The organism is Nonomuraea sp. NPDC049649 (assembly GCF_040675175.1).
Taxonomy (GTDB): domain Bacteria; phylum Actinomycetota; class Actinomycetes; order Streptosporangiales; family Streptosporangiaceae; genus Nonomuraea.
Genome location: NZ_JBFAOH010000006.1, coordinates 227,467 through 267,981, shown reverse-complemented (window position 1 = coordinate 267,981; position 40,515 = coordinate 227,467). Strand labels below are relative to the sequence as shown.

General features: G+C 70.9%; 42 protein-coding genes (1 of these 42 only partly in view). 29 read left to right on the top strand and 13 right to left on the bottom strand.

Translation table 11 applies throughout. The features are described from left to right. The first annotated feature begins 334 nt into the window (after positions 1-334). The 12 genes from AB0J42_RS11685 to AB0J42_RS11630 all read left to right on the top strand — a co-directional run bounded on the left by AB0J42_RS11685 (position 335) and on the right by AB0J42_RS11630 (position 10,806). Positions 335-994, top strand: coding sequence for a hypothetical protein (locus tag AB0J42_RS11685; protein WP_364291808.1), 660 nt, complete (start codon positions 335-337; stop codon positions 992-994). 1 nt (position 995) lies between these two features. After that, entirely contained in the window at positions 996-1,712 is a 717-nt protein-coding gene (locus AB0J42_RS11680) for a hypothetical protein (protein WP_364291805.1), read from the top strand. Continuing rightward, the gene (locus AB0J42_RS11675) at positions 1,709-3,004 is read left to right on the top strand and encodes an ATPase, T2SS/T4P/T4SS family (protein ID WP_364291802.1); all 1,296 of its coding nucleotides are present in this window, start codon (positions 1,709-1,711) and stop codon (positions 3,002-3,004) included. Before AB0J42_RS11680 ends, AB0J42_RS11675 begins: the two co-directional genes overlap by 4 nt. 2 nt (positions 3,005-3,006) lie before the next feature. Further along, a complete protein-coding gene (locus AB0J42_RS11670) occupies positions 3,007-3,849 on the top strand; it encodes a type II secretion system F family protein (RefSeq protein WP_364291832.1) in 843 nt (280 codons plus the stop codon). Further along, positions 3,842-4,762, top strand: coding sequence for a type II secretion system F family protein (locus AB0J42_RS11665; protein ID WP_364291799.1), 921 nt, complete (start codon positions 3,842-3,844; stop codon positions 4,760-4,762). Before AB0J42_RS11670 ends, AB0J42_RS11665 begins: the two co-directional genes overlap by 8 nt. Beyond that, positions 4,763-4,996, top strand: a complete 234-nt coding sequence (locus tag AB0J42_RS11660) for a hypothetical protein (RefSeq protein WP_364291796.1) — start codon at positions 4,763-4,765, stop codon at positions 4,994-4,996. Continuing rightward, a complete protein-coding gene (locus tag AB0J42_RS11655; protein ID WP_364291793.1) occupies positions 4,993-5,424 on the top strand; it encodes a TadE/TadG family type IV pilus assembly protein in 432 nt (143 codons plus the stop codon). The genes AB0J42_RS11660 and AB0J42_RS11655 overlap by 4 nt, the downstream gene beginning before the upstream one ends. Beyond that, positions 5,417-5,815: a TadE/TadG family type IV pilus assembly protein gene (locus tag AB0J42_RS11650; protein ID WP_364291790.1), complete on the top strand. Its 399-nt coding sequence runs from the start codon at positions 5,417-5,419 to the stop codon at positions 5,813-5,815. Before AB0J42_RS11655 ends, AB0J42_RS11650 begins: the two co-directional genes overlap by 8 nt. Further along, positions 5,812-6,222, top strand: a complete 411-nt coding sequence (locus tag AB0J42_RS11645; RefSeq protein WP_364291787.1) for a flp pilus-assembly TadE/G-like family protein — start codon at positions 5,812-5,814, stop codon at positions 6,220-6,222. The genes AB0J42_RS11650 and AB0J42_RS11645 overlap by 4 nt, the downstream gene beginning before the upstream one ends. A gap of 75 nt (positions 6,223-6,297) precedes the next feature. Further along, positions 6,298-9,096: a hypothetical protein gene (locus AB0J42_RS11640; protein ID WP_364291784.1), complete on the top strand. Its 2,799-nt coding sequence runs from the start codon at positions 6,298-6,300 to the stop codon at positions 9,094-9,096. Between the two features lie 148 nt (positions 9,097-9,244). Continuing rightward, complete coding sequence (locus tag AB0J42_RS11635) at positions 9,245-9,892, top strand: hypothetical protein (RefSeq protein ID WP_364291781.1); 648 nt, start codon at positions 9,245-9,247, stop codon at positions 9,890-9,892. Continuing rightward, entirely contained in the window at positions 9,889-10,806 is a 918-nt protein-coding gene (locus AB0J42_RS11630; RefSeq protein ID WP_364291778.1) for a hypothetical protein, read from the top strand. Before AB0J42_RS11635 ends, AB0J42_RS11630 begins: the two co-directional genes overlap by 4 nt. Before the next feature lie 2 nt (positions 10,807-10,808). On the opposite strand, the gene AB0J42_RS11625 is transcribed toward AB0J42_RS11630, so the two are convergent. From AB0J42_RS11625 to AB0J42_RS11615, 3 genes are all read right to left on the bottom strand, one after another. Further along, positions 10,809-11,309, bottom strand: coding sequence for a methylated-DNA--[protein]-cysteine S-methyltransferase (locus tag AB0J42_RS11625; protein ID WP_364291775.1), 501 nt, complete (start codon positions 11,307-11,309; stop codon positions 10,809-10,811). Continuing rightward, a complete protein-coding gene (locus AB0J42_RS11620) occupies positions 11,306-12,697 on the bottom strand; it encodes a DNA-3-methyladenine glycosylase 2 family protein (protein WP_364291772.1) in 1,392 nt (463 codons plus the stop codon). The genes AB0J42_RS11625 and AB0J42_RS11620 overlap by 4 nt, the downstream gene beginning before the upstream one ends. Before the next feature lie 120 nt (positions 12,698-12,817). Continuing rightward, positions 12,818-13,393 carry a TetR/AcrR family transcriptional regulator gene (locus AB0J42_RS11615; protein ID WP_364291769.1) on the bottom strand — a complete coding sequence of 192 codons (576 nt, stop codon included), beginning with the start codon at positions 13,391-13,393 and terminating at the stop codon, positions 12,818-12,820. Positions 13,394-13,478: 85 nt separating this feature from the next. On the opposite strand from AB0J42_RS11615, the gene AB0J42_RS11610 reads away from it, so the two are divergent. Beyond that, positions 13,479-13,850, top strand: coding sequence for a DUF4267 domain-containing protein (locus AB0J42_RS11610; RefSeq protein WP_364291766.1), 372 nt, complete (start codon positions 13,479-13,481; stop codon positions 13,848-13,850). Between the two features lie 6 nt (positions 13,851-13,856). On the opposite strand, the gene AB0J42_RS11605 is transcribed toward AB0J42_RS11610, so the two are convergent. The 3 genes from AB0J42_RS11605 to AB0J42_RS11595 all read right to left on the bottom strand — a co-directional run bounded on the left by AB0J42_RS11605 (position 13,857) and on the right by AB0J42_RS11595 (position 16,701). Next, on the bottom strand, positions 13,857-14,783 hold the full coding sequence (locus tag AB0J42_RS11605) for an NYN domain-containing protein (RefSeq protein ID WP_364291763.1): 927 nt from the start codon (positions 14,781-14,783) through the stop codon (positions 13,857-13,859). Between the two features lie 125 nt (positions 14,784-14,908). Then, positions 14,909-15,118: an acyl-CoA carboxylase subunit epsilon gene (locus AB0J42_RS11600; RefSeq protein WP_364291760.1), complete on the bottom strand. Its 210-nt coding sequence runs from the start codon at positions 15,116-15,118 to the stop codon at positions 14,909-14,911. Further along, positions 15,115-16,701 (bottom strand): acyl-CoA carboxylase subunit beta, encoded by a 1,587-nt coding sequence (locus AB0J42_RS11595; protein ID WP_364291757.1) that lies wholly within the window; start codon positions 16,699-16,701, stop codon positions 15,115-15,117. The genes AB0J42_RS11600 and AB0J42_RS11595 overlap by 4 nt, the downstream gene beginning before the upstream one ends. A gap of 36 nt (positions 16,702-16,737) precedes the next feature. Here AB0J42_RS11595 and AB0J42_RS11590 point away from each other — a divergent pair, with 36 nt between their 5' ends. From AB0J42_RS11590 to AB0J42_RS11580, 3 genes are all read left to right on the top strand, one after another. Further along, positions 16,738-17,511, top strand: coding sequence for an ABC transporter ATP-binding protein (locus AB0J42_RS11590; RefSeq protein WP_364291754.1), 774 nt, complete (start codon positions 16,738-16,740; stop codon positions 17,509-17,511). After that, on the top strand, positions 17,508-19,070 hold the full coding sequence (locus AB0J42_RS11585; RefSeq protein WP_364291751.1) for a hypothetical protein: 1,563 nt from the start codon (positions 17,508-17,510) through the stop codon (positions 19,068-19,070). Before AB0J42_RS11590 ends, AB0J42_RS11585 begins: the two co-directional genes overlap by 4 nt. 68 nt (positions 19,071-19,138) lie before the next feature. Next, positions 19,139-21,754 (top strand): phosphoenolpyruvate carboxylase, encoded by a 2,616-nt coding sequence (locus AB0J42_RS11580; protein ID WP_364291748.1) that lies wholly within the window; start codon positions 19,139-19,141, stop codon positions 21,752-21,754. Between the two features lie 18 nt (positions 21,755-21,772). Here AB0J42_RS11580 and fdhD read toward each other — a convergent pair whose 3' ends face one another. Then, complete coding sequence (gene fdhD, locus AB0J42_RS11575; RefSeq protein WP_364291746.1) at positions 21,773-22,612, bottom strand: formate dehydrogenase accessory sulfurtransferase FdhD; 840 nt, start codon at positions 22,610-22,612, stop codon at positions 21,773-21,775. Then, positions 22,609-24,813 (bottom strand): FdhF/YdeP family oxidoreductase, encoded by a 2,205-nt coding sequence (locus AB0J42_RS11570; protein ID WP_364291743.1) that lies wholly within the window; start codon positions 24,811-24,813, stop codon positions 22,609-22,611. Before AB0J42_RS11570 ends, fdhD begins: the two co-directional genes overlap by 4 nt. 95 nt (positions 24,814-24,908) lie before the next feature. Here AB0J42_RS11570 and AB0J42_RS11565 point away from each other — a divergent pair, with 95 nt between their 5' ends. The 8 genes from AB0J42_RS11565 (at position 24,909) to AB0J42_RS11530 (ending at position 30,940) form a co-directional block, all read left to right on the top strand. Next, positions 24,909-25,724, top strand: coding sequence for a biotin--[acetyl-CoA-carboxylase] ligase (locus AB0J42_RS11565; protein WP_364291740.1), 816 nt, complete (start codon positions 24,909-24,911; stop codon positions 25,722-25,724). A 33-nt stretch (positions 25,725-25,757) separates the two neighbouring features. Then, the gene (locus tag AB0J42_RS11560) at positions 25,758-26,270 is read left to right on the top strand and encodes a PH domain-containing protein (RefSeq protein WP_364291737.1); all 513 of its coding nucleotides are present in this window, start codon (positions 25,758-25,760) and stop codon (positions 26,268-26,270) included. Between the two features lie 90 nt (positions 26,271-26,360). Beyond that, positions 26,361-27,446, top strand: a complete 1,086-nt coding sequence (locus tag AB0J42_RS11555; RefSeq protein ID WP_364291734.1) for an S-(hydroxymethyl)mycothiol dehydrogenase — start codon at positions 26,361-26,363, stop codon at positions 27,444-27,446. Beyond that, positions 27,446-28,066 carry an MBL fold metallo-hydrolase gene (locus tag AB0J42_RS11550; RefSeq protein WP_364291731.1) on the top strand — a complete coding sequence of 207 codons (621 nt, stop codon included), beginning with the start codon at positions 27,446-27,448 and terminating at the stop codon, positions 28,064-28,066. Before AB0J42_RS11555 ends, AB0J42_RS11550 begins: the two co-directional genes overlap by 1 nt. Positions 28,067-28,124: 58 nt before the next feature. Beyond that, entirely contained in the window at positions 28,125-28,337 is a 213-nt protein-coding gene (locus tag AB0J42_RS11545) for a (2Fe-2S)-binding protein (RefSeq protein ID WP_364291728.1), read from the top strand. Between the two features lie 17 nt (positions 28,338-28,354). Next, positions 28,355-28,846: a bacterioferritin gene (bfr, locus tag AB0J42_RS11540; RefSeq protein WP_364291725.1), complete on the top strand. Its 492-nt coding sequence runs from the start codon at positions 28,355-28,357 to the stop codon at positions 28,844-28,846. 144 nt (positions 28,847-28,990) lie between these two features. Next, positions 28,991-29,659: a response regulator transcription factor gene (locus AB0J42_RS11535; RefSeq protein WP_012888073.1), complete on the top strand. Its 669-nt coding sequence runs from the start codon at positions 28,991-28,993 to the stop codon at positions 29,657-29,659. Between the two features lie 3 nt (positions 29,660-29,662). Beyond that, entirely contained in the window at positions 29,663-30,940 is a 1,278-nt protein-coding gene (locus tag AB0J42_RS11530; protein WP_364291722.1) for an ATP-binding protein, read from the top strand. On the opposite strand, the gene AB0J42_RS11525 is transcribed toward AB0J42_RS11530, so the two are convergent. Beyond that, positions 30,924-31,406, bottom strand: coding sequence for a GtrA family protein (locus AB0J42_RS11525; RefSeq protein ID WP_364291719.1), 483 nt, complete (start codon positions 31,404-31,406; stop codon positions 30,924-30,926). The genes AB0J42_RS11530 and AB0J42_RS11525 overlap by 17 nt on opposite strands. A 191-nt stretch (positions 31,407-31,597) precedes the next feature. On the opposite strand from AB0J42_RS11525, the gene AB0J42_RS11520 reads away from it, so the two are divergent. The 3 genes from AB0J42_RS11520 to AB0J42_RS11510 are packed head-to-tail and all read left to right on the top strand — an operon-like array spanning position 31,598 to position 34,226. Beyond that, positions 31,598-32,746, top strand: coding sequence for a 5-(carboxyamino)imidazole ribonucleotide synthase (locus AB0J42_RS11520; RefSeq protein ID WP_364291716.1), 1,149 nt, complete (start codon positions 31,598-31,600; stop codon positions 32,744-32,746). A gap of 14 nt (positions 32,747-32,760) precedes the next feature. Continuing rightward, positions 32,761-33,249 carry a 5-(carboxyamino)imidazole ribonucleotide mutase gene (gene purE / locus AB0J42_RS11515; RefSeq protein ID WP_364291829.1) on the top strand — a complete coding sequence of 163 codons (489 nt, stop codon included), beginning with the start codon at positions 32,761-32,763 and terminating at the stop codon, positions 33,247-33,249. Further along, a complete protein-coding gene (locus AB0J42_RS11510) occupies positions 33,246-34,226 on the top strand; it encodes a GNAT family N-acetyltransferase (RefSeq protein WP_364291713.1) in 981 nt (326 codons plus the stop codon). Before purE ends, AB0J42_RS11510 begins: the two co-directional genes overlap by 4 nt. Here the strand turns inward: AB0J42_RS11510 and AB0J42_RS11505 are convergent. After that, positions 34,202-35,515, bottom strand: coding sequence for a UDP-glucose/GDP-mannose dehydrogenase family protein (locus AB0J42_RS11505; protein WP_364291710.1), 1,314 nt, complete (start codon positions 35,513-35,515; stop codon positions 34,202-34,204). The two genes, AB0J42_RS11510 and AB0J42_RS11505, sit on opposite strands and share 25 nt — an antisense overlap. Positions 35,516-35,643: 128 nt before the next feature. Here AB0J42_RS11505 and AB0J42_RS11500 point away from each other — a divergent pair, with 128 nt between their 5' ends. Together AB0J42_RS11500 and AB0J42_RS11495 are read left to right on the top strand one after the other, a co-directional pair. Continuing rightward, positions 35,644-36,807 (top strand): acyl-CoA dehydrogenase family protein, encoded by a 1,164-nt coding sequence (locus AB0J42_RS11500; RefSeq protein WP_364291707.1) that lies wholly within the window; start codon positions 35,644-35,646, stop codon positions 36,805-36,807. 235 nt (positions 36,808-37,042) lie between these two features. Further along, complete coding sequence (locus AB0J42_RS11495; RefSeq protein WP_364291704.1) at positions 37,043-38,389, top strand: hypothetical protein; 1,347 nt, start codon at positions 37,043-37,045, stop codon at positions 38,387-38,389. Between the two features lie 3 nt (positions 38,390-38,392). On the opposite strand, the gene AB0J42_RS11490 is transcribed toward AB0J42_RS11495, so the two are convergent. From AB0J42_RS11490 to AB0J42_RS11480, 3 genes are all read right to left on the bottom strand, one after another. Beyond that, positions 38,393-38,905, bottom strand: coding sequence for a GNAT family N-acetyltransferase (locus tag AB0J42_RS11490; RefSeq protein ID WP_364291701.1), 513 nt, complete (start codon positions 38,903-38,905; stop codon positions 38,393-38,395). A 12-nt stretch (positions 38,906-38,917) separates the two neighbouring features. Then, on the bottom strand, positions 38,918-39,226 hold the full coding sequence (locus AB0J42_RS11485; RefSeq protein WP_364291698.1) for a DUF1778 domain-containing protein: 309 nt from the start codon (positions 39,224-39,226) through the stop codon (positions 38,918-38,920). Between the two features lie 730 nt (positions 39,227-39,956). Beyond that, positions 39,957-40,515, bottom strand: the 3' portion of a protein-coding gene (locus AB0J42_RS11480; RefSeq protein ID WP_364291695.1) for a DivIVA domain-containing protein. The gene runs 80 nt beyond the window's last position; the window shows 559 of its 639 coding nt (coding positions 81-639); the start codon falls outside the window, past its right edge — the gene reads right to left on this strand; the stop codon is at positions 39,957-39,959.

The following is a 40,515-nucleotide window of genomic DNA, read 5'->3' as shown; positions in this document are numbered from 1 at the left end:
GACCAACATCGCCGCCGCCACCGATCACTACCGCAGCCACCCAGCCGACGGCCTTCAGCTACTCGGTCTCACCATCTGAGAACGCTTCGACCCTGGGAGCATGGCGAAGGGATAAATCACCAAAAATCCCGGAGTAAAGGCCCGTGCAATATTTTCGAGCCATATAACGAGATCAATCTGGGTCGTCAACCCGCTAGACACGATAGGCATTGATTGTGGCCGATTCTCAGACGTACACCTGCGAAACCAGCATGGTTCCTCGCATTCGCTCCCCACCTCCGCGACGCGATGCACATAATGGCGGGCATTCGACGATTCACTTGTGGGAGCCCGATTGAGGACCAGTGAAAAGCCCGCCGTCAACACGGCCGGGTTGTCAGGCCCGGCCTCGCGCAAGCTTCCGGTGCCGCCGCGCGAGCGCAAGCCGGCCCTGGCCGCGCTCGCTGTGCTTCTGATCCTGGGCGGCGCGCTGGCCACCACCCTGCTCGTGCTGCGCAGCGGCGACCGGGTCTCCGCGATCCGGATCACCGAGCAGATCGGCGCCGGCCAGCGGTTCACCGCCGCCGCGCTCGAAGAGGTGCAGGTCGCCGACACGGGCGTCGACTTCGTCAGCTGGTCGCAGCGCGAGCAGGTGCTCAAGAGCTTCGCGGCCGTCACGATCCTGCCCGGCACCCTCCTGACGAACGCGATGGGCGTCAAGGAGAGCGCCGAGCTCGGCCCCGGCAAGGCCAAGGTGGGCCTGGCGCTCAAGCCGGGCCAGCTGCCGGCGGGCCTGCGCGCCGGCGACCGCGTCCAGGTGGTGTACGTGCCGAACCGCGGCAGCGGCGACGACAGCCGCGTCCTCGCGCAGAGCGCCCTGGTCCACCACGTGGGCGACGGTGGCCGGAGCGGCGGCCAGATCACCGTGATCGTCGACAGCGAGGTCTCGCCGGTGGTGCTGCGCCACGCCTCCAGCGGGGAGATCGCCGTCGCCGAGCTGCCGGGAGCGCGCTGACGTGGCCTTGATCGTGCTGGCCGCCGACAAGGGGGCACCGGGGGTGACGACGGCCGCGACGGCGCTGGCCGCGGTCTGGCCGCGCGCCGTGCTGCTGGCCGAGTGCGACCCCGCGGGCGGCGACCTGGCCTACCGGCTGCCCGCCGCCGACGGCGGCGTCCTCAACCCGGGCCGGGGCCTGCTGACGCTCGGCGCGACCGCCCGGCGCGGTCTCGAACCCGGGCAGCTCCACGCGCACACCCAGAAGGTCATCGGAGGGCTGGACGTGCTGGTCGGTCTGACCCACGGCGAGCAGGCGGCCGGGCTCACCTGGCTGTGGGGCCCGCTGGGCCGCGCGTTCGCCGCCCTGCCGGAGGCCGACGTGATCGCCGACTGCGGGCGTCTCGGCGCCCACCCGCAGCTCGGCGACCTGATGGCGGAGGCCGACCAGGTGGTGCTGCTCACCCGGGCCTCCCTCGACCACGTCGCCCACTTGCGCGAACGCCTGTCGATCAGCAAGGCGCACGGCGTCGCGGTGATCGCCGACCCGCGCAACTACCGCGCCTCGATCGAGGAGGTGCGCCGGATCGTCGGCCCGTACGTGGGGTTCGTGCACGGGCTGGCCCACGATCCGAAGGGGGCCGAGCTGCTGCGCGGCCAGTGGGGCGGCAGGCTCGACCGTTCGCTGCTCATCCGTACGGCGCGCGACCTCGCGGGACGGCTGGTGAGCCACCGATGATCGACCACAGCCTCGTCAAGCGGTTCCGGCAGGAGGTCGGCGACCGGCTGGCCCACCAGCGCAGGCTCGACCAGGCCAACGGCGTGCCGCCGATGACCGGGGAGGACGAGCGCCAGTTCGCCCGCGCGCTGATCTCCCAGGTGCTGGAGGAGCACGCCCGCAGCGAGATCGGTCTCGGCCGTACGCCGCCCACCGTCGAGGAGGAGGAGGCGCTCGCGGCCGGGATCCACGCCGCGCTGTTCGGCGTGGGCCGTCTGCAGCCGCTCCTGGACGACCCCCAGGTGGAGAACATCGACATCAACGGCTGCGACCGCGTGTTCGTCAGCTACGCCGACGGCCAGGAGCTCATGCACGACCCGGTGGCCGAGTCCGACGAGGAGCTGATCGAGCTGATCCAGATCCTCGCGGCTTACTCGGGGCTGTCGAGCCGGCCGTTCGACACCGCCAACCCGCAGCTCGACCTGCGCCTGCCCGACGGGTCGCGGATGAGCGCGGTGATGGACGTGACGGTGCGGCCGGCGGTGTCGATCAGGCGGGCGCGGCTCGGCAAGGTCTTTCTTTCTGACTTAGTCGGAAATGGCACCATAAGCCCGGAGATTGGGCGTTTTCTGACGGCCGCCGTGGCCGCCAGGAAGAACATCATGATCGCCGGATCCACCAACGCCGGAAAGACCACGCTGCTGCGCGCGCTGGCCAACGAGATCCCGCCCGCCGAACGTCTCATCACCGTCGAGCGCGCCCTCGAACTCGGCCTCGACCAGTTCGCCGAACTCCACCCGAACGTCGTCGCCTTCGAACAACGCCTGCCCAATTCCGAAGGCCAGGGCGAAATCAGCATGGCCGAACTCGTCCGCAGATCACTGCGTATGAACCCGAGCCGCGTCATCGTCGGCGAGGTGCTCGGCGACGAGATCGTCACCATGCTCAACGCGATGACCCAGGGCAACGACGGCAGCCTGTCGACCATCCACGCCAACTCCAGCATGGAGGTCTTCAACCGCATCGCCACCTACGCGCTCCAGGCCAGCGAACGGCTGCCCATCGACGCCACCCACATGCTCATCGCCGGCGCGATCGACTTCGTCGTCTTCATCGAGAAGCGCAACGACTACCACCGCGGCGGCACCCTGCGCCGCTTCGTCTCCAGCGTCCGCGAGGTCAACGGCTGCGACGGCCGCGTGCTGTCCAGCGAGGTCTTCATCCCCGGCCCCGACGGCGCCGCCGTGCCGCACGCGCCGGTCTCCTGCCTGGAGGAGCTCATGGCCCACGGCTACCACCCGGGAGGCTGGTGACCATGCCGGGCCTCGACCCGCTCGCCCTGCTCACCGGCGCCGTCACCGGCGGCGGCCTGTTCCTGCTCGTGCTCTCCCTGTACGGGATGCCGCCCCGCCCGTCGAAACCCAAGGGCCACCTCCTCCGTACGCTGACCACCCGCACCGCGGTGGCCGCGGTCGCCGCCGTCGTCGTCCTGGCGGTCACCCGCTGGCCCGTGGCCGCGGTCGGCACCGTGCTGCTGGTGTTCGCCTGGCGCGGCCTGTCCGGCGGCGCCGCCGAGGAACGGGCCGCCATGCGCCGCCTGGAGGCGCTGGCCGCCTGGACCGAGTCGCTGCGCGACACCATCGCCGGCGCGGCCGGGCTGGAGCAGGCCATCCCGTCCTCCATCAGGGCCGCCGCGCCCTCGCTCCGCCCCCACCTGCGCGCGCTGGTCGACCGGCTGCACACCCGGATGGCGCTGTCCGACGCGCTCAGCCGGTTCGCCGACGACCTCGACGACCCCTCCGCCGACCTGGTCGTGGCCGCGCTCGTGCTGAACTCCAAGCTGCGCGGCCCCGGCCTGCGCGACGTGCTCGGCGCGCTCGCCGTCTCCGCCCGCGAGGAACTCGACATGCGCCGCCGGGTCGAGGCCGAGCGCCGCGCCACCCGCCGCAGCGTGCAGATCGTGGTGGGCACCGCGCTGGCCTTCGCCGCCCTCCTCGTCGTTTTCAACCCGTCGTACGTACAGGAGTACGACGACGCGCTCGGCCAGGCCGTCCTCGTGGTGGTCGCGGGCCTGTTCGGCGCCGGGTTCGCATGGATGCGGCGGCTCGCCAGGTTCGACAAGCCGAGCCGGCTGCTGATCGGAGGCGATCATGGTTGAGGGCGTGCTGGCCGGCGGCGTGCTGGGCCTCGGCCTCTTTCTCCTGGTACGGGCGATCTTCCCGGCCCGGCCCGGCCTGGTGAGCAGGCTGCTGGCGCTGGACGCGGTCCGCGAGAGCACCGACGCCCCCCGGATCAGCCTCCTGCTGCCCGAGGAGGAGGTCGGCTCGTTCCGCCGCGGCCTCGGCGCGCGGCTGGCTGCCCTCTACGCGGCGCGCGGCTGGGAGGCCCGGTCCGTCAAGTCCGACCTGGCGCTGGTGGGCCGCTCGTTCGAGGGCTTCCTGGCGACCAAGGCGCTGCTGGCGGCCAGCGGGCTGCTGGCGTTCCCGCTGCTGTTCGGCTGGCTGCTGCTGATGGGGTGGGGCGCGTCTCCGGCCGTCCCGTTCTGGGTGGCGGTGCTGGCCGCGGGCGTCTTCTTCTTCCTGCCCGATCTCCAGATCCGCAAGGAGGCTGCGGCCCGGCGGCGCGACTTCCGCCACGTGGTCGGCGCCTTCCTCGACCTGGTGTCCATGAACCTGGCCGGGGGCCGCGGCGTGCCCGAGGCCCTGATGATGGCGGTCTCGGTCAGCGGCGACCAGCCGAACTGGGCGATGGCCCGCATCCGCGACGCGCTCAGCGGCGCCAGGATCGTCGGCATCACCCCCTGGCAGGCGCTCGGCCAGCTCGGCGAGGAGCTCAACGTCGACGAGCTGCGCGACCTGTCGGCGGCGCTCGGCCTGGTCGCCGAGGACGGTGCCAAGGTGCGCTCCTCCCTGACCGCGCGGGCGGCCACGCTGCGCCGCCGCGAGCTCGCCGAGATCGAGGGCCGGGCGGGCGAGCGCTCACAGTCGATGCTGGTCGCCCAGCTCCTGCTCTGCGCCGGTTTCGTGATCTTCCTCAGTTTCCCCGCCGCTATGAAGATGTTGGGGTCCTAAATGAACCATCCGTGGATCATCTACGCCATCGCCCTGCTGCACGTGCGCATCCACCGCGCCCGCACCGCCCCGAGCCGCGGCGCCTCCGCCGTGGAATGGGTCATCATCACGGCCATCATCGCCGGGGTCGCGCTCGGCCTCGCCACCCTGATCAGAGGGCTCGTCGAAGGCAAACAGGCCGAGATCGAGGGCAGCTTCGGCGGCGGGGGCGGCGACGGCGGCGGAGACCCGTGAGCCGGCGGCGCCCGCGCGACGGCGGCGCGACCGTGATCGAGCTGGCCCTGCTGATGCCCGTCGTGCTCGCCGTGGTGCTGCTGATCGTGCAGGTGGCGCTCTGGTTCCACGGCCGCCAGGTCGCCGAGGCCGCCGCCCGGGAAGGCGCCCGCGTCGCCCGCGCCGCTCCCTTCGACTCCGGCGGCTGGGAACAGGAGGCCACGTCCCAGGCCAGGGACGTGATCACGGCAATCGGCCCGCGGCTGCTGTCCGACGCGCAGATCGAAACCGAGGAGCGGGAGCCCGACGAGCGCCACGTCACCGTGACGGGCAGCGCCGTCCAGGTCATCCCGCTGCTCCCGGAGCTGGCGTTCACCATCACCGCCACGGCCGGCGGGCCGGTCGAATGCTTCCGCCCCGACGACGGAGGAGGCGACTGCGGTGAGTGACCGCAACCGGGACCGGGGGTCGATGGCTGTCGAGACCGTGATGCTGGCGCCGATCTTCCTGCTGTTCCTGCTCTTCCTGACCGGGGCGGGACGGCTGGTCGAGGCCCAGGGCGAGGTGAACGGCGCGGCCAGGGACGCCGCCAGAGCCGCCTCCGTCCAGCGCACGCTCGGCGAGGCCGAATCGGCGGCCCGCGAGATCGCCACCGCCGCGCTCGAAGGCCAATGCGCGGGCCCGGCGGTCTCGCTCGACGGCTCCCGCTGGGAGGAGGGCGGCGAGGTCCGCGCCGAGGTCACCTGTCAGCTCGACCTCGGGTTCCTCGGGTTCGGCGCGGCCAAGACCATGACCGGCACCGCGGTGGTGCCGCTGGAGCAGTTCCGGAGGGTGGAGTGAGACGGGGTGAGCGCGGGTCGATGTCGGTGTTCACCGTGCTCTTCTCCGTCGTGGTGTTCCTGCTGGCCGGGCTGCTCGTGGACGGCGGGGCGGCGATCAACGCCCGGCTGCGCGCCGCCGACATCGCCGAGCAGGCCGCCCGCGCCGGCGCCGACCAGGTCGACGTGGACCAGCTCCGCGAGAACGGCGAGGTCCGCCTGCTGGGCGAGGCCGAGGTGTGCGCCAGGGCAGGCGAGGTCGCCGACGCCCACGAGGACGACGGCATCACGATGGCCGCCTGCACCGTCGACGGCGAGCAGGTCGCGGTCACCGTCGGAGTGCCCTGGACGGCGTTCTTCCTCGGCGCGATCGGCTTTTCCGGCTCCGAGATGCGGGCGGAGGCCACCGCCGCGCCCGAAGCACAGTGAGCCAGACCGATTGGGACCGGTCAGTGGAGAAAGCACCCGGCCAGCCGGGACGCTGAACGTGAGAAGGGAGTGGTGATGCCAGGTCCGGCTCAGCACGGGCGCCCCCGGACGCCCGTACGCATCCCCGACAGACGCCGCTTCCGCGACGTCCTGGCCGGGGTCGGCGCGCTCGCGCTGCTGCTGGCGCTCGTCGGCGGCGTCCCGTACGCGCTGATGCTGTTCGTCGGGCCGCCGATCGGCCCCGAACTGCTCGACCTCGACCTGCTCACCACCCGCATCGGGCCGAGCACCGTCACGGCGCTGCTGGTCCTGCTCGTCTGGCTGGCCTGGCTGCAGCTGTTCGCGTGCGTGGTGGTCGAGGTGTACGCGGGTGTGCGGCGCGTCGGGATGCCCGCCAGGGTGCCGCTGTCAGGCGGTACGCAGGCGCTGGCGAACAAGCTGGTCACAGCCGCGCTCGTGCTGTTCACCACCGGAGCCGCGATGACGCCGATCGCCAGACTTGCCACCCCGCCGCCTGCCATGCCGCCGGTGACGGCCGTCGCGTTCACCGCGCCGGTCGTCGAGCAGCAGGTGACGGACCACCAGCGGACCAAGAAGGTGTACGTGGTGCAGCCGCCGCACGGCCGCCACCACGAAAGCCTGTGGGAGATCGCCGAGAAGTGCCTCGGCGACGGCCGGCGCTACCCCGAGATCTTCCGGCTCAACCAGCACAAGGAACAGCCCGACGGGTCCCGCCTGCGGATGGCCGACCTGATCAGGCCCGGATGGGTGCTCGACATGCCGGACGACGCCCGCAACACCCACATCGTCCCCGCCGGCCAGGCCAGAGCCCAGACCCTCAAGGAACACCCCGGCCCGCCCGAGAAGTCCTCCGACCGGCAGAAGGGCGACCGGGGCGCGGCCGAACAGAACGGGCGCGGTTCCGACGACCGGCGCGGCAAGCACGGTGACGGCCGGGGAGAGCAAGGCTCCGGCGAGCGGGGCGCGGACGGTCAGCGGGGCCGCGGCTCCGGCGACCAGGGCGCGTCCGACCAACGCGCGTCCGACCAGGGCGCGTCCGACCAGGGCGGGCGTGGTTCCGAGCTGGGCTCGGACGAGACGCAAGGCACCGGGGCGGTGTTCTTGGACTTCCTCGCCGGGGCGTCGCTGGCCGCCGCCGGGCTGCTGGCGCTGCTCGCCGTGAGGCGGCGTGAGCAGCTCTGGCGCCGGCTGACAGGGCACCGGGTGGCCCGGCCGCGCGGTGACGCCGCCGAAGCCGAGGTGGCGCTGAGGCTGGGCGCCGACAAGCCGGGCGCCCGCATCCTCGACCTCGGGCTCCGGATACTCGGCGCCGCGCTGGGCTCCCAGGGCCGCACCCCGCCCACCGTCTACGCCGCCCACCTGTCGGCGCGCTCCCTCGACCTGTGGATCCACCCGCCGGACGAGCACCCGCCAGCCCCGTGGACGGCCGACGACAGCGGCCAGGTGTGGCGGCTGAGCGCCGAGGAGGGCCGCCGGCTGGACCATCAGGCGGGCGGCGCCCCGTACCCGGGACTGGTGTCGATCGGCACCGACCGGAGCGGCCGGGTGCTGGTCGACCTGGAGGCGGCGCAGGGCCTGATCAACATCCGCGGCCCGCAGACCACGGCGGCGCTCGCCGCGCTCGCCGTGGAGCTGGCCACCAACCGGTGGTCCGACCGCATGCGGATCACGCTCGTCGGCTTCGGCGACGAGCTGACCGCGATCGCCCCTGACCGGATCAGGGCGGTCGGCAGCCTGGCCGAGGTGCTGCCGGAGCTGGAGTCGACCGCCGCCCCCCGCCGCGAGGTGCTGACGGGCCGGATCAGCGGACGTCCCGGCGTCGCCCACTATCTGCTGTCGGCGGTGGCGCCCACCCACGAGGAGGCCCGCCGCCTGGCGCTGCTCGCCCGTAACGACTCGGCCGGGTACGTGGTGGCCGGTGACGTGCCGCACGCCACCTGGACCTGGGAGATCACCGAGGACGGCACGGCCAAGCTGCCGGAGCTGGGCTTCGAGGTGACCGCCCAGCTGCTGCCGCGCCGCCACTACCGGGCGCTGGTCGACCTGTTCCGCACCGCCGACCGGCTCGACGGCGAGCCCGTCCCCGGCCCGGAGCCGCTGGCGGACCTCCGCCCGCCCGCGGTCGAGATCAGGATCCTCGGCCCCGTCGAGGTCGCCGGCCCCGAACCGCTCGAAGAGGGCCGGATGGAGCTGGCCACCGAGATGCTCGTCTACCTCGCCACCCACCCGGGCGGCGTGCATCCGGCCGTGCTCGGCGGCGTGCTGTGGCCGCGCGGCGTGCAGCCGATGGTCCGGGACGCCGCGATCGCCCGGGTGGTCAACTGGCTCGGCCGCGAGCATCTGCGCGTCGACGAGTCGGGGCGGCTCTCGCTCGGGCCGGGCGTGCGGACCGACTGGGCGCTCTTCCGTGAGCTGGTACGCCGCTCGCACGGCGACGCGCTGGCCCGGACCGTACTGCTGGAGAAGGCGCTCGGTCTGGTCAGAGGCCCGCTGCTGAGGGGCCGCCCGCGGGGCCGGTACGCGTGGCTGGCCGCGGACGAGCTGGAGTACGACGTGGCGGCGGAGGTGGCCGACGCGGCCCGCCGCCTGTGTGAGATCCGGCTCGGCGAGGGGGAGCCGGACGCCGCGATCGCCGCCGTACGGGCCGCGCTGCTGCTCGCCGCCGACGACGAGAGCCTCTGGCGCGACCTGCTGCGCGCCGCCCACGCGACCGGCGACCTGGCCCGGCTGCGGGCCGTCATCGAGGGGCTGACCAGGCGCGCCGCCGGCGGCCTCGCCCCGGAAACCGAGGCGCTGATCGACGAGCTGCTGCCGTCGTGGCGCGTCCACCTCGTCAGGGAGTCCACCGCATGAATCCGACCACCCCCGCACAGTCACGACATATCCGCCCCAGCAGAAGCCCGGCGGCCTCGCCGCTGCCGGGGTGCGTTCATCTCATCGCGGCCCCGAAGCCGGGGCGCGGCCACCACGCCTGGCCTCCTTCTCGCCAGGGGGGTGCCGCATGAGGAAGATGACGGTCGGGCTGGTGCTGCTGATGCTCGCGGGATGCGGGCAGGCCACCGAGCGGACGTACCAGCCGCAGGAGGCCGCGCCCGCGACCGGCGAGGCGCAGAAGGAGACCGCGCCCGCCACGGACGAGGCCGCTCCCGAGACCAGCGCGCCGAGTGAGTCGCCGTCGGTGTCGGCACGCGCTCCGCGGCCCGCGTCCGCGCAGGTCGGCGACCTCAAGGTGCGGTTCGACTGGCCGGAGAAGGACACCGCGCTGCTGCGGCTCTTCCCCGAGTACTACGTCGCCATGTACCGGGCGGTGATCGAGGGGGACAACGGCTTTCTCGACCATGTCGTCCTGGACTACCGGCCCAGGGCGCTCCAGTGGGCGAGCGAGTTCACCGACGCCGGTGAGGTCGTGGCGGGCCGGTCACGGCTGTACCGGATGAAGGTGAACGCGGTCGTCGGCAAGGGCGCCGAGGTCGACACCTGCGTGGACGAGAGGGCGATGAAGGTCGTCTCCGCGGACACGGGCGAGCCGGTCAAGCCGCAGCCCACCGAGCTGCGCAGGCCGTACCTGCAGCGCATCTTCGCCCACAAGGACGGCGACGGGGTCTGGCGCATCAAGCTGATCGGTTACGACCCGGAGGGCTGCTCATGAAACCGCTGATCGTGCTGGCCGCCGCCGGGTCGCTGCTGATCGGCGCCGCTCCGCCGGACGACGAAGTGAAGGTCGGCGGCTCCCAGCGGGGCCGCTCGGCCGGGGTCGTCCTGGAACACTCCAAGATCACTATTTCCGGCGACACCAAGAACGGCCGGACCGACGGCTACCAGATGCGCAGCCCCTGCTGGTACGAGCCGGACGCCAACGCCGAGGAGATGTTCAAACGGAAGTCCGACGCGCGCAACAACCTCGGCTGGGCCCAGAAGGACGAGGAGGGCTTCCTCGAATTCGTCGAGCAGTTCAAGGAGAAGCTCGGCCAGCCGGGCATGTGGTGGACTCCCTCGTACAACAGCGGAGACCCGAAGGGCGCGGCCTGCTGGGCGGGGCTGGAACAGTTCGTGTTCGTGCCGCCCGGCGAGACGCCGCCGAGCGGGGTCACGATCCAGGAGCTGGCCGAGATCGCCAGGGCGGCGCTGACCGTCCCGGAGGGCAAGGTCCAGCTCAACCCGGCGGCCAAGAGCTACGTCAACCTGCCGACGTTCGTCTGGCTGGAGGGCATCGGCGACACCACCCGGTCGGTGACCGCGACCCTGCCCGGCGTCATGAGCGCCACCGTGACAGCGACCCTGCGCGACATCAAGATCGACGCCGGCACGGGCAGCGACCGGGCCGAGGTCCGCGAGGACGGCTGCGGCACGTCGGGCCGCCCGTACGCGCGGGGCGCCGACTTCACCTGCGGCGTGCGCTACCTGCGGGCCTCGATCGACCAGCCGCGCGAGGTGTACGAGCTGACGGTGACGAGCGTCTGGCAGGTGGCGGTGACGGGGGCGGACATCCAGTTCGACCCGATCCAGGTGGAGGCGTCCGCGGACGTCCCGGTAGGCGAGGTCCAGAGCAACGTCCGCCCCTAGCCTCAGCCGCGTCCGGACTCGTGGGCGAGGAGCCATTCCTTGATCGCGACGCCGTAGTAGTAGCCGCCGAAGCCGCCCGTGGAGGGCAGGACGCGGTGGCAGGGGACGAACGGGGCGATCAGGTTCTGGGCGCAGGCGCCGCCTGCCGCTCGTGCCGCCGAGCGGGGCAGGCCGGCGCGTTCGGCGAGGTCGGCGTAGGTGACGGTGGTGCCTGCTCTGACCTGGCGCAGGGCCTGGTGGAGGGCTTTGCGGCGGGCGGAGCCGGGCTGTTCGGCCGGGATGGCGTCCAGGGCGTCGAGGTCGCCGGCGAAGTAGGCGCGCACCGCGCGGGAGGCCGGGCCGAGGTCGTCGACCACGGTCAGGCCCTCGGCCTGGAGGGCGGGCGAGAGCCGGGCGAACATCTCCTTCGGGTCGGCGGTGAAGCCGGCGGCGAGGAGCACGCCGTCGCGGGCCAGTACGGACAGCTCCCCGATCGGGGTGGGCAGGATCTGTGCGTCGATCATCGGTGACTCCAGAGGTGCAGGGCGGCGTAGGCCCGCCAGGGCCGCCACCGCTCCAGGTGATCCTTCGGGATGCCCAGCTCGGCCATGCGCCGGACCAGCACCAGGTCGCCGGAGGGCCAGGCGTCGGGGTCGCGCAGCGCGCGCAGGGCGATGTAGCCGGCGGTCCACGGGCCGATGCCGGGGACCGCGAGCAGTTCCTTGACCGCCTCGGCGGGCTCCTGGGCGCCGTCGAGGTCGATCAGGCCGCCGGCCACGCGGCCGGCCAGCTCTTTCAGGGTGGTGATGCGCCTGCCGGTGAGCCCGAGGCCGGTCAGGTCGGCGTCGAGCAGTTCGGCGGGGGTGGGGAAGAGCCGCCCGTCCTGGCCCGCCCGGCCGACGATCCGGCCGAGCAGCGTGCGGGCGCCCGCGACGGAGATCTGCTGGCCGACGACGGCCCGTACGGCCAGCTCGAAGCCGTCGAACGTGCCCGGCACCCGCAGCCCGGGCCTGGCCTCGACGAGCGGGGCCAGCGAGGTGCGGCCGAGCGCGTCGCTGATGGCGTCCGGGTCGGCGTCCAGGTCCAGCAGGCGGCGGCAGCGGGCGACGACGCGGGCGAGCTGCCGGGTGTCGTCCACGGTGACGTCCAGCGCGACGTGGCCGGGGCGCGGGGTGAGCGTGATCGTGCCGCCGGGGACGGCTCGGCTGTAGCCGTTCGCGTCCGCGGTCTCCAGGCCGGGGATCGCGCGGGCGGCCAGGAACGACAGGACGCCTTCGACGTCGTACGGCTCGCGATGGTGGAGCCTGAGCCGGAGCGCCGAGCCGGGCGCGGCGGCGGGACCGCCGGCGGTGGCGCGCAGCGCGCTCGGTGAGAAGCCGTACGTCTCGCGCATGGTGGCGTTGAACTGCCGGACGCTGCCGAACCCGGCGGCGAAGGCGACGTCCGTGACCGGCAGCGCCGTCTCCGTCAGCAGTTGCTTGGCCAGCAGCAGCCGCCTGGTCCTGGCCACCGCGAGCGGCCCGACGCCGAGTTCGGCGGTGAACAGCCGGTGCAGGTGGCGTTCGGTGATGTGGAGCCGGCGGGCCAGCCCGGCCACGCCGTCCTCGTCGGCGGCGCCGTCGTCGATGAGCCGCAGCGCCCGGCCGATCAGGTCGCCGCGGACGTCCCAGCCGGGGTCGCCGGGGGAGAGCTCGGGCCGGCAGCGCTTGCACGGCCGGAACCCGGCCGCCTCCGCGGTCGCGGCATGCCGGTAGAACCGCACGTTCCTGGCGGCCGGCGTGCGTGCCGGGCAGATCGGGCGACAGTAGATGCCCGTCGTCTTCACCGCCGTGTAGAAACGTCCGTCGAAGCGGGCGTCCCGCGCCGAGACGGCCCGGTAGCAGGCGTCGAAGTCGAGCTCCAAGGGCGACATGCTTCCGAGAATAGGCGCCGCCCGCAGGCTCGCCCGGCGGAAATCGGACCTCACCGTGAAATCGCCGATCCGCAGGCAGGAGTGGGTGACTGGCGGAAATCAGACCTGGCGTTCGGGGGGTTAGCGGCGGGACATGCGCCTGATCAGCAGGTCGAGCCGCCGTTCGTGCTCCTCCTCGCGCAGCCTGCCGGCGCGCATGAGCGTGACGAGGCCGTGCAGCCCGCTCCAGAGCGTCTCGGCGAGGGTCTCCAGGTCGTCGTCTCCCGCGATGGGCCGTACGGCTTCGAGCAGCTCGGCGAAGGCCGCCCGCAGGTCGTCGGGGGTCTCGGCGGTGGCGAACGGCAGGGCCGAGGCGTGCGTGAACATCGCGTCGTACAGCGCGGGACGCTGCTCGGCGAAGGCGGCGTAGGCGGCCGCGGCGCGGGCCAGGGCCTGCTCGGGGACGGTCGCGGAGGTGCGGGCGGCGCGCAGCTCGGCGGTGAGCTCGGCGAAGCCCTCCATCGCGACCGCGGCCATGATGGCGTCCTTGCCGGAGAAGTGGCTGTAGAGGACCGGCTGGCTGTATTCGATCTCGGCGGCGAGCCGGCGGGTGGTCACCGCCTCCCAGCCCTCCGCCTCGGCCAGCTCTCGCGCGGCCCGCACGATCAGCCGGTGCCGCTCCGCTCGCTCGCGCTCCCGGCGCGTCTGGGTCGCCATGGGCCGATCCTAGCACTGCTATTTTTCCGGTCGCCGCTATGTTAGCGTCGATCGGAAATCTAGCGTTGACAGCAAGGAGAGGGTCGTGCTCATCGCCGTCGCCTACGGGATGGCCGTCTTACTCGGACTGGCCATCATCGTCATCGGCGTCCGCTTCCTCGTCGTGCCCGGCTCCTCGGCAGCCGCCTTCGGGGTCCCGGCCAAGAAGGACGGAGACGCCGCCTATCTGGCCGTCAAGGGGGTGCGCGACATCACCTGCGGTGTCACCGGCCTAGTCCTGCTCGCCCTCGCGGGCGGCCACGCGGCGGGCCTGTTCATGCTGGCCGCGACCCTGATCCCGCTCGGCGACACCGTCATCGTGCTGAGGCACGGCGGCACGAAGGCGATGGCCTTCGGCGTCCACTCCGCCACGGCCGTGGTCATGCTCGCCGTCGCCGTCCTGCTGCTCACGACCTGAGGCCGCTCACTTCGACGAGACGCCCACCCCGAGGTCGAACTCACGGTAGACGCGGGCCCAGAACCCGTCGCGCAGCCACACCCGCGCCTCCGGGTAGGGCCGCAGCGAGTGGCCCAGCTCCTTCTCGGCCTCGATCAGCAGCTCGGTGTCGATCACGGTCGGCAGGATGGGGCCGGGCAGCAGGTCGCGGATGTTGTCGCGGCCCCGCGTCAGGATCCACTTCTGCGCCACGTGCTCGCCCACGTCCTCCACCCGGGGCCGGCTCGGGCCGAGCTTGGCCACCTGGCCCGGCTTGGCGTGCGGCTTGACCGGCGAGCGGCCCGCGAACACCTGCGCGGGCGAGGGCGCCGCCGAGGCCGGTGGGGCGACCGGCACGGGCTGGGGAGCACGGCTGAAAAAGGGTCTCAGGAAATCAGCACTGATCACTTCAACGGTGTCGGACTCCCACACCAGGCGCTCGGCTTGATTGGTGCCGTACGGCGGCTCCACCCCCCACAGATGGATGCGGACCCCGTACGCCTGAGCGGCCTCCACGGCGGGCACCATGTCCTCGTCGCCGGCCAGCAGAATGGTGTCGGTCACCGCGTGATGCCTGGCCAGCGCCTCCAGATCGCTCCTTATCTGGGCGTCGACGCCCTTCTGCTGGCCGCGCGCGTTCAGATTGCCCAGCCGCACCTTGACCCAGGGCAGCTGGGCGATCACCCGCTGGTCGACGGTGGGCACGCGGTCACGGGCGGCGTCATACCAATAGATCCGCAGGAGCTCACCCGAAATGCGTTCCTCGGCATGTTTCTGGAGGCTCTGGATGAGCTCATCCGCGGCAACCCGATATTCCTTGCGTTCCTTCGCACCAAGCAGCACTTCCCCCGCGGCAGCGTAGAGATAACCGACGTCCACGAGGACGGCGTACTTCGCTGCCACGGGGTGCGGCACTAGATCTGGGATGGCCATGATGTCCTCCAGGCCGCGGTGTTAGTTGATCGGCCGACTATATACGCCTACTTTCTCTAGATAGTCCCAACTCCCAGGGAACTTGACACCCGATTCCCGGGATCTGTCTACGGCAGAGCGCTCATCCGCCAAGCCGCCTTCCCAGGGGTGAGTGGGTTACGCATGCTTCTCGCGGGGTTTCGCCAAGATTGCGTACGGGGTCGCGGCGGCTCGGGCGCGGCGGGCCGCGCCGTGAGGACGGCCACCAGGGCCGCGATCTCCTCGGGCGTGGCGTCGCCGCGCACGATGCGCAGGTGAGGGCGGGGCTGCTCGGTCATAGCGGGATGTTCCCATGCTTCTTGGGCGGGAGCGTGGCGCGCTTGTTGCGCAGCGCCCGCAGCGCCTTGACGATCTGGGCGCGGGTCTCGGAGGGGCGGATCACCGCGTCCACGTAGCCGCGCTCGGCCGCGATGTAGGGGTTGGCCAGCGTGTCCTCGTACTCGGTGACGAGCCGGGCGCGCTCGGTGTCGGGGTCCTCGGAGGCGGCCAGCTCGCGGCGGTAGAGGATGTTGACCGCGCCCTGCGCGCCCATGACGGCGATCTGCGCGGTGGGCCAGGCGAGGTTCACGTCGGCGCCGAGATGCTTGGAGCCCATGACGTCGTACGCGCCGCCGTAGGCCTTGCGGGTGATGACGGTGACCAGCGGGACGGTGGCCTCGGCGTAGGCGTACAGGAGCTTGGCGCCGCGGCGGATGATTCCGTTCCATTCCTGATCCGTACCGGGGAGGAAACCCGGGACATCAACAAAAGTCAGGATGGGGATATTGAAAGCGTCGCATGTCCGAATAAAACGAGCAGCCTTCTCAGAAGCGTCGATATCCAGACATCCGGCGAAATGCATGGGCTGGTTGGCGACCACGCCCACCGGCCGCCCGTCCACCCGGCCGAACCCGACGACCACATTGGGCGCGAACAGCTCCTGCACCTCCAGGAACTCCCCGTCGTCGAGCACGTGCTCGATGACCCGGCGCATGTCGTACGGCTGGTTGGCCGAGTCCGGGATCAGCTCGTCGAGTTCGAGGTCGGGGTCGAGGTCCTCGGCCGCCTCGTACGCGGGGGCCTCGTCGAGGTTGTTGCTGGGCAGGTAGGAGAGCAGCGCCTTGACGTACTCCAGGGCGTCGGTCTCGTCGGCGGCCTGGTAGTGGGCCACGCCCGACTTGGTGTTGTGGGCGTGCGCCCCGCCCAGCTCCTCGAAGGTGACTTCCTCACCGGTGACCGTCTTGATGACGTCCGGGCCGGTGATGAACATGTGGGAGGTCTGGTCGACCATGACCACGAAGTCGGTCAGCGCAGGGGAGTAGACGTGGCCGCCGGCCGCCGCGCCCATGATGAGCGAGATCTGCGGGATGACGCCGGAGGCGTGCACGTTGCGCTTGAAGATCTCCGCGTACAGGCCGAGCGCGACCACGCCCTCCTGGATGCGGGCGCCGCCGCCCTCGTTGATGCCGATGATCGGGCAGCCGGTCTTCAGCGCCATGTCGATCACCTTGACGATCTTCTCGCCGTAGACCTCGCCGAGCGAGCCGCCGAAGACGGAGACGTCCTGTGAGAAGACGCACACCTGCCGGCCGTCGATGGTGCCGTAGCCGGTGATCACGCCGTCCCCGTAGGGACGCTTCTTCTCCAGGCCGAACATCGTCGAGCGGTGCCGGGCGAACTCGTCGAACTCCACGAACGAGCCCTCGTCCAGGAGGGCGAGAACCCGCTCGCGGGCGGTCATCTTGCCCTTGGCGTGCTGCTTCTCGACGGCGGCCGCGGATCCGGCGTGCAGCGCCTCCTCCCGTCGCCGCTCCAGGTCGGCGATCTTCCCAGCGGTAGTGTGAATGTCCGGTTTGTCCGGCAAAGGGGCAACAGCGCTCATGCGCGACAGGGTATTACCTGCTCATAGAGTGGTCGCATGAAGGATGCCGTTCGCACGACCGGCCTGTTCAAGAGGTACGGGCCGCAGGTGGCGGTGGCGGGAGTCGATCTGGTCGTCCCCGCCGGGAGTTTCGCCGGTCTCGTGGGGCCCAACGGCGCCGGGAAGACCACCACGCTCAGCATGATCACCGGGCTGCTCCGGCCCGACGGCGGCCACGCGGAGATCGACGGCTTACACGTCTGGCGCGACCCCGTGGCGGTCAAGGCCCGTATCGGGGTGCTGCCCGAAGGACTGCGCCTGTTCGAGCGGCTGTCCGGCCGAGAGCTCCTCCTCTACAACGGCAGGCTCCGCGGCATCCCCAAGGAGGAGGTCGAGCGGCGCGCCACCGACCTGCTGCGGCTGATGGACCTCACCGAGGCGGCCGACAAGCTCGTCGTCGACTACTCCACCGGCATGCGCAAGAAGATCGGCCTGGCCGCGGCGCTGCTCCACAACCCCTCCGTGCTCTTCCTCGACGAGCCGTTCGAGGGAGTCGACCCGGTCAGCGCCAACACGCTCACCGAGGTGCTGCGCGGCTACACCGAGTCCGGCTCCACCGTGATCTTCTCCAGCCACGTGATGGACCTGGTCGAGCGGCTGTGCGACTGGGTGTCGGTGATGAACCGCGGCCACATCGTCGCCCAGGGCCCGCTGGATCGGGTGCGCGGCGGGCGCAGCCTCAACGAGGCGTTCCTGGAGCTGGTGGGCGGCGGCCCGCAGACCGGCGGCGCCGCCGGGCTGAGCTGGCTCGGGAGGCGGGAGACGCCGTGACCACCGTCCGGCTCTTCGCCGCGCTCAAGCTCCGCCTGCTGGCCGGCAACCTGCGCGGCGACCTCACGCGCAAGCTCGGCTTCGTCTTCACCCTCGTCATGGCCGTCTTCCTGGCCGCGCTCGGCTTCTTCCTGATGAGCCTGGTCCGGCTCGCGCCGCCCGACATCGCCACCGACATCGTCATCCTGGTGTTCAGCCTGTTCCTGGTGAGCTGGATGATCGGGCCGCTGCTGGCGTTCGGCCTGGACGACACGCTCGACCCGGCGCGGCTGGCGCTGTTCCCGCTGCCCACCCGGCAGCTGGCCGTCGGCATGTTCACCGCGTCGGCCACCGGCGTGTGGCCGCTCGCCTCGCTCGTCGTCACGGCCGGGGCGCTCGTCGCGCTCGTCTCCAGCCTCGGCGGGTTCCTGCTCGGGATCCTGGCCGTGCTGCTGCAGTTCGCGCTCTGCCTGGTGGCCTCCCGGCTGGTGACCACCTCGCTCTCCGGCGCGCTGCGCACCCGGCGCGGGCGCGACGTGCTCGCGGTGGCCGCGTTCGCGTCGCTGCTGCTGTTCCAGCTGCCCAACCTGCTGCTCAACAGCAACCTGGGCGACCCGCTGTCCCTGCTGCGCGGGACCGCGGACCTGCTGCGCTGGACGCCCTCCGGCATGACCGCGCACGCGATCGCCGACGGCGGCCTGACCGGCCTCGGCGAGCTGCTGGTGGTGGCGCTCGTGGTGGCGGCCGCCGCCTGGCTGTGGATCAAGGCGCTCAACCGCGCCCTCGTCACGCCCGACGTCTCCAACCAGACCTCTTCCGTACGGCGCGACAGGGGTTTCGTCGACCGGTTCGTGTCCGACGGGCCGCTGGCGGCCGTGGTGACCAAGGAGCTCAAGTACATCCGGCGCGAGCCGCGCTACCGGGTCGTCTGGTTCAGCGGCGTGGTGCTGACCGGGGTGCTGGCGATCTCGTTCAGCCGGTTCGAGGGCTCCGGCGGGCCGGTCCTGCCGATCCTGCTCACCACCCTGGGCGGGCTGATGATGTCGATGCAGATGTGCAACGCGTTCGGCATCGACGGCCGCTCGCTGTGGATGAACGCGGTGGCCTTCGGCTCCGAGCGCGGCCTCAGCCTCGACCTGGCGGGCCGCCACCTGGCCAACGCGCTGGTCGCGGTGCCGGTGCTGCTGCTCATCGCGGTCGTCGCCGGGGTGCTGACCGGCAGTCCCGACGGCATCCTCTGGGCGTTCTGCGCCGGCCTGGGTGTGCTCGGCCTGGGGTTCGGCGTCGGCTCCGTCACCAGCGTGGTCATCCCGTACACCGTCCCCGAGAGAATGAACGCCTTCACCGGCGCCGCGCCCGGCCAGGGCGGGCAGGCGTTCGCCTCGTCGATGGGCGCGATGATCGGCATCTCGCTGCTGGCGCTGCCGTTCCTGGTGCCGATGCTCTTCGGGCTCTACTGGGTGTGCGCGCTCGCCCCGTTCTACGGGCTGGCCGCCGAGGTGCTCGGCCGCCGGCTCGGGGCGCAGCTCGGCTTCGCCCGGATGCCCGAACTCCTCGCGGCGGTGTCGAAACCCGCCTGACCAGTGGTCTAGTCCAATAATTGAGACCCCTTCGCAGCGTCGCGGAGGCGGTGTATACGCTTCGAACCATGATGGATCAGGGCTCCGAGCACCGCAGTGCCGCCGTGACCGAAATGCCGGACGAACTGCGCCGCGACGTGCGGCTGCTCGGCAGCCTGCTCGGCCGGGTGATCGCCGAGCAGGGTGGCGAGGATCTGCTGGCCGACGTCGAGCGGCTGCGCAAGGCCGTCATCGCCGCCCGCCGGGGCGAGGTGACCGGCGACGAGATCGCCGCGATGGTGTCCGGCTGGGAGATCGACCGGGCGGTGGAGATCGCCCGCGCCTTCACCTGCTACTTCCACCTGGCCAACCTGGCCGAGGAGCACTACCGGATCCGGAGCCTGCGCCGCCGCGACACCGAGGACGCCGTGCAGCGCGAGTCGCTGGCGCAGGCCGTCGAGGAGCTGGGCCGTGAGCGCGTCGCCGAGCTCGTGAAGGACCTGGAGCTGCACCCTGTGCTGACCGCGCACCCGACCGAGGCGCGCAGGCGGGCCGTCGCCACCGCCATCCAGCGCGTCAGCCGCGAGCTCATGGAGTACAACGCGCCCGAGCGGGGCGCCTCCGAGCGGGCCGAGACGCATCGCCGCCTGCTGGAGGAGATCGACCTGCTCTGGCGGACGGCGCAGCTCCGCGACACCCCGCTGGACCCGCTCGACGAGGTCCGCACCGCGATGGCCGCCTTCGACGAGACCCTGTTCCGGGTGGTGCCGCAGGTCTACCGGTCGCTGGACGCGGCGCTCCACGACGACGAGGGCGCGCCGGTCGCCCGGCCGTTCATCCGCTTCGGCAGCTGGATCGGCGGCGACCGCGACGGCAACCCGAACGTCACCGCCAAGGTCACCCGCGAGGCCATCCAGATCCAGGCCGAGCACGTGCTCATCGCCCTGGAGAACGCCTGCTCGCGGATCGGCCGCGCGCTCACCGCCTCCGCCCAGTTCACCCCGCCCTCGCCCGAGCTGCGCACGGCCCTGGCCGCCGCCGTCGACCACCACCCCGAGCTGGTGTCCGAGCTCGGCACCCGGTCGCCGCGCGAGCCGCACCGGCAGTGGCTGCTGTTCGTGGCCGCGCGCATCGCCGCCACCCGCCGCCGCGACCTCGACCTCGCCTACCGCGGCGCCGGCGAGCTCCTCGCCGACCTGCGCCTCGCGCAGGACAGCCTCGCCAAGACCGCGCCGCGTCAGGCGTACGGGGAGCTCCAGCATCTGATCTGGCAGGTGGAGACGTTCGGCTTCCACCTGGCCGAGCTGGAGATCCGCCAGCACTCCCAGGTCCACGCGGCCGCCCTTGAGGAGATCCGCCAGGGCGGCGAGCTGTCCGAGCGCACCGAGGAGGTGCTGGCCACGATCCGGGTCATCGCCTGGATCCAGGACCGGTTCGGCGTCGACGCCTGCTCCCGCTACGTGGTCTCCTTCACCCGCTCCGCCGACGACGTCGCCGCCGTGTACGAGCTGGCCTCCCACGCGGTCGGCTCGCGCCCGCTGGCACTGGACGTGGTGCCGCTCTTCGAGTCGGGCGAGGACCTGGCCAACTCGCCCCGGGTGCTCACCGGCATGCTCGACATCCCGCAGGTCCAGGAGCGGCTGGCCGCCACCGGGCGGCGCATGGAAATCATGCTGGGCTACTCCGACTCGGCCAAGGAGCTCGGCCCGGCCGCCGCCACCCTCCGCCTGTACGAGGCGCAGGAGCAGCTCACGGCCTGGGCCGCGAAGCACGACATCAAGCTGCGCATGTTCCACGGCCGCGGCGGCGCGCTCGGCCGGGGCGGCGGCCCGGCCAACCGGGCCGTGCTGGCCCAGGCGCCCGGCTCGGTCGCCGGCCGGTTCAAGGTCACCGAGCAGGGCGAGGTCATCTTCGCCCGCTACGCCCACATGGCGATCGCCCGCCGCCACATGGAGCAGGTGACCAACGCCGTCCTGCTGGCCTCCTCCGCCACGGTCGGCGCCCGCACCGCCGCGGCGGCCGAGCGGTTCCGCCCGCTCGCCGAGCGGGTCGCCCGCGCCTCCGAGGAGGCCTACCGCGCGCTCACCGAGGCGCCCGGCTTCCCCGAGTGGTTCGCCCTGGTCAGCCCGCTGGAGGAGATCGGCTCGCTGCGCCTCGGCTCCCGCCCGGCCCGGCGCGGCCTGGGCGCCCCGCGCTCGCTCGACGACCTGCGCGCCATCCCGTGGGTGTTCGCCTGGGCGCAGACCCGGGTCAACCTGCCCGGCTGGTACGGCCTCGGCACCGGCCTGGCCGCCGTCGACGCCCTGGAGGAGCTGCAGGCCGCCTACGCCGAGTGGCCGCTGTTCAACTCGCTGATGGACAACGCCGAGATGTCGCTGGCCAAGACCGACCGCACCATCGCGGCCCGCTACCTCGCGCTCGGCGGGCGCGACGACTTCGCCGAGCAGGTCCTGGAGGAGTACGACCGCACCCGCAGCCTGGTGCTGAAGGTCACCGGCCACAAGCGCCTGCTGGAGAACCGCAAGGTGCTCTCCCGCGCCGTCCAGCTCCGCGACCCGTACGTGGACGCCCTGTCGCACCTGCAGCTGCGGGCCCTGACGGTGCTGCGCACCGGCACCCCGTCCGACCACGAGCGCGAACGCCTGTCGACCCTGCTGCTGCTGTCGGTCAACGGCGTGGCCGCGGGGCTGCAGAACACCGGCTGACCCCGCCGGGGGGACGGTTCACTCCAGCCCGATCCGTTCGTGGCCGGAGTAGACGTTGCACCGTTCCCCCCGCAGGAAGCCCACCAGCGTCAGCCCGAACCGCCTGGCCAGGTCGACCGCCAGCGACGACGGCGCCGAGACCGCGCAGACCGTCGGCACGCCCGCCGCCAGCGCCTTCTGCATGATCTCGTAGCCGGCCCGGCCGCTCACCATGAGGACGTGCCCGGCCAGCGGGAGCCGGCCGCCCATGGCCGCCCAGCCGACCAGCTTGTCGACGGCGTTGTGCCGGCCGACGTCCTCCCGTACCGCCAGCCGGGTGCCGTCGGCGGTGAACAGGCCCGCCGCGTGCAGCCCGCCCGTCTTGCCGAAGACGCCCTGGCCCGCCCGGAGCGCGTCCGGCAGCCCGTACAGGACCTCCGTGGAGATCGGCGGGCCGCCGGGCGGGAGCGGGTCGCACCGCTCGTGCAGCCGGTCGAGGCTGGCCGACCCGCACACCCCGCACGCGCTGGAGGTCACGAAGTGACGCTCCAGCGCGGGCAGGTCGGGGACCGGCCCGCGCAGCCGCACGGTGACGGTGTTGTAGCGCTCCTCCGGCGGCAGGTCCTCGTCGGTGCAGTACGCGATGGACGCGATGTCGTCGCTGCCCGCCAGGCCCTCGCCGTGCAGGAACCCGGCGGCCAGCTCGAAGTCGTGCCCCGGCGTGCGCATGGTGATCGCGACCGTCCGGCGCGTCCCGTCGCCCCCGATGAGCCGGATCTCCAGCGGCTCCTCGGTGGCCAGGTCGTCGCGGCGCTCGCGGACCGTGCGCCCGGACAGCTCGCGGATCCGGGCGCGGCTCGTGGGCCCGGGCCTGGTCACAGCGCCCGCACGGTGACGACGGCGTTGTAGTCGGGGATGCGCGCCTGCGGGGAGCGGCGCGTCTCGTCCAGCAGCACGTTGCCCTCCGGCCAGTGGACCTGGAGGTTGCCGGGCACGAGCGGGGCCCGCAGCACCTTCCCCCGGTACGCGCGCTCGCCCGCGCGTAGCTCGACGGGGGAGCCGTCGGGCAGGCCGAGCCGGTCGGCGTCGTACGGGCTCATCAGCACGGCCTCGCGGACCGCGCCGTTGAAGCCGTCGACGCGCTCGTGGACCATGCTGTTGAACTGCTTGCCGCGCCGGGTGGAGACGGAGAACGTGCCGTCGGGCCGCTCCAGCGCGGGCGGCTCCACCGCCGAGAACACGCCGTGGCCGTCGGGCGTCGGGAAGCGGCCGCCGGGGCAGAGGTGCCGCCCGCCGTACTGGACGTTGTCGCCGAACCGCCGCAGCCCGGCGATGCCTTCGTAGAAGGGGACCGCGCGCTCGATCTCGTCGCGGATCGCGGGCGTGCCGGTGAACCGTACGTGTCGCGAAATTTCAGGACGTGTGGCGGCGGCCAGCTCGGTGAAGATCTTCCACTCCGGCCACGCCTCGCCGATCCGCGGCCCCTGCACCTCCGGCGAGAAGATGATCCGCCGCTCGGTCGAGGTCTCGGTCACCCCGCCCGCCATCTCGTAGCGGGTCTGCGCGGGCAGCAGCAGCACGTCGCCCTCGGACGGCACGAGCATCTGCGACGACAGCACGATGTCGATGTGCACCCGCAGCCCGAGCCGCGACAGCGCCTCCCGGCAGTAGTCCGGGTCCGGCAGCACCTCCAGGAAGTTGCCGCCGGAGGAGATCAGCGCGTCCAGCTCCCGCGCGTGCGCCGCGTCGATCATGTCGGTCGCGGTCAGCCCCGGCGCGGACGGCACCTCGAACCCCCACAGCTCGGAGAACTTCGCCGCGTTCTCCGGCGTGATCGGCAGCCCGCCCGGCAGCCCGGTCGCGTACGCCCCCATCTCCGCCCCGCCCTGCACGCCGCTGTGGCCGCGGATCGGCATCAGCCCGCACCCGTCGCGCCCGACGAAGCCGCGGGCCAGCGCCAGGTTGACGATCGCCCGTACGTTGTCCTCGCCGTAGGTGTGCTGGGTGACGCCCATCGACCAGACCAGCACGGCCGAGCGCGCCTCGCCCAGCATCCTGGCCAGCTTCAGCATGTCGTCCCTGGTCGAGCCGGACAGCGCCTCCAGCGTCTCCCACGACTGCTCCGCCACCGCCCGGCGGGCATGCTCGAAGCCGGTGGTGTGCCGGTCGACGAACTCCTTGTCGACCCAGTCGTTCTCGATCAGGTGCTTGAGCACCCCGTTCAGGAAGCCGATGTCGCCGCCCTGGTGGACCCCGAAGAACTCGTCGGTGATCTTGGTGCCGAACAGGGCCGACTCGGCGTTGGACGGCACCCAGTACCGCTCCATGCCCGGCTCGCGGTAGGCGTTGACCATCGCCACCCGGGTGCCGGCCTTCTTGGCGTGGTAGAGGTACTTCATCGCCACCGGCTGGTTGTTCGACGGGTTCGACCCGATGAACACGATCAGGTCGGAGCCGATCCAGTCACTGTAGGAGCAGGTCGTGGCCGCCGCGCCGATGGTCTCCTTGAGCGCCACCGTCGAGGGCGAGTGGCAGATGCGGGCGGCGTTGTCGATGCTGTTGGTGCCGAGCGCGCGCACCGCCTTCTGGGCCGCGTAGTAGTTCTCGTTCGGGATGCCGCGACTGGTCAGGTAGGCGCCGAAGCGGGCCCCGCGCAGCCCGTCCGCCGCCACCCGCAGCGCATCCTCCCACGACACCCGGGTGAAGCCGGGCTCGCCGGCGCGCCGCAGCATCGGGTACGGCAGCCGCCCCAGCTCGCGCAGCTCGGCGCTCTTCTTCCCGGCCAGCCGGTCGGCGTCGGCCAGCAGCGACACGTCCAGCGCGGGCATCGTGTTGAGCGGCAGCAGCCGCAGCCTGATGTTGCACAGATGGAGTTCGGGCATGGTCCAGTCGCGCATTCCTTGGGTGCCGAGCGCGCACCCGTCGCACGTGCCCTGCGTGAGGATCCGCCAGGCGTAGCGTCTGTTGCCCTTGACCGACCGGAAGGCCTTGATCAGTTCCAGGTAGTTGTTCGGCTTGCGCAGCCCGAGGCCGAACGGCCGCCACGACGCCCAGTTACGCGGATCCAGTCGCTTGCTCATGCCTCCATCTTGCGCCCGGTGAGATAACGATCGGGAGCCGCCTTTCCGGGGCATGGCAGGTCGGGAGTGCTTTGCGGGTGCGGAAGGATGGAGGCATGTCTCGCTACTCCGACCTCGACCGGCCACCGCTGTCCGAGCCGGCGCTCAACCGTGCCCTGGTCCGCCCGGGCGCGCTCTGGACGGGCGTCACGGTCGTCGACAGCACCGGCTCCACCAACGCCGACCTGGCCAGGCTCGCGGGGGAGGGCGCGCCGGAGGGCACGGTGCTGGTCGCCGAGGAGCAGGTCTCCGGGCGGGGCAGGCTGGGCCGCACCTGGACCGTTCCGGCCCGTGCGGGGCTGACGTTCTCGGTCCTGCTCAGGCCGTCGGTGCCGGTCTCCGCGTACGGGTGGCTGCCGCTGCTGTTCGGCGTGGCCGCCGCGTCCGCGGTGCGCCGCCTGGCCGAGGTGGACGTGCGGCTGAAGTGGCCCAACGACCTGCTGATCGGCGAGCGGAAGCTGGCCGGGGTGCTGGCCGAGCGGGTCGAGGGCGGGGTGGTCGTGGGCATCGGGCTCAACGTGCTGCTGCGCGACGACGAGCTGCCCGTCGGCACCGCGACCTCGCTGGCCGTGGAGAAGGCGGCCTGCCTCGACCGCGACCCGCTGCTCCGGGCCGTGCTGCGGGAGATCGCGACCCACTACCACGAGTGGAGCGAGGCGGGCGGCGACGCGGAGGCCAGCGGGCTGCGCTCCGCCTACCTGGCGTCCTCCGCCACGGTCGGCCGCGACGTCCGCGTGCAGCTGCCCGGCGACAGCGCGCTCACCGGCCGCGCCGTCGGCATCGACATGGCCGGGCACCTGCGGGTCAGCGCCGACGACCGGGTCTACACGCTGAGCGCGGGCGACGTCGTACACGTTCGGCCCGCACCGTAGCCCCGCGCCGCGCCGAGGTGGCACCATTTGCGCATGACCATTCCCGACCACCACCTCACCGAAGGTGAGAGCCGCGTCCGGTCCTTCAACCCCCACTGGAAGCGGCTGGTCGTCCCCTTCATCGCGCTCATCCTCATCGCCGCCGCGTCCGGCGCCGCGATCTACTTCATCCCGGGCGGCTGGGAGTACGCCGCCTACGCCCGCATCGCGGTCGCCGTCATCGGGCTGATCCTGCTGACGATCTGGTCGTTCGTCCCGTACCTGCAGTGGAAGAACACCGGCTACGTGCTCACCACCCACCGCTTCACGATCAGTACGGGCGTGCTCAACAAGTCGACCGACGAGATCCCGATGGCGAAGGTCAACACCGTGAGCTCCGACCAGACGCTCTTCGAGCGGCTGCTGGGCTGCGGCACCCTCACGGTCGAGTCCGCGGGCGAGCGCGGCGAGATCGTACTCCGCGACATTCCGCGCATCCAGGCGGTCCGCACCGACCTGTTCCGGCTCCTGGAGGACGCCGCCGACGGCCAGATCGACGGCCGGTGACCCGCCGCGCCGCCGTCGGGTGAGAGGCGTCGGCGTGGTGCGGGTCTCATGTCTTGCGGTTTCGCGCCTCCTCGACACAAGATGGCTGGCATGCCGTACGAAGTGCAGGGTGTCATCGCCCGAGGTAAAGGCCAGAAAGTCTCTCTGGAAACGGTGCTGGTCCCGGACCCGGGGCCGGGCGAGGCGGTGGTGACCGTTCAGGCCTGCGGGGTCTGCCACACCGACCTCCACTATCGAGAGGGCGGCATCAGCGACGACTACCCGTTCCTGCTCGGTCACGAGGCGGCCGGTGTCGTGGAGGCCGTCGGTGCGGGCGTCACCGGGCTGGAGCCGGGCGACTTCGTCATCCTCAACTGGCGTGCGGTGTGCGGTCAGTGCCGGGCGTGTCTGCGCGGCCGGCCGTGGTACTGCTTCAACACCCACAATGCCACGCAGAAGATGACGCTGGCCGACGGCACGGAGCTGTCGCCCGCGCTCGGCATCGGCGCTTTCCTGGAGAAGACGCTGGTCGCGGCCGGGCAGTGCACGAAGGTGTCGGCCCAGGCGCCGGCGGAGGTGGCCGGGCTGCTGGGCTGCGGCGTGATGGCCGGCGTCGGCGCCGCCATCAACACCGGCGGTGTCACCCGCGGCGACACGGTGGCGGTCATCGGCTGCGGCGGTGTCGGCGACGCGGCCGTGCTGGGGGCGTCCCTGGCCGGGGCCGCCAAGATCATCGCGGTGGACGTGGACCCGCGCAAGCTGGAGTGGGCGCGCGACTTCGGCGCGACCGACACGGTCAACTCCCGCGAGACGGACCCGGTCGAGGCGATCCGCGACCTCACCGGCGGTTTCGGCGCCGACGTGGTGATCGACGCGGTCGGCCGTCCCGAGACGTACGAGCAGGCTTTCTACGCCCGCGACCTGGCCGGTACCGTGGTCCTTGTCGGAGTGCCGACTCCGGAGATGCGCATCGACCTGCCGCTGCTGGACGTCTTCGGCCGGGGCGGCGCGCTCAAGTCGTCGTGGTACGGCGACTGCCTGCCGAGCCGCGACTTCCCGATGCTCATCGATCTGTTCCTGCAGAACCGGCTGCCGCTCGACAAGTTCGTCTCCGAGAAGATCGAGCTCAGCCAGGTCGAAGAGGCCTTCAACAAGATGGAACGCGGCGACGTGCTGCGATCGGTGGTGATGCTCTGATGCTCGACAAGGTCGTGACTTCCGGCACCTTCTCGCTCGACGGCGGCACGTGGGACGTCGACAACAACGTCTGGCTGGTCGGCGACGCCCGCGAGGTCGTCGTCATCGACGCCGCGCACGACGCGGAGGCCATCGCCAAGCGGGTGGGCGGGCGCCAGGTGAGGGCCATCGTCTGCACGCACGCGCACAACGACCACATCAACGCCGCCGCCGACCTGGCCCGCCGCACCGGCGCGCCGATCCGGCTGCACCCCGACGACCAGGTGCTCTGGGAGCAGGTCTACGGGGACGAGGTCTCGTACGAACCACTCTCCGACGGCGAGAAGATCGAGGCCGGCGGGATCGTGCTGGAGGTCCTGCACACTCCCGGCCACGCGCCCGGCGCGGTCTGCCTGTACGCGCCCGAGATCGGCGCGCTGTTCAGCGGCGACACGCTGTTCAAGGGCGGCCCGGGGGCGACCGGGCGGTCCTACTCGTCCTTCGACACGATCATCAAGTCGATCCGGGAGCGGCTGCTGGTGCTGCCGCCCGAGACCGTCGTGCACACCGGTCACGGCGAGTCGACGTCGATCGGGGCGGAGGCGCCGCACCTGGAGGAGTGGATCGCCCGAGGTCACTGACCTCGGACTATGGCCGAACTCACGTAGGCAAGCCTAACCTCAGTGGGCTACCTTAGGTATGCCTTACCTGACTTGTCCCCTGAGAGGCTGCCTGATGTACGTGTGTGTCTGTCGTGCCGTGACCGAGAACGAGGTCCACGACTGCATCGCCGCGGGCGCCAGGAGTGCGAAGCAGATTCGCGACACAACGGGCGCAGGGGGAGACTGCGCCCGTTGTGTGCGAAAGATCTGTGCGATGCTGAAAAGGAATGAGGAACTGACCACGGCATAAGCGCAAGGGGCCGTCCCATGCAGGGTGACAGGCAGATCATCGAGCTCCTCAACGAGCAGCTGACGGCAGAGCTCACGGCCATCAACCAGTACTTCCTGCACGCCAAGATGCAGGAGAACTGGGGCTACACCAAGCTCGCCGCGCACACCCGGGAAGAGTCGATCGAGGAGATGCGGCACGCCGAGCGCCTCACCGACCGCATCCTGTTCCTCGAAGGGCTGCCCAACTACCAGCGCCTCGGCACGCTCCACATCGGCCAGACGGTGCGCGAGCAGCTCCAGGCCGACCTGGAGGTCGAGCTGGGCGTCGTGGAACGGCTCCGGCCGGGCATCGCCCTCATGCGCGAGAAGGGCGACATCACCTCCGCCCGCATCTTCGAGGAGATCCTCGAGGACGAGGAGCAGCACATCGACTACCTGGAGACCGAGCTCGGCCTCATCGAGACGCTCGGCGAACAGCTCTATCTGGCCCGCTACGCCGAGCCGCGTCCGGCCGAGGATCGACCGTAACGGCCGGGCCTTCAGAGGCGCGGTAATTTAATCATGACTAACCGACATTTAGTTGCGTTTGCCCAGGTCAATAGATAGGTCAACGACGAGTCAAACCGCGCGCTGTGACCGGGAAACGATCGCCTAAGGTCATACGATCGCTTCATGACCTGCGTACTTCTCGCCGAGGATGACACCTCGATTTCCGAGCCCCTGGCGCGCGCCCTGCGCCGGGAGGGCTATCAGGTTGAGGTGAGCCCCGACGGCCCGCAGGCCCTGGAGAGGGCACTGTCGGGGGGCATCGACCTCATCGTTCTGGATCTCGGGCTGCCGGAGATGGACGGCCTGGAAGTGGCTCGCCGGATCCGTGCCGAGGGCCACGGCACGCCGGTGCTGATCCTCACCGCACGGGTGGACGAGGTCGACACCGTCGTCGGCCTCGACGCCGGAGCCGACGACTACGTCACGAAACCGTTCCGGCTCGCCGAACTGCTCGCGCGGGTCCGCGCGCTGCTGCGGCGCGGCACCTCCGAGACCCCGGTGGTGCAGGGCGTCCGCATCGACGCCGACTCCCGCCGGGCCTGGATGGGAGACAAGGAGCTGCACCTCACCACCAAGGAGTTCGACCTGCTGCGCGTGCTGGTGCGTGACGCCGGCAAGGTGGTCACCCGCGAGCAGATCATGCGGGAGGTCTGGGACACCAACTGGTGGGGTTCGACCAAGACCCTGGACATGCACATCTCGTGGCTGCGCCGCAAGCTGGGGGACGACGCCGCCAAGCCTCGCTACATCACCACCGTCCGGGGAGTCGGCTTCCGCTTCGAACGCGAGTAGGGCATGCGCCGACGCCTGCTCTCCTCAACCCTCCTCGTGGCGGCCATCGCCATCCTGCTGCTCGGGGTACCCCTCGGCGTCGTCGTCAGCCGGCTGATCGTCGACGATGCCGCCCAGCAGCTCCGGGCGGACGCGACCCGCCTCGTCGGCGAGGTCGAGTACGCCCGCATCCAGGAGACGCCGCTCGACCCGCAGCAGCTCGAACAGAAGTATCCGAATCGCTACATCCAGATCTTCGAACGCGGGAACCCCCCGAAGGCCACCGTCGTCGGCACGCCGCCGCCGTCCGGCCAGCAGATGACGGAGGACGCCGAGTCCGACAGCGGCATCTTCGTCCGGGTGAGCCGTGACCGGGCCCAGGTCGAGCAGGACGTGTACGCACGCCTGCTGCTGATCGTCGCCCTGGCCGTCGCGGCTCTGGCCGTGGCCGTCGGCCTGGCCATCGTGCAGTCACGCCGGCTCGCGCTGCCCCTGCGCGACCTCGCCATGATCGCCGAACGGCTCGGCTCGGGTGACGCCCGGCCGAGCAAGCACCGTTACGGCATCCCCGAGCTCGACCGGGTGGCCCAGGTCCTCGACCGCAGCGCCACCCGCATCTCCGACCTGCTCACCCGCGAGCGCGAGTTCGCCACCGACGCCTCCCACCAGCTCCGCACCCCGCTCACCGGCCTCACCATGCGGCTGGAGGAGATCGTCGCCTCCGCCGACCACCCCGAGGTGGTGCGCGAGGAGGGCGAGGCGGCCATCGTGCAGGCCGAACGGCTCACGGCGGTGATCGACGAGCTGCTCGCCGCGGCCCGCCGGCAGCGCCACTCGCAGGCCGAGCCGATCTCCATCGACCAGGTGCTGGTCCAGCAGGTGACCGAGTGGGACCCGGTCTTCCGCGGCGTCGGCCGCAAGCTCGTCCTCGCCGGCACCCGCGATCTCAAAGCCCTGGCCACCACCGGCGGCTTCGGCCAGGTCATCGCCACCCTGCTGGAGAACTCGCTGCGCCACGGCGGCGGCACCGTCACCGTCACCACGTCGAGCGGCGACAACTACGTGGTGATCGAGGTGACCGACGAGGGCCCCGGCATCGACGACGAGATCGCCCCCAAGATCTTCGAGCGCAACGTGAGCGGGGGCGGCGGCACCGGCCTCGGGCTCACGCTCGCCCGCGCCCTCGCCGCCGCCGACGGCGGGCGGCTGGAGCTGGTACGGAGGAGGCCGGCGACGTTCGCCATCTTCCTGCGCCCGGCCGACGACCACGGCAGGACGCGCGTGGTCAGCGGTCCTGCGTGACCCCGGTCCCGGGCAGCTCGGCCGGGATCGGCGTGGTCGCCTCCAGGAACACCCACTTCTTGTACGACCAGTAGCGGAACAGCGTGCCGAGGCCGACGCCGACGATGTTGGCGATGTTGAGGCTGAGCGGGTCTTCGAGCTTGAGGGTGTAGGCGGTGAAGCCGATCACCAGCACGCCGAACAGCAGGGCGATGCCGTTGAGCAGGAAGAACAGGAAGTATTCGCGCCCCAGCCCGCTCTGCTCGCGGTGGCGGAACGTCCAGAAGCGGTTGCCCAGATAGGCGAAGGTGGTCGAGATCGTCGTGGCGAAGACCTTCGAGGTCATCGGCCCCAGGCCGACCACCAGCTGGAACAGGTTGAACGCGCCCGTGTCGAGGAGGAACGCCAGCCCCCCGACGGCGCCGAACTTGGTCAGCTCATGGAGGAGTGAGGAGAACCGGTGGTACAAGCCCCTGACGAATCGCACGTCTCTGCTCGGCCCTTCTGCCTCGTCACTCCATGACCACCTCAGCGTACCGGCGCAGGCCGCGGCCCGCGGCCGGACCTGAACACCTACATTCCTCGAAATTTCACCTCATAACGCACCCTGCCCGGCCGGTCGTCAGAAGCCGCTCCACCTGGGAGCGTTCCGGAATGCGGCCGGTATGCTCACCACACGTGAACGCTTACAGCCCCATCGGCCCCGTCGTCGGCATCGTCGGCGCCGGACAGCTCGCCCGGATGACCCAGCCCCCCGCCATCGCCCTCGGGGTCGAGCTGCGCCTGCTCGCCGGCGCCCCCGACGAGAGCGCCGCCAGGGTCATCGTCGACACCCGGATCGGCGACTACCGTTCCCTCGACGACCTGCGCGACTTCGCCAAGGGCTGCCACGCGATCACCTTCGACCACGAGCACGTCCCCGGCGAGCACATCCGGGCCCTCATCGAGGAGGGCCACGCCGTCCACCCCGGCGCCGACGCCCTCATCCACGCCCAGAACAAGGTGGTCATGCGCGAGCGGCTGACCGCCATCGGCGCGCCCTGCCCGGCCTGGGCCCGCGTCTCCACAGCCGGCGAGGCGGCCGCGTTCGCCGCCGAGCACGGCTGGCCGATGGTCCTCAAGGCGATCACCGGCGGCTACGACGGCCGCGGCGTGTGGGTCTGCCACTCCGAGGAGGACGCCGCCGAAGCGTTCGCGGCCGGCGGCCCGCTGCTCGTCGAGGCGTTCGTGCCGTTCGAGCGCGAGCTGGCCGTGCTCGTCGCCCGCTCCCCGCACGGCCAGGGCGTCAGCTACCCCGTCGTGGAAACCGTGCAGCGCGACGGCATCTGCGTCGAGGTGCTGGCCCCCGCCCCCGGCCTCGACCCCGAAGAGGCCGCCGAGGCGCAGCGCATCGCCCTCAGCATCGCCGACGAACTCGGCGTCACCGGCCTGCTCGCCGTCGAGATGTTCCAGACCCGCCACGGGCTGCTCGTCAACGAACTCGCCATGCGCCCCCACAACAGCGGCCACTGGACCATCGAGGGCTCCCGCACCTCCCAGTTCGAACAGCACCTGCGGGCCGTGCTCGACCTGCCGCTCGGCACCCCTGACATGACCGCCCCCGTGGTCGTCATGGCCAACCTGCTCGGCGGCGACGACCCCGACCTGTTCAAGCGGTACGAGCACGTCATGGCCCACGACCCCGGCGTGAAGGTGCACTTCTACGGCAAGCAGGTGCGTCCTGGCCGTAAGATCGGCCACGTCACCGCCGTCGGCGAAGACCTCGACGAGGTCCGGGCCCGCGCCCGCCACGCCGCCGTCCACCTGATGACCGGGGAGTACACGTGAGCATCGGCATCGTCATGGGCAGCGACTCCGACTGGCCGGTGATGAAGGCCGCCGCCGAAGCGGTCGCCGAGTTCGGCATCCCGTTCGAGGCCGACGTGGTCTCCGCGCACCGGATGCCCAACGAGATGATCGAGTACGGCCGGCGCGCCGCCGACCGCGGCGTCGAGGTCATCATCGCCGGCGCGGGCGGCGCCGCCCACCTGCCCGGCATGCTCGCCTCCGTCACGCCGCTGCCCGTCATCGGGGTGCCGGTGCCGCTCAAGCACCTCGACGGCATGGACTCGCTGCTGTCGATCGTCCAGATGCCCGCCGGGGTGCCCGTCGCCACCGTCGCCGTCGGCGGCGCGCGCAACGCCGGCCTGCTCGCCGTACGGATCCTCGCCGCCACCGACGCCACCCTGCGCGCCCGCATGGTCGAGTTCCAGGAGCGGCTCAAGGAGCAGGCGTACGCCAAGGGAGAACGGCTGCGGGCCGAGGCGGCGGCGCTGAAGCCGGCCGATTGACCCGCTCGGCCGTGCTCGCGGCCCACGCTGCCCGGGTCGGTGCGGCCGATCCGCTGGCGGGCGGTCAGGACCGGCTGCCAAAGCCCGGTCCCGGTGAGGAACTGATCGAGGTTCCCGGGGCTGTGGGCCTGGCCACGGTGGATCGTTCCGACCCCGGCAGCATCCACGCCGCCTGGGGGCCGCTCGTCGTCCACCGGCTGCACGCCCGCGTCGGCGGCTCCGACCCCGAGGCGGCGCTCGGGGCGCTGCTGGACGAGTGGACCGCCGTTCCCCGGGCTGAGCCGGGGCCGCTCGCGGTGCTCTGGCCCAGCCGTGACACCGCCGCCGTCCGTGCCCTGGTGCGGCGCGGGTTCGCCCCGACGGTGGTCATCGCGGCCCGGCCCCGGCGCCCCACCCCGACGAAACCCGGCACTCTGCCGCGTGCGGCCATCCCCAACCGGGGCCTCGCGCCGGACCCGCAGAGCCGTCCGGCCGCTCAGGACGGCCGGTCCGATTTCCGGGTGCGGCCCGCTGTCGCCGAGGATCTGGGTGGGATCGTGCGGTTGTACGAGGCGCTGCTGGCGTACGACGGGCAGTTCGGGTGGGTCAGCGCGCGGCGGACGACGCCTGCCAGGGTCAGGGAGTATCTGGCCGGGACGGTGCCGCGCTCGTGGGCCTGGGTGGCAGAGCGCGAGGGGACGCTGATCGGGACCGTCATCGTCGATCCGCCGCCCCGGTCACGCTGGATCTCGTCGGTGGTGAACCGGATTCCGGCCGCCTATCTGGGCGTCATGTACGCGGACCCCTCCGTACGGGGCAAAGGGGTGGGATCGGCGCTGGCCGCGACCGCGCACGCCCGCCTGGACGCGTCGGGCGTCGCCACCACGCTGCTGCACCACGCGGTGGCGAACCCGCTGTCAGGACCGTTCTGGGCACGGCAGGGCTACCGGCCGGTGTTCACCCAGTGGGTGCGTCAGGGGCGGCCCAGCGCCCGGTAGTGCCACCCGGCGGAGCGCCACGTCTCGGCGTTGAGGGCGTTCCGGCCGTCGACGATCCGGCGGGCGGCCACGACCGAGCCCAGCTCCTCCGGGTCGAGGTCGACGAACTCCTGCCACTCGGTCAGCAGCAGCACGACGTGCGCGCCGCGGACCGCGTCGAGGACCGAGTCACCGTACGAGAGCTGAGGGTGCGCCTTGCGGGCGTTGTCGAGCGCGATCGGGTCGTACACCGTCACGTCGCCGCCCTGCTGCTTTATGGTGAGCGCCACGTCGAGGGCGGGGGAGTCGCGGATGTCGTCGGAGTTCGGCTTGAAGGCGGCGCCGAGCACGCCGACGGTGCAGCCCCGGAAGGAGCCGCCGGTCAGCTCGCGGGCCAGGTCGACCATGCGGGCGCGGCGGCGCATGTTGATGGCGTCCACCTCGCGCAGGAACGTCAGCGCCTGGTCCGCGCCCAGCTCGCCGGCCCGCGCCATGAACGCCCTGATGTCCTTGGGCAGGCAGCCGCCGCCGAACCCGAGCCCTGGGTTCAGGTAGCGGTTGCCGATGCGTTCGTCGTACGAGAGCGCGAGCGAGAGCTGCTGCACGTCGGCGTGGGCCGCCTCGCAGACCTCGGCCATCGCGTTGATGAAGGAGATCTTGGTGGCCAGGAACGAGTTGGCGGCGCTCTTGACCAGCTCCGCCGTCGGGAAGTCGGTCACCACGATCGGCACGTCGCCGAGCGGCTCGTAGACCTCCCGCAGCACCTTCTCGGCCCGCTCGGTGCGCACGCCCAGCACGATGCGGTCGGGGCGGAGCGTGTCCTGCACGGCGAAGCCCTCGCGCAGGAACTCCGGGTTCCACGCCAGCTCCGCCTGCACGCCCGCCGGGGCCAGCGCCGTCAGCCGCTCGGCCAGCCGGGACGCGGTGCCGACGGGGACCGTCGACTTGCCGACGACCAGGCACTCGCGGTCGAGGTAGGGGGCCAGCGAGTCGATCGCGGCGTCCATGTAGGACACGTCGGCGGCGTACTCGCCCTTCTTCTGCGGCGTGCCCACACAGATGAAGTGGACGTCGCCGAACGCGCCCGCCTCCTCGTAGGAGGTGGTGAAGCGCAGGCGGCCCGACTCCAGGCCGCGGCGGAGCAACGGTTCGAGGCCCGGCTCGTGGATGGGGAGCTCACCATTGTTGAGACATCGGACCTTGTCGGCGTCGATGTCGAGGCCGAGCACCTCATAGCCGAGATCCGCCATGCAGGCCGCGTGTGTGATGCCCAGGTAGCCGGTCCCGATCACCGTCAGGCGGTAAGGCACGAGTGAGCTCCTTTCCCCATTGCGGAGGCATGCTACAGGCCCGCACGCACTCTTCTTCGTGCCACCTTGGCATTACGACAAACCGTACCCATTGGTAGCAAGATGCTCGGACGTCCTACTATTTGTCTATGAGCTTTCCTCTGTACGCGCCCGCCGACGAGCACGACATGCTCCGGGAGACGGTCCGGGCCCTCGCCGACGAGAAGATCGCGCCCCGCGCCGCCGAGGCGGACGAGGCCGAGGAGTTCCCCTGGGACGTCTACAAGGCGCTCGTCGCCGCCGACCTGCACGCCATCCACATCCCCGAGCAGTACGGGGGAGCGGGCGGCGACGCGCTGGCCGCCGTCATCGTCATCGAAGAGGTCGCCCGCGCCTGCGCCTCCTCCTCGCTGATCCCCGCCGTCAACAAGCTCGGCACCGTGCCGATCATGCTGTCCGCGTCGGAGGAGCTCAAGCAGCAGTACCTGCCGGCCGTGGCCCGTGGGGACGCGATGTTCTCGTACGCGCTCTCCGAGCCGGAGGCGGGCTCCGACGCTGCTGGGATGAAGACGCGTGCCGTTCGCGACGGCGACCACTATGTGCTGAACGGCACCAAGATGTGGATCACCAACGCGGGTGTGTCCGAGTACTACACGGTCATGGCCGTCACGGACCCGTCGGCGGGGGCGCGGGGCATCTCCGCCTTCGTGGTGGAAAAGTCGGACGAAGGGGTCTCCTTCGGGCCCAAGGAGCGGAAGCTCGGGATCAAGGCGTCTCCGACTCGGCAGGTGATTCTGGAGGATGTCCGTATCCCCGAGTCCCGGCTCATTGGTGAGCCGGGGACTGGCTTTAAGACCGCTCTGGCCACGCTGGACCATACGCGGGTGACCATCGCGGCACAGGCGCTCGGGATCGCGCAGGGGGCGCTGGACTACGCCGTCAAGTACGTCAAGGAACGCAGGCAGTTCGGCCAGGCCGTCGCCGACTTCCAGGGCGTGCAGTTCATGCTCGCGGACATGGCGATGAAGCTGGAGGCGGCGCGGCAGCTCACCTACCACGCGGCGGCCAAGTCGGAACTGGCCATGAACGGGGAGCCGCAGAAGGACCTCACCTTCCTGTCCAGCGCGGCGAAGTGCGCGGCCTCGGACGCGGCCATGGAGATCACCGTGGACGCGGTGCAGTTGCTGGGCGGGTACGGGTACACCAAGGACTTCCCGGTCGAGCGCATGATGCGCGACGCCAAGATCACCCAGATCTACGAGGGCACCAACCAGATCCAGCGCATGGTGATGGCCCGGCAGCTCCTCAAGTAGACCGCCTGCTCCCGCCCGTTGACCACCTGAGGGGTGGGCCGTCTGCTGCCCACCCCGGGTCAAAGGGCTTCGCCCGGCAGGCGCTTCGCGCCCGAGAGCTCAGGCTGTTTCATCTGGGGGCACAGCCCCCCAGACCCCCAGCGCAAACCCAGGTAACCCTGGCGACGGCCCAGCCTGCTGATGCGTAACCTGCGCAAAAGCGAGACCTTCACCGAACTCGGCGGCCGACTTCCACGTGTCAGCGGCGACCCCGTGGAGGTATCTCGAGGAGACGGTGGCTCTGCTGCCAGCCACCTCTGCAAAGCCATCACCGTTCTTCGTCGTTGAGCAGCAAGGCCGGCTGACCTGCGGTGAAGAGTGCCGAGATGTTCTCTCTTCGCTGCTCCGACGTGAAGAGAGGGCACCAGAGGGCGGACTTCAGGCATTCGATGCGCGACAGTTGCGGCTGAGCGAAGAAAAGGGGGCCCCGCATATTCTGTGGCATACGTCTTCGCTTCTCCAGGTTGTCGTGTCCGCTGTGCGGGTACATCCGCTGCTCAGGAGTGGGTGTTTTGACCTCCGCCGGTTCATTTATGCTACCTCTGCGCTCGGGGCACTCGGTTGCCGCGGTCTGGATCCCGACCTCCTCGTTCGCCGAGGAATGGCGCGGATCATAAAGCTGGGGATCGCCGGCTGGCTCAGTGAGCCGGAACGATCCAACTCCTGGGAAAGCTGGGAGCATCGCGATCAGTGGAAAAGCTTCTTCGAAGAGAGCGGGGTTGATGGTACCGGCTCGCTCAGCTATATCAAGGCGGCTCTGACGGGCCGTGCCTCCCAGGGATTGGATTCCTGGATCGAGTCGGCACCTCTTGAGGATGTTCTCCTCTGGAGGCCGCCGGATCAACTACCGAATCATGCTTCGGCGGTGTCGCCGGATGAGGTGGAGGTCTGGACGTGGCTGGTCGAAAGATTCACCCAGACGTATCTGGACCGCTGGTCACTCGTCTCGCTGAAGAAGGAGTACGCATTCGCTCGGGGGTTGTGGCATCCGGGTTTCTCTGCGGACCTTCTCCGCGAGCGCGTCATCGCCGGCGAGAAGGTGGCGACCGCGCTTGCTGATAGGGCTGTGCTGAGCGAAGACGTCATCGACCCTGCTGTGCTGAGCGCGTTGACGGAGCAGGCGGCGGCGCTCCTCGACGAGGGCCAGCGGACCGCGGCGGCAGCTCTCTTCGACAGTGCGCGGATGCTCAAGCCTACGGACATGGTGGCGCAGAACAACTACGCATACTGCATTCTGGTGGACAAGCCTCAGCTGGCGCTGGCGCTGCTGCGGGACGCCCTGAATAGGGGGATAGAGACGCCGGCTGTGACTCTCTGCAATATCGCCTTTGCGGAGTCGCTGCTGGGGAACTACGGAGCCGCGGTCGATGCGTGTCGGCGCGCTGGTGCGGCATGTACCGACCATCAGGCAGCCTACTTGTGGAAACGAAGTGACGAGGACTGGATAAGCGTATACACCTCGGTGAGGGCGTGGATCACCGAATTCGCGGCAAGTTTGGAACGCTTGGGGGACGCCTCCGGTGAGCGGAGTGAGCAACTCTAGACCTCAAGCTGAGACGGCGGCTCGGAGCGCCTTCTTCAAGTCCTTCAGCAGGAGGAAAAGGTGAAGAGGGTCGGTAGGGGACGGCTCGAACTCTGCCTGCTTCATATAGAACTCTTTGGCCTGCTCGTCCTTGGCGTGAATCAAGAGAGCTCTGACCCCGATCTCGTCAGCGGCGTTCCCCACACGAATCAGTGCATCTCTGAGCAAGGCGCGACCTAGTCCTTGCTTCTGTGCGGAGGAGTCCACGGCCAGCCGTGCGAGCAGAATCACAGGGATGGGATGAGCGGGGACGCCACGGGTCACTCTCCCCGGCGCGTCTGCTCTTTCGACGCCGCCAGTGGCAAGAGCGTAGTATCCGACCACTTTTCCCTTAGCCGCGGTCACGAAAACCGTCGTCATCCCCGCACGCTGATTGACGAGGGCGTAGCTCTTGAGCCAGTCGTCAAGGTCGGGTTGCCCGCAATCGAACTCGCTGACATCGTCCTGTGCAGTTAGTTTGCGAGGTGTCGAAAACACGAAGTCTCTCCACTAACTGTCGAAGACGTGGGGTTCCTCTGAAATGAGATCTGCCAGCCGGGGCTTGATTACCGCAGGCCGCTCAAGGCTGTCCTCGAAGGCAGCCCAGGCCGCCTCGTCAAGCATGAACCATCGACGGTCAGCCAGTACTTGCTCGGCTGCCTTGCTCGCGCTGTCGAGAATGAACGCTGTTACGGTCGTGTTGGTGGCCTTTGCTGCCAACCGGATAAGCGTATTCTGCCGCGCATTCGCGCGGAGATTGAGTCTGGTCTCGCGGGCGAGTTGCGCTTCCTGCTCAGGGCTGGCTTCGTCGCTACCCATGACTTGCTCCTCCCGACTCTGTAGGGTGAGCGTACACACACTGTGCGTACACGTCAAGAGATTTGTACATCCAACGTACGTACAGAATCTCCTGGCGCCTCTCGCGCTTCAAGCGGGGACAACGCCCACAGGAAGGCTCGCTTGCCTTGCTCCCTGCCCGGGCCGTGTGGATCCCGCTCGCTGTCGCGTCGCCCCATGCCGCCGAGGCCGGGAGCGCGAGTGTCCTGCCCGCGCCCCGGCCCTGGGGGGCTGTCTGTGGTCGCCCTCGTCCGTACTGCTATGGACTCGTCCGTGTCCACCGCAGAACTCCAGCGCAGGCGTCTACCGGTCAATCGTCCCAGCCTGGCGGGGGACCGAGCGGTGCCTCGTCGCTGTCCACGAGCGTGCAGGGCGCGACTGGTCCGTTGGAGATGTTCGCCCAGATACCGGCGGTCTGCTCGTCCTCGGAGACGCTGAACTCCAGCACCCCCGTCTGCCCCGTCTTGATCGCGGCCGGGTCGATACGGAACCCCGGCTCCTCAGTGTTCGGCGGCCGGATCAGAAACGGCCTGCCATCGGCCGGATTCTGCGCTTCTGCGGACAGTCCCGCTTGGTGCCGAGCAGGCCGACGCGGGGTCAGGCTGTCGTGATCGACGCGATGGACCCGCGGGCGCCGGCTCCGGCGGTGAAGCCGGCGCCGCGGTGATGTCCTCGGCGCCAGGGCACTTTCGAAGCCCTGGCAGTGAGCCCGTCAGCGGTGGGCGGGTGAGAAGCCCTGGAGGACCTGGTTGTCCTGGTCAGGGAGGTGGCCGAGCTTGTCGACCTCCTCAGCCAGCCCTGCCAGCACGGCGCGGAGCTGCACCCGGGTGACGTCGGCGAAGGTGCGCAGGTAAGCGATCTGCCGTTCCAGCTCCTCGGCCTCGGCGCCGTGCTCGCCGCCGCGCGAGCGGTAGTCGCCGACCGCCTGCTCGGCGGCCTCCTCCGCCTGCCGCTGCGCCTCCGCCAGGATCACCTCGTACTGCTGGCGGGCCTCCCCGAGGATCCGCCGGGCGTATTCCTCAGCCTCCGCGATCTGGACGTCGGCGGTCTGCTGGGCGCGGGAGAGGATGTTGATCGCGTCGACGCTGAGGGCCTGCTGCTGGGGGACGGCGGGCTCGGCGCTGATGCCGTGCTCCTTGTACCACTGCTTCAGCCGGTCGATGTACGCCCGCAGGTCCGCCTTCTCCTTGTCCCCGGCCGCCACGTCTTCCGCGACCCGGTACAGGAACGAGCGGACCTCGTCCTCGCTGTAGCCGCGACGCCCGAGCGGG

Coding starts and splice junctions, on each gene's coding strand:
- AB0J42_RS11565 (WP_364291740.1), top strand. CDS start 24,909: ATGTCTCGCTACTCCGACCTCGACCGGCCACCGCTGTCCGAGCCGGCG.
- AB0J42_RS11615 (WP_364291769.1), bottom strand. CDS start 13,393: ATGGCGACCCAGACGCGCCGGGAGCGCGAGCGAGCGGAGCGGCACCGG.
- AB0J42_RS11545 (WP_364291728.1), top strand. CDS start 28,125: ATGCCTTACCTGACTTGTCCCCTGAGAGGCTGCCTGATGTACGTGTGT.
- AB0J42_RS11630 (WP_364291778.1), top strand. CDS start 9,889: ATGAAACCGCTGATCGTGCTGGCCGCCGCCGGGTCGCTGCTGATCGGC.
- AB0J42_RS11640 (WP_364291784.1), top strand. CDS start 6,298: ATGCCAGGTCCGGCTCAGCACGGGCGCCCCCGGACGCCCGTACGCATC.
- purE (WP_364291829.1), top strand. CDS start 32,761: ATGGGCAGCGACTCCGACTGGCCGGTGATGAAGGCCGCCGCCGAAGCG.
- AB0J42_RS11570 (WP_364291743.1), bottom strand. CDS start 24,813: ATGAGCAAGCGACTGGATCCGCGTAACTGGGCGTCGTGGCGGCCGTTC.
- bfr (WP_364291725.1), top strand. CDS start 28,355: ATGCAGGGTGACAGGCAGATCATCGAGCTCCTCAACGAGCAGCTGACG.
- AB0J42_RS11535 (WP_012888073.1), top strand. CDS start 28,991: ATGACCTGCGTACTTCTCGCCGAGGATGACACCTCGATTTCCGAGCCC.
- AB0J42_RS11635 (WP_364291781.1), top strand. CDS start 9,245: ATGAGGAAGATGACGGTCGGGCTGGTGCTGCTGATGCTCGCGGGATGC.
- AB0J42_RS11530 (WP_364291722.1), top strand. CDS start 29,663: ATGCGCCGACGCCTGCTCTCCTCAACCCTCCTCGTGGCGGCCATCGCC.
- AB0J42_RS11620 (WP_364291772.1), bottom strand. CDS start 12,697: ATGTCGCCCTTGGAGCTCGACTTCGACGCCTGCTACCGGGCCGTCTCG.
- AB0J42_RS11600 (WP_364291760.1), bottom strand. CDS start 15,118: ATGACCGAGCAGCCCCGCCCTCACCTGCGCATCGTGCGCGGCGACGCC.
- AB0J42_RS11595 (WP_364291757.1), bottom strand. CDS start 16,701: ATGAGCGCTGTTGCCCCTTTGCCGGACAAACCGGACATTCACACTACC.
- AB0J42_RS11560 (WP_364291737.1), top strand. CDS start 25,758: ATGACCATTCCCGACCACCACCTCACCGAAGGTGAGAGCCGCGTCCGG.
- AB0J42_RS11550 (WP_364291731.1), top strand. CDS start 27,446: ATGCTCGACAAGGTCGTGACTTCCGGCACCTTCTCGCTCGACGGCGGC.
- AB0J42_RS11660 (WP_364291796.1), top strand. CDS start 4,763: ATGAACCATCCGTGGATCATCTACGCCATCGCCCTGCTGCACGTGCGC.
- AB0J42_RS11555 (WP_364291734.1), top strand. CDS start 26,361: ATGCCGTACGAAGTGCAGGGTGTCATCGCCCGAGGTAAAGGCCAGAAA.
- AB0J42_RS11500 (WP_364291707.1), top strand. CDS start 35,644: ATGAGCTTTCCTCTGTACGCGCCCGCCGACGAGCACGACATGCTCCGG.
- AB0J42_RS11590 (WP_364291754.1), top strand. CDS start 16,738: ATGAAGGATGCCGTTCGCACGACCGGCCTGTTCAAGAGGTACGGGCCG.
- AB0J42_RS11580 (WP_364291748.1), top strand. CDS start 19,139: ATGATGGATCAGGGCTCCGAGCACCGCAGTGCCGCCGTGACCGAAATG.
- AB0J42_RS11675 (WP_364291802.1), top strand. CDS start 1,709: ATGATCGACCACAGCCTCGTCAAGCGGTTCCGGCAGGAGGTCGGCGAC.
- AB0J42_RS11625 (WP_364291775.1), bottom strand. CDS start 11,309: ATGATCGACGCACAGATCCTGCCCACCCCGATCGGGGAGCTGTCCGTA.
- AB0J42_RS11485 (WP_364291698.1), bottom strand. CDS start 39,226: ATGGGTAGCGACGAAGCCAGCCCTGAGCAGGAAGCGCAACTCGCCCGC.
- AB0J42_RS11670 (WP_364291832.1), top strand. CDS start 3,007: ATGCCGGGCCTCGACCCGCTCGCCCTGCTCACCGGCGCCGTCACCGGC.
- AB0J42_RS11665 (WP_364291799.1), top strand. CDS start 3,842: ATGGTTGAGGGCGTGCTGGCCGGCGGCGTGCTGGGCCTCGGCCTCTTT.